Source organism: Quisquiliibacterium transsilvanicum, from assembly GCF_014202215.1.
GTDB classification, from domain to species: Bacteria; Pseudomonadota; Gammaproteobacteria; order Burkholderiales; family Burkholderiaceae_E; genus Quisquiliibacterium; species Quisquiliibacterium transsilvanicum.
Genome location: NZ_JACHGB010000004.1, coordinates 112,958 through 161,159, shown reverse-complemented (window position 1 = coordinate 161,159; position 48,202 = coordinate 112,958). Strand labels below are relative to the sequence as shown.

The following is a 48,202-nucleotide window of genomic DNA, read 5'->3' as shown; positions in this document are numbered from 1 at the left end:
CAGCAACATTGACCGTATCGGCGAGTTGGGACCCGGTGATTGTGTGCGCGCCCGTACCCACATTGACGACAAACCCAGTCGTACCAGCGACAACAGCGGACAAATTCAACGTGCCGTTTACGTTCAAGTCGATAGTTGCAGCGCCATCGTTGAAAGTGTCAACGGTAGCAACCCAGTTGCTGACTCCGCTCGCTGTAGCACTAGACCCAACAGCAACTTGCAGAACATCAGCGCCGCCAAGATCAGTCACAGCACTGGAACCACCAGCAGAAGAAACAAAGGTGTTTGTCCCAGCAGCACCGGTCAAGGTATTGCTACCTGAACCTCCATCGATGGTGTCATTACCACCACCGCCAACGATCAAATCATCACCACCATCGCCATTCAGAATGTCAGCGGCAGACCCACCTGTGATGACATCGTTGCCGGCAAGTCCATTGACAACGACCTGCTTGGTAAACAACGGCGCCGAGAGGTCAATCTCATCCGCATTCGGCGTTCCGATGATCGTCAGCCCGCCAGTGGCGGAGAGCTTCTGGTTGAGCAGGAGCTTGGCGCCGCTGGTCAGCAGTCTGAAATCCGCCAAGCCGAGGGACAGGCCGCTCAGCCCGTTATCGGAGATACGCGTCAGATTAGCGAGGACCGAGCCAACCTCGGAGGTAGAAGACCCTGTCGCGTCCACGATAGCGGCAGTAGCCTGCCCAAGGACATCGTCGAACACCGTGTCATCAACGGCACTGGCCTCCAACTCAAGGTTGAGAATCCCGCCGCCCACGATGTTGTCGATATCCGCAGACATGGCCGCAAGCTCGCTCGACGAAGCCCCCGAGGCATTCACGGTGACCGTAAGCCCGTTGGCAAGCTTGGAACCGAGCGCCGCAAACTGGCTGCCCGTCAGCGTAAGGTTCGAGTCGCCGAGGACGCCGGTCACGCCAAGCGGGGCGATATTGCCGGCACCCGCCACGAGCTCGTCAAGATAGCTGGAGTCCATGGCGGAGACATTGACCGTAGCGGATCCCGCCGCGGCCAGCGACAGCAGGGTGTCCACCTGGACCGCAGTCAGCGCCCCAGTGAGATGCAGTCCGGTAATGCTCGTGATGGAAACCGAATAGGTATTGTCTGCTGCGTCCCCCGCAAGATAATCAGCGAGGGCGCCCAGCTGCGCCTGAGAGGCCGCGGATGCGTCAACGGAAGCAATCGCGGCGATGTTCGTGACACCGCTGTTGCCGGCATCAAGAACCTTCAGTACGTCCGCAACCGTGGCGTTGGCGGCGGGCTCGGTGGTGAGGTTGACCGCCTGGCCCAGCAATGCGGCGCTGTTGCCTGCAACGTCGGCGAAGGTTCCCTCGAGACTGTAGGTCACCGTGCCGTTGCCGTTCAGTGCGTCGAGCTGCGCGAGCTGAGCCTGGCTGACCGTGACAACGGTAACCTGGACATTGACGTCGTCGATCCCGAGGGCGAGCTTGACGGCGGCGATGCCGCCGTCGGTGACGAGCGCCTGATAGGAGTCGACCAGGGTGTACGAAGTCGCGGCGCCCCGAACCGCCGCATCGGCCGTCAGGATGGCGTCGACCGAATCTTCCAGACGGAAGCCGCCACCGAAGCCGTTGAAGTTGCCCAAGCCGAGAAGCTGGGTTGCCTGCTCGACACTCAGCGCGGTGTCCGCGTCGAGGGAAACCAGCGTCGCCCCGGCGAGCGCGGCAGGGTCGGCCGTGATAGCCGTGATGAGGTTCGCGGCGCTGTCGGAGATGCTGTAGCCGACGAGGTTGACGACCTCGTCAAGGCCACGCTGCTGGGCCGCGCCTCGATATTGCTCCAACGTCGCGTCCGTCGTGAGGGTGACCGTGCCGGCGCCCTCCACGGTACGACGATCGCTGGCAAGGTCACCGTTGACCGCGTTGTAGGCTGCGTAGACCATCGCAGCCGAGTCGGCGATGTCGTAGGCGAGGGTCGTCTCGGAGATCTCGGACGCCTCGGCAACGGTGGCTGCCGTGGTGATCCTGATGGAAGCAGCGTTCGCCAGCTCGTCGTTGAGCACACCGCCGGCCATCGCACCGGCAATTGCCTGCGCGGTGTCTGCTACGTGGTACGTGACCGAAGAACCCCAGTTCTCGGCGACGTCCGCCTGCGCAACCGAGAGGCTGGCGTTCGTGACGGTGATGCTGCTGGCGGAGGCACGCGCGAGCGCCGCCCCGATCGCACTCAGGTTCGAGAAGCTGTCCGCGAGCGAGTAGGTCAGCCCGCCGCCGCCGATGTCGACGCCGGCCTGCTGGAACTGCTGAGCGACAGAAACCACGTTGGCGACCGTCGTCGGCGCATTGATGGCCACGGAAGTCACGCCGTTGGCCGCGGCCTTCACCGAAGCGGGCGCAGCCAGGAGGTTGGCGGCGCTATCCGAGACCGACATCGTGAAGGCGATCGTCGTCGAGGCCGTGTCGATGGCCAGCAACGCCGCCGCCGTCTGGGCATCCACTGCACCGACGACGACGATGGCGCCCACGGAGGTGTCCAGAACCGCCGGATCTGCCGCCAGGATAGCCTGCGCATTCGACGCGATGGTGTGCCCGTAGGTGACCGTGGTGCCAGCACGCGCGTCCAGCGCGACAATGGCCGTCGCTTCGGCAACCGTGGCGTTACCCGACGTGATGATCGTCGTGACGCTGTCGGTCGCGCCCAGGGCGAGTGTCGCGACCGCCGCGGCCGTATCGGTCACGTTCGCCACCGACGTGGTGCCGGGGTTCGTCGCCGAGAACAGCGTCTGCGCCTGCGCGGCGGTTGCGACGCCCGAGCCGCTGATGTTCGTGGCGCCGTTGTAGACCGCCGAGTCGGCCGCCGCAATGGAGGCAGTGGTGTCGCTCAGGCTGTAGGAGGCGCTGCCGATCCTGCCAGCCTGGACCAGGCCCTGGACGGTACCCGCCTCCGCCGCAAGGGCGGTGCCGATGATCGAGAGCGCGCCAATGCTCTGGCTGGCGCCAAGGACGAAACCGGCCGCCTCAGCCGCCGTCGCCGTGGCAGCGGCGATGGTAGTGCTTCCGCCATTCGCAGCCAACAGCAGGGTAGTCACCTGCGCCGCGCTTGCCGTACCGGACGCGTCGATGTCCAGGGCCCCGTCCAGGGCGGACGCCGGAGCAGCAGCCAGGTTGGCTGCCGTGTCGGCAAGGCTGTAAACCGTGTTCGCCTGGTCGGACAGGAACGCCGCGATGACCGCCTGCTGGGCCACCGTGATGAGATCCGTCACCTCGACGGCATAAGTCGCCTCGACGATCGGAACGCCGCTCGAGAGGTTCTCGTAGGTGTCGACCACCCGCACGTTGGTCGCCGCACGGCCTGCGTACCAGCCTGCGTCCGCACCGGTCAGGTCGGCGACGGACGCCTCCACCAGGTAGCGGGCGGCATCCAGCCCAACCGGCAAGGCCTCCTTTCCAGCCTTGTCGGTCAGAACGACGAAGCCCATGCCGGGCACGTTCTCTAGCACCAGCGCCATGCCAGCGGTCGTGGTGACCGACTCCGCATTCATCAAGGCAACGCTGTTTGCATTGACCGCCGCGGCGATGTTGTCGTCGCTGTCGACGACTGCATATGCCTTCGACGTCCCCGACAGCGCAATGAGCTCAGCGACCTGGGCCAAGGTGATCGGATGACTGACCGCAATGCGATCCGCGCCGTCGAGCGCCGAGGGTGCCGCGTCGCTGTCGACATCCCCGGCCACATCGGTGTTTCGGATGAGGTTCTGGTAGGTGTCGGTGATGGAGTAGCTGAGGACACCACTGTTGGAGGCCGCTTGCAGGGCGATCGCCTGCGAGACGGTCACGGCGTCGGTCACCGTGATGTCCACCGCGTCATCGCGCGCCGAGGCAGTGGCGGCCAGGATGGCGTCGATACCGTCTTCGATGCTGTAGACGACCGGCTTCCCGAAGGCGGAAAGCGCGGACGCCTGCGCGGCGCTAGCAGCGCTGCTCGCGGTGACCACACCGGACACGAGATCGAGAACCTCGTCTTCGAGGCCGGCGATCGCTTCTGCCGTATCCGTCAGCTGGGCAATCGTCGTAACGTCCGAATTGCCCGCCGCCGCAATCGTCGTCGCATCAGCCGCAGACGCGTTGCCGGTGGCGGTGATGTTGACCGCTTCGCCAAGGCCAGACGAGGCCGCAACGGCGCCGGCAGCATCCTCGATGCTATACACGACCGGCTTGGCAAAGCCGGCGAGCACCGATGCTTGCGCGCCGGTGGCGGCGGTAGTCGCCGTCACCACACCGGTGACGAGGCTGAGCACCGCATCGCTCAGGCCGGCGATCGCCGCGGCCGTGTCGCTGAGCGCGGCAATCGTGGCCGTGCCAATGTCGCCCGCAGCCGCGAGGCTCGCCGCCTGAGCGGCGTTGGCAACACCCGACGCGCTGATGTTGGTGGCGCCGTCGAGCAGCGCAGCACCGACCCCGGTCAGAGTCGCGACATCATCCCCGAGGCTGTAGCCCAGCAGGCTGCCCATCGATTCGACCGCCTGCACACCGAGCACCTGAGCAACCGTACTGTTACCCGTCAGTGTGATATTGCGGGCATAGCCCTGCAGCAGATCAGCGGCAGCGATGACCGCCGCGGCGCCGTCGACGACGTCGTAGTTCGCCGCGGAGTAGCCGTTGGCACCAAAGATCTCGGCGAGAGCAGCCACCGACTGCGCGACATAGCCGTCGCCGGTGACGGCGACGACCCCGGCGTTCGGATCCGTGATCGCGCTGCCGGCCACGACGGAGAGCGCCTGCCCCGAGCCGCTCACATCGTAGGTACCGGCCACGTTCAGCGCGGCGAGCACAGCCGCCTGGGCAGGCGACACGGTGTCGACACCGTTGATCGTGAGCGGGGCCGTCGCCCCGGCGAGAACATCCGCGGCAGCGCCCGCGATGTTTGCCGCGGTGTCCGCAATGGAGTAGGTGAGCGTCCCCGCATTGCTCAGCGCAATCAGTTCGACCGCCTGCGCCACGGTGACGGCGTCGGTCGCGGTGACGTCTTCGGCGTCATTGACGAACGCCGCGTTCGCAGAGGCGAGAAGGTTCGTCACGGTGTCCGACACACTGTAGAGCGCGCTCGCACCGAACTCGACGGATGCGGCGAGGTCAGCCGCGTCGGCCACCGAAAGGTCGTCGGTGAAGACGATCAGATCGACTTCCTGCTTGAAGACATCGGCCGTTGCGGCCATCGCTCCAAGGTGATCCTGGGCGATCTCGACGACAACGGTATCGGCGTAGGCGCGAATCGCGTCAGCGGCGGCTGCGTTCAGGCTCCCAAAGCTGTCGCGGACAGTGACCGAGGCAACCTGATCGAGCAGAGCAACGAGGGCAGCATCGCCGAGGTTCAACGCCGCCACGTCGTCGGTGACGTTGACCGCCGAGACGGTGGTCGAGCCCGCGTTGGTTGCAGCGTCGATCGCGGTCAGCTGTGCCACGGTTGCGGCACCCGTTGCCGTGACATCCGTGGCACGGTCGATCACATCTTCGCCAGCCCCGATCGCAGCCGCGATGGCCGCAGCGGAATCGGTAATGCTGTAGGAAGTAGCGCCGCTGTTGCCGGCACCATCGATCGTGGTGGCTTGCGCGACGGTGGCCTGCCCGGTTGCGACGATATCCGTCGCGCCGTTACGGGTGGCCGCGGCATTCACAGCGGTGCTGGTGGCGATGCTGACCGCGGTGTCGGTGATGCTGTAGCTCGCGGCGGGCGCTGCGCCCTCGAGCACCAGCGCCTGGGCCATCGTCGCCGGGGTCGTCGCGACGAGCGCAGCGGCACCATCCCGCACGGCCACGGCCGCGTTCGAGATCGCCGCCGCCGTGTCGGTGATGGAATAGACAGGCGCCGGTGACACGCCAAACGCGGCCTTCAGGACCGAAGCCTGGTTGACGTCGAGAACCCCACCGGTGACCACGGACGCCGCGCCGTTGATCTCCGCGGCCTGCGCCGCGGTGACGGCGCCCCAGTTCGCCGCGGAATCCACAACCACGAGCGACCCGTTGAAGACCTTCGCTGAGCCGAACTTCGAAACGAGCCCCGCCACCTGGCTGAGCGTATACGGCGCACCAGTCGGCGTGACCGTGGCCGCCTTCGACGCGAGGACCGGATCCAGCGCGAGCAGCACTTGGATCGTGTCCTGGATGAGGTAATTCCTGGCCGTGCCTTCCGTCAGCTGCTCCACCTGGGCAGCCTGGATCGCATTGAGCTGGTCGGAAACGAAGACGGTGTTCGCACCCGCGATACCCGCCGCGTTCGCCGGGTTCGTGACCTCGGCAAACGAGCCGCTCACCGCGTATGAAGTCGCACCAACGTTCGTGGCGGAATCGAGCGTGGTCGCCTGCAAGACGTTCGCGGAGGCACCGGTCACGGTGAGGCCGGTCGCTGCGTTGCGCGCAGCGGCCGTCAGGGTCGCGGTCAGCTCCGCCGCGGAGCCTTCCACACTGTAGGAAAGCACGGTGCCGCCGACGGGCACGACAGCCCCCGCGTCGGCCGCAGCCGCGGCGGCGGCCTGGATGGCATTGGCCTGCGCCGCAGTGGCGACAGTGGTCGACGTCACCGAGGCAGCACTGTTCAGCCCGCCGGTCACGCTCGCGAGGTTGACGGCCGTATCCTCGACCGAATAGCTGAAGGTCGCCGACGGGTTGGCACCACGCATCACGGCACCGGCCGCCTCGACACCGGCGGCCTCGACGGCGCTGGCGGGCGCGGTTGCAACCATGCCGCCCGCTCCCTGGAGCACGGCAAGCGCAGCGAGGGCCAGGTTGGCGGGCGTGTCGGCTAGGCTGTAGCTGACCGCACCGGCAAGCCCGGCTTCGATCAGCTCGGCCGCCTCTGCGACGGTGACGGCACCGACACTCACCGAAACGGCTGCAGCCAGGTTACCGAGATTCGCCTGGATGTTGCTCAGGCTGTCGACCACCTGGACGCCGGCATTCACACCGCCTTTCGAGATGACCTCGGCATACCCGGCCGCGTCGGTGATGATGACCGCATTGACGCCGTCGTTGGCCACGGCGGCAATTTCCGCGAGGTTGGCACTGCTGAGCGTAACGGTCGTGTTGGCCGCAACCGTGAGCAGCGCGACACCCGTGACCGATACTGCCTCGAGATTGATGGCCCCATCCCGGATCGTCACCTCGCTGCTGCCGTCGCCCGTGATAGCCGTCACACCAGCGAGCTGCGCGACCGTGAAGGTGGCCACGGAGTTGAGCTCGATGACCTCGATGCTCTCGAGCGTGCCAGCGGAGAAATCGTTGGTGCCGGAGGCAATCAGCGTATCCGTGCCATCCCCGCCGCGGATGATCCCGGCGGCGAATTCGCCATCGCCGACGATGAAGGTGTCATCGCCCGCCCCGCCCTCCTCCACGTCCCGACCAGCGCCGCCAACGAGCGTGTCGTTGCCTGCGCCACCCGTCAGGGAATCGTCACCAGCCCCACCGACGAGGCTGTCGGCACCCGAACCGCCGGCGAGGGTATCGTTGCCGGCGCCGCCATCGACACTGTTCCGGCCGGATCCGTCGATGCGGATGGCGTCGGCCTGGGCTCCGGCGACGATGTCGTGGCTGCCACCCCCCTGCACCAGGAAGCCCTGACTAGCGGTAACCACGTCGCTCGCAATGACGACGTCGATCACCGGGTCAGCGGACACAGTGGTCACCACGGACAGCTCACGAACCGCGTTGTTCGCCGCGATGATGTCGGTCGAGGTGACGGTGAAGCCACCCACCGAAGTGTCATTCACGAGCACCGCAGGCGCCTGCGCGACGGTGACGCCATTCCGAAGCAGCGCAAATGCCAGGGTCTCCGCACCCTCGGTGCGGTTGTCCTGTGCCAGGGTCAGGGAGACCGAGGCAGCACCATTGTTGACCACCACGTTGCCGCTGAGGCTGCCCAGGGACACGTCGACGGCGAGAACCCCGGTGATCTCGTACTGCAGGACAGTGCCATTGGGCACGTTGGCGGTGGAGATGGTGTACGTAACCACCCCGCCCTCGTTGACCGAGGTACCCGAGGCCGCAACGCTGTAGGTCTCGACAGGAACCGGCGTGGTGGAAGTATCCACCACCGTGACCGAACGCACGAGCGCACCGCCAGGCGTGGTAACCGCCAGGGTGAGGGTCTCATTGCCCTCGGTGACGGCATCCTGAGCAAGGGTGACCGGGATGACCGCGGCGCCCGTGGCGTCGATCGTGACCGTACCGGACAGCGGCGCGCCGCCGATGTCGGCACCGGACACCCCTGTGATGATGTAGGTGAGCACCGTACCAGCCTGGACGTTCTCGGTGGAGACGGTGAAATAGAGCGTCTGGCCTTCGTTCGCGGAAGTGACATTGCCGACCGCCAGCGGGTCGGTGCTGACCGACAGCGCGTAGGAAGGCACCAGCACCGGAGGGGCGGAATCGTCGTTGATGATCGTCCCGGTGGCGGTCACCGTACCGGCGAGTTGCGCGCCCGCGATGGTGAGCACGACGGTCTCGTCGGCTTCGACGGCCGCATCACCATTGACGGAGACGCTCACGAACGCAATGGCCTGGCCCGCGGCGAAGGTCACCGTGGTGGAAACGGGAACGTAGTCCACGCCGGCCGTGGCCGTGCCACCGGTGGTGGCGACGTTGACGGTCACCGGCTCGGACGGCGCGCGATCGAGCTCGAGACGGAAGGACAGTGACGTGGCGCCGCTGTTGCCTTCGGTGACCGTGGGGGCGCTGGCGGTGAGGACGTAGGGCTCGGGGAGCTCGACGACACCACCAGCCGCAAGCGCCTGCTCGATTGCCGCGGGCGACGAAACATCGGTTTGCGCATCCACCTGCGACAGCACCGCACGCAGAGTGGCCAGGTCGGTCGTCGCATTCCCCGCAACGCCCTCCTCGGTGTAGTACTGAGCAACTGCAACCTGATTCGCCAGCTGCCGGGCAGTGCCGCCCCATAGAGCGTCTTCGAAGGACTTGACGGCGAGATTGTTGAACATCGTGTAGATCACCTCCCCACGCGACCACCCTGCATTCAGAGCCGCCTCCACGTCTGCGGTCGCCTCCAGCTTGGCCGCATTGCTTGCCGAGTCGCCCACGACGTTCTGCACCAGACGCTCTGCGAACTGCGCGCTCGTGAGGAAGACGGGATAAGCAGAGGTGAACTGCGGCTTGGTCGTGAAGACCTCGACGACCGCCTTCACGGACATGCCAGATTCGGAGGCCGCAGCCAGCTGGCTCATGTACTCGACGCCAGGGGCCGCGTCGAAAGCGATCGCGAAGAAGCGGTACAGCTCGGTCTTGGTTGCTGAGGTCAGGGCCATTCAAGCTCTCCTACTGGAATCCGGGGGGGGGTGCCGAGGGTGCGGCGATCTTTGGGAACGGAGTCTAGCTTGTTTCGTTGTATGCGGTTGTGATTGCCGTCACCAATGTTGTTTTAAATGATTCACCAGGAGGACCAGACCCTGAACGCACCCGATTCACGGATCGGCAGCGCCCTACCTGCCAGCCGAGCGCATCCGATTGGCGAAGAAGCCGGTTGTTGCACCGATCGCAACGAGGCCATATCATGAACCCATGGAAACCGCATCGTTTCATGTACGTCTCAGAGGTTTGATCAATTCTCCGGTTCAAGCCACGGAATCGGAAGATCGCTGGCTCGATCGACTTCCGGTCGGTACGCTGCTCTCCGCAGTTGCCCTGTCGCGCTTCCAGTGGCCCGTCGACCCGTACGACAATCGCGCCTGGCTGGTGGTCGGCTGTGCGCCGGGCCTCGACGACGAGGGCTACCGAGCCTGGCTAACGGGACTGCCCAACGAGGGAGTTCTCATCGATCCTTCAGACGACCGCCTCCAGCGACTCCTCGCAGCAAACAGGAAAACCGCAAGCCTGTAGCAGTCTTCCCTTGTCACCGGGATGTTGGGTTAATATCGGTTCACCCTAGGGCGCCTGCCCTTCTTTGGGGCAGACACGAACCGCAACCGGCACCCATGAACAAGAACGAAACGAAGGCGAAGCTCACTTCGGATCCCGATCTGGTTCCGACGTCGCTGGACGATGCGAGCGAAGAGTCCGCCGTGTGCTCCACCAGCGAAGCCGCGCAGATCCTGGGTGTGTCCAACACCACCATCCAGATCATGGTCGAGCGGGGCGAGCTGGACGCCTGGCGAACCCGCGGTGGCCACCGTCGCATCAGCCTCGCGTCGTTGGAGCGCCTCAAGTCCCTCCGGGGCGCGCGCAGCGTGCGTCGGTCGGACGCCTCCGATCTCGAGGTCCTGATCGTCGAGGACGACCTCGCCCTGCGCAGCCTCTACGAACACACGATCGACAGCTGGGAGCTGCCGATCGAGGTCTCCGCGGCCGCCGATGGCATGGAAGCCCTGCTGATGGTGGAGCGCAAGCGCCCGGACGTGCTGATCATGGACCTGTTCATGGAGCCGGTGGACGGCTTCCACCTTCTCCGGATGTTGCGGCGCCACCGCGAGTTCAACGACATGGTCATCATCGTCGCTACCGGGCTCGACGACGCCGAGATCGCCGAGAAGGGAGGCTTGCCCAAAGGGGTTGTGCTCTACCGCAAGCCGGTGCCCTTCGAGAAACTACAGGGCTTCATCGAGGCGAGCCTGCTTCGCAAGCAGCTCAGCTTCAAGTAGCGGTCAAGAGCTTCGCTCGGGTGCGGTCCCCTGCCTCCGACGCGGCCTTCAGCCGCATGAAATCGGCGGCATGCGCAAGAAAGATGCGCACGAGATCCGGGTCGAAGCGGGTGCCCGAATCAGCCGCGATCGCGTCGAGCACCTCCTGGAAGGGCCGCGCCTCTCTGTAGCAGCGATCCATCGTCAGCGCGTCGAAGAAGTCGACGATGGACACGATGCGCCCCGCCAGCGGGATGGTCTGGCCTTTCAACCTCCGCGGATAACCGCCTCCGTCGAAGCGCTCGTGGTGGGTCAAAGCGACCTCCGCGGCGAGGTCGAGCAGTGCGATGCCGGACCCGGACAGGATCTCCGAGCCGACGGTCGGATGGGTGCGCATCACGACCCACTCCTCTTCCGTGAGCGGCCCGGGTTTCTTCAGAATGCTGTCGGGAATGCCGATCTTGCCGACGTCGTGCATTGGCGCCGCATGCCTGAGCAACGCGGAGAAGCTGACGGGCAACCCGGCCAGCCGGGCGAGGTGAGCCGCCATGACGCCTATCCGCTCGATGTGGTCTGCAGTGTCCCCGTCTTTCAGCTCTGCCGCCAGCGCCAGCCGGTAGAGGATCTCGCGGCGGGTGTTCGCGACCTGTTGCTGAAGCGCTCGCCGTTCCTGCATCAGGGTGGCAAGATCGTTAGCGAGGATCTCGATCTGCGGGGAAACGCCCGAGTGATCGACCCGTGCGCCAGGCGCTTCGCCCGGTAGTTTCGGGATGGCTATCAGCATGGCTGCTTATCCTGCGTAGTGACGAAGGCTGAGCCGCGCCGACTTCGTGAAGCGCGGCGGCTCGCCGGGCTTCGGCAAGATGGTTTCGATCAGCGCACCGAGCTCCAGCAGGCTGACCGGCTTGACGAAATAGGCATCGGCGCCGGCGCGCTCCGCATCCGCCAAGTCGCTGTCCAGGCTTCGCCCCGACAACATGATGACGAAGCACCCGGGCAGTTCGACCTTCAGCCTTCGGCAGACCGCCAGTCCGTCCAGGCTTCCGGGAAGCACGACATCCAGGACCACGATATCGGCGCGATGCGTCAGTGCAAGTTCGAGCGCGGTGTCGCCGTCGCCACAGGAGAGCACTTCAAACCCCCCGGACGAGACGGCCATTTCGACCAGCATTCTCATTTCCGGGTCGTCATCCACAACCAGGATTTCGGGTGATCGGTTGAATTTCACTGTTCAAGCCCTCGATGCTTTGCCGGCGATCCGGCGCAATACCAGCTGCGCAAGCTCTGACGAATCTCGCTCCAGTTGCGAAAGCGCACGGAGATAACCGGATACCGCGCCCAGTTCGTTGGGCAGCGTCACCAGGAACGCGGGGGCACCGCGGCGCGCGAAGGTGACGGTCGTCAGAGACGCCTCTGCCTCCCGGAACAGGCGCTCGGCGAGCCGGCGGGCCGGCTCCGAAGAATCACGCGAGGCCGGTGCGGAACCGGGCGGCGATGAGGCCACCAGCCGAACCGCAACCCGGCCAGGTTCCGCGCGTGCGCTCAGGTGAAGGACCGACCCGGACGGCACCGCGTGCGCCGCCGCCCGAAACAGGGCGCTGAACGCCCACCGCAGGACCAGCGCATTCCCCGGCACCGTCACGTCACGCTCGGCGCCCGCCCCCCCGGAAACCGTGACCGCGCGGCGCGAGAGCGCCGCCTCCGCCCAATCGATCGCCTCGTCCAGCACGGCCCCCAGCGCGGAGGGGGACGGAAAATCCGCCAAGGCCTCACGGCCCACCTGCACTCGCCGGGCGATATCGGAGGCGGAGCACTGCAGCCGGTCCGCGCCCTGCTCGCAGTTTCGCGCCACCAGTTCGACGGACTTCGCGTCCAGCCGTTGCGCAGAGCGCACCACACGGGCCGCGAGCATGAGCGAACCGGCGCCGGACCGCAGGGCCGCACCCAGTTCGTCGCCCATCGCCTCGAGAAACAGATGACCGATCGCCTCCCGCCGAGCGACGTCGGGCGCATCGCGAACCAGAAGCGCGAGTTCCCCGTCCAGCAGCCCTTCATAGAGGTTGACGTGCATGCGTTCCTGGGCGCGCCCCGGCAAAGGGACCGGCAGGGAGACCATCGACGCTCCGGAGACATACCCGCGGTGGGCCCAACGCAGCAGCGTGTCCCGCACCCCGTCGCAGACCCGGCCTTCTGTGACGAGGCCGAAGCGCTCCCGAGCAGCCCGATTCGCATATCGGACGGACCACTCCCGGCCCAGCAGGACCTGGCCCTCACTGAGACCATCGAAGAGTTCGGACAGGGGGCCTGACATGACGGGGTTGTCTTTCGTGACGCCCGGCAAGCAGGGCTCACCTCGGCGCGATCGGTTTTCCTGAGCGCATCACGCTTGCCTGGGTCGTCAAGCGTGAACAACGTGCCAGGAGCTTACCAATCAGCGTATTCGTTGTCCACCATTCGTTAGTGTTTCATTTGATGTTTCATGAGAACCGACCCGCCTTCCGTGACGAGGTTCACGCCCGCGCCCAGTCGGGCGCCCGCTTTGGCGGCGTGGCGCTGCCGGTCGGGCGCGCTCAAGGACCCATGAGGTCGTCCACGCTGCGCGGCCGGCCCGCGACGACTGCGCCCAGGGTGTCCAGCAACTCGCGGGGACCATAGGGCTTCGGAAGGAACGTCCAGTCGGTCGGCACCGAACCTCCGGGCAGGTCTGCGCCGCTGGCTAGCACCACCGAAATCCCTGGCTGACAGGTCGCCGCCCAGTGCGCCAGCATGCGACCGTCCAGACCGCCCGGGATACCGAGATCGGTGAACAGGATGTCGAAATGCGACTCCGAGAGCGCGGCCTGCGCTCGATCCGAATCGCAGGCACGCGTCACTTGGAAACCGGCTTCCGCCAGCACCATTTCGACGAGACCCGCGAGCGCGGTATCGTCCTCGATGACAAGTACCGTAGGCCCCGGACCGCAGGGTACGGCCGCGGCGCCGACCTCATGCGCGGCGCAGCGCTCGGTCCGAGGCTCCGCGCCGGCTCCACGCGCAAGTTCCGGCACTGCGGCTCCCTCCGACGGTTCTCGGCAGAGCGGCACGTACAGGCAGGCCCGCGTTCCCCGCGCCTCGGCGGAGTCCAGGGTGAGGGTTCCGCCGTGCCGGCGCAGCATCCAGTAGGCCATGGGCAGACCCAGCCCGGTGCCTACGTTCTCGGGCTTGGTCGTGAAGAGGGGCTCCAGGGCGCGCGCCAGAACCTCCGGCCGCATGCCCCCCCCCTCGTCGCTGACACAGACGAGCGCGTAGTCGCCGGGAGCGAGTTGAGCAGGCAAGGCCCCCCCGCCGTCGGTCCTGCGGTGAACGCAGGTGGAAAGGACCACCGTGCCGCCGCCCGGCATCGCGTCGCGGGCATTGGCCACCAGGTTGATCAGCGCGCTGTCGAGACTGCCGGCATCGGCCTCCACAGGGAGCGGGCAGGCGATCGTCTGCAGGTCGACCCGCACCGCCGCGCCGGCGCAATGACGGAGCAGTGGCAACAGCTGCACAAGCTTTCGATTCAGGTCGAAACGCGTCAGCTGCAAGGGGCTGCGGCGAGCGAAGCCGAGCAGCGAGGCAGCGATGTCCCGGCCACGCCGCACGGCCTCGAGCGACTCGGCGACCGCCCCGACCGCAGCCGCGTCGAGACCGGCGCGGGTCGCGAGTCGCTCGAGATTCCCCATGATCACGCCCAGGACGTTGTTGAAATCGTGGGCGAGACCGCCGCCGAGATGCCCTAGCGCCTCGAGGCGCTCCATCTGCCGCATCGACTCCCGCGCCTGCCGATGCTCGGTCACGTCAGCAGCGAGGCCGACGATCCGCAGCGGCTTGCCCGGCGGCCCCGGAACGACGAAGTTGCGATCCCAGATCCAGCGCCCTCTTCCGTCCGGCCCGCGGATCCGGTACTCGAGACGGTTCGGTGTGCCTTTGCGCTTGCGGCGAAGGGCTTCCAGAACCACCGGCAGATCCTCGGCGACGACAGCGTCGATGTACGCCTCGGGGTTTCGGTACACCGCGTCGACGGAACGCCCCCAGACGCGCTCGAACGCGGGGCTGACGTACAGGATCCGGTTGCTCTCCGGCTCGAAGACGTAGAACACCTCGTCGAGCAGTTCGGCAAGCCGCCGGAAACGCCACTCGGCCTCACCGTGCCCGTCCAGATCCGCCCAGAGCCCCTGGAGTTCGCTCGTGCCGGGCGCCGAGGGATGCGCCAAATCCTCGGCGTCCAACGCCCCGGTCGCGCTTGCGGAGGCATCGGGGCCGCTAAGTCCCCTAACAGTCTGCTTATGCATATCCCACCATGATGCCGCAACTCCCGCCAGCCCCCTCCGAGGAGCGGGCGCTCCGGATGTACGGACCGTTTGACCGGCCAGCCGGAGCGGGCCGGGTGCTCGCGGTTCGCATGCGCTCGCGTTCACGGAATTCCGGGCATCCGATTCCGGAGCGGCCCGATCCTCGGCTTAGGTATCATCGGAATCCCCAAGATTCCAGGTATGGAGCAACGAACATGGCTGAGGCATACATCGTCGCCGCCGCCCGCACCGCGGGCGGCAAGCGCAACGGCAGGCTGGCCGGCTGGCACCCCGCGGACCTCGCCGGCAAGGTCCTCGAGTCGCTCGTCGACCGCGTGAAGATGGACCCGGCGCTGGTCGACCAGGTGATCATGGGCTGCGTCGGCCAGGCCGGCGAGCAGTCCACCAACATCGCGCGCAACGCGGTGCTGTCGTCGAAGTTCCCCGAGTCCGTGCCGGCAGTGTCCGTCGACAGCCAGTGCGGCTCCTCGCAGCAGGCGCTGCAGTTCGCTGCCCAGGCCGTGATGTCCGGCACCATGGACATCGTCATCGCCGCCGGCGTCGAGAGCATGACCCGCGTGCCGATGGGCACCCCGGCCATCCTGCCCGCCAAGGCAGGCCTGGGCTTCTCGAAGAGCCCGTCCATGGAGAAGCGCTACCCCGGCGTGCAGTTCAGCCAGTTCGTCGGCGCCGAGATGATGGCCAAGAAGTACGGCCTCACCAAGGACGAGATCGACCGCTTCTCGCTGCAAAGCCACCAGCGCGCCGCCAAGGCCACCAGGGAAGGCTGGTTCAAGGACGAGATCGTCCCCGTCCAGATCCAGCTCGCCGACGGCACGCCGGAGATGCACGAGGTCGATGAGGGCATCCGCTTCGACGCCACCCTCGAAGGCCTCCAGGGCCTGAAGCTGCTGCAGGAAGGCGGCGTGCTCACGGCCGGCAGCTCCAGCCAGATCTGCGACGGCGCCTCGGGCGTGCTGATCGTCAGCGAAAAGGGCCTGAAGCAGCTGGGCGTGCAGCCGCTGGCGCGCATCCACCACATGTCGGTGCTGGCGAGCGACCCGGTGATCATGCTCGAGACCCCGATTCCCGTCACCGAGCTGGCGCTCGAGCGCCTGGGCTGGAAGATCGACGACATCGACCTCTTCGAGATCAACGAGGCCTTTGCCTCGGTGCCGATGTCCTGGATCAAGCAGCTGGGCGCCGATCCCGAGCGCGTCAACGTCAACGGCGGCGCGATCGCGCTGGGCCACCCGCTGGGCGGCTCGGGCACCAAGCTGATGGCCACGCTGATCTACGCGCTGAAGCGCCAGAACAAGCGCTACGGACTGCAGTCGATGTGCGAGGGTGGCGGCATGTCGCACGCCACGGTCATCGAGCGGCTCTGACGCAGCGTCTCCGCTCCTGGGGGGCGGCCCGCGCTCAGCGCGAGCCACCCCTCGGGCGAAACATGGTATGGATGGCCCCCTAGAGTGAAGGGCGCCCGGGGGCCGTGGGCGTCCCGGGGATGAGGCATGGAGGATGAGTCCGGAGTCCCCGAGAACGGGGTTCAGTTTAACCGAAAATCCCAATCATGTCTAACGATTTTGGATTTGGATGTTTTTGACCGGAATCCGGCGACAATCCACCGCCGCAACCCTCGTCGCGGCGCTCAGGTCACAATGGCCGAAGATCCGGGGCAACGCGGCCAGCAAGGAATTTCCGGCCGATGTTGATGGCGGCGAACTCGTCCGAATTTCCAGTGCAGCCGCAGTCCTCATAGAGGCATCGATACACGCTCGATGAGTGCTTCCCCGCGACGGGCTCTCGCAGAAGTGCCTTGGCTTGCGCAATCAGCCGGTCCAGCTCCGAAGTCGCCTCGTTCCAGCCCCGTCCCTTTGTCCGGAAGCCGCGCCCCCCGAGATCGCCAGCACCTCTCCCCCGGGGCTGCGCGAGCCGGATCATCCCATCGGAAAGCACGATCTCGCCGCGCGGCCCGGGCCTGCAGGGTTGGGCCAGGCGCCGAAGCGCACTGATCGGGTTCCGGCCGCATCGCGGACACGCCTGGCTCGTTCCGGAAGGATCGACCGCTGCGCCCGGAAACAGGTGCAGCGGACGCAGACGCGGCAGGTCGGCGTCGGCAGCAGCGCGGCCCGGGACCGGCGTGTTCAGGTAGGGATGCGTCCATTGGACGGCTCCGAACCAGTACTCCCCCCGTTCACGGAGATGAGAGGCGGCGATCGAGTAGGTGTAGCGCCGGACGATCGCAGAGTAGGCGTGGGTCAGCGGCGTTCCGCCATCGAAGGCGGCACGCAGGGACTCCAGTACGGGGAAGGCCTCGAACCTGGCGCACAGCAGTTCGATCCGCTGGCAGGAGTCAGCGACCGCGTGCGAATGCAGCCTCTCGAGGCGCGGGAGCACCCCCGCGCGAACCCGCTCGCCGATCCGCTCGACCGCACGGGACAGGGCCCGCATCGAGGGAACCACCTCGCTGCCGGTGGCGAGCAGGCCCGGGACGCCGGTGGGATGCGCGCCATCCGGCGCCGAGCCGGGCCGCATGTGCGCCCGCAGGTCGAAAACGGCCCACGAAAAGCCCTGCGCGCCAAGGTCGATGGCAAGCATGCGATCGACCAGCGCGACGCCGGCGTCGATTGCGGAAGCATCGTCGACCGGCAGGGCCGCATACAGGCGCCCCGAATCGAAATGCCTTTCCAGCGTATACCGGTTCCGCTCCGGGTCTATCCGGAACGACTGCCGGAATCGCCACTCGAGAACCAGCGTCACATCCCCGAGCCCGATTCCCGGATCGACGATCATACGGTCCAGACCAGCCTTGCGGACCCCTGGTCCGATCAGGCGCGCCACGCCAGCGGCGAGCTTCAGCCCCGCCCCCGCCCGCCCCAGTGGACATTGCTCCAGCACCAGTCCGCTGCGGACCTCGCCGGGGGCCCCGACCAGGCCGGACGCCAGATACCAGTCGTGGGGGATCTGGCGCATGGCGTGCGCAGAAGCGAGGTCGAGCACCGGGCGCGACAGCAACTTCTCCAGGCAGACTGTCGGAGAAATAACGGGCGGGCTCCCGGCCTCCTCGCCCGCCGTATCCCCCAGGAGCCCCAGCCGCGCGGCGTCCCCGATCGGCCCCTGAGCCTCGAGATAGCGTTGCGGAACCCGCCAGGGCCGGTCCTTTGGAACGTAGAGCAGTCCGATGGAACGCAAACGTGTGAAGCTATGCCTGGCAGTCCAGGTCGGCTGCGTTGCCTCAGGCAGGAGCGCGAAGAGTTCACCCAGCACCCAGCGGGCCATGTCCCGCCGCGCGGCCCGCGTGACGCCGGCCCCGCCCGGTCCCCCGGCGATCCTGGACTGGATCTCCTCGGGCGTGCCGGCCGCCCGGGCGAGCTGGCGCACCTCCCTGGATGAAGGCTCCACCTCTTCAGGGCTGGCGTCGAGACTCCAGCGCAGCCGCAGGTCGCGCAACGCCAGCAGAGCCTCGACGTCGCGCATGGAGCAGCCTTCCTCGACCCGTGCCGCGGCCAACTGCTCGAGCCGTAGCAGGAGCGCGAACCAGTCGGCGCGCGCAGCAGCCAGCTCGTCGATCGCCACTGCGCCATGCCGCCAGGTCGACCGGGAAGTCACGAACAAGCGCCCCTGCCGGTTCACGAACAGCCGGTTCAGCGTACGCGCATCGTCGAGCACACCCGCAGCCCGGAAGGCCGACTGAACGGCTAGCCGCAAGGGCTCCGGCAGGGCGCGCGCAAGCTCCATCAGCTCCTGCAGGGCGCGGCGCACCGCAAAGGCCCGGACCCGGTCGGCCGGCAGGTCGCGCGGCAGGCGACGCGCCTCGAGCCGCTCCCTGGTGGCCAGCCAGGCGGAATGGCCGCCGCGCGCCGATGCGAGGGCCTCCGAAAGCAGCGCGGCCTGAAGCCGGAACAAACTGTCGAAGCGCCCGGCCAGGGTACGCGCCGACGCCGTCGGGTCGGCCTCGTGCTCCGGTAGCCCGGTGGGCGTCTTCCAGCGGACTTCGCCGATCGGTAGAGGCAATCCGGGCTGTGAGGCCGAACGGCCAGCATCGGCGCGCCGGGACCCCGCCTCGCGCGCGGAAGCGCCCGCACCGGTTCCAAAGCGGCTCCGGAAAGCGTCATCGAGCGCGTCCAGTCCTGCCACCAGCGAATCCAGGGCGGCAGCATCGTTCGCCGTCGGATCCGACGGCTCCGCACCGAGGAAGCGGTCACAGACCTTCAGCAGGTCCTCGAGCGAACGATGCCGGGCGAGCAGCGCGGCCCCCAACTCGGACGGCCCTGGCGGCATGGCGGAGATCGCCGCAGACGTTACCCCGCCCTCCTCGGCCGCACGTTCCCGCAGCTTGAGGAGCCGACGCAGGTCCTGGGCGATCCAGGTCCGCATGCGCCAGCCGAAGCGCCGGCGGAACGAAGCGTAATCCCGGATCGAGAAGAGGGGGGGCCGGGCAGGCAGCGCGCGGGCGGCGTCGACGAGCCGCCGGAATCCGTCCTGCGCAGCCTCCGGGGCGTCATGCGCGCGTGCGAGCTCTCGCGGATCGGCGTCCCGGAACGCAAGCCAGCCTTTGTTGAACAGCCAGGAGAGAGCGTTCTCCCCCCGCGTGAGCAGGTAGTCCTGAGCAATCGAGATGAACCCTCCGGCTGCCGGAGCCCGGCCCTGGAGCCGGGCCTCCCTGGCGCCGCGGGAGAGCACGATCCGCAACGCGACCAGGTCCTCCTCGGGCCAGGGCCCCTGAACCACCAGCGCAGGATCGAAAGCGATCGGAGCGTCGATGCCACCGGACGACGGCAGCTCCACGTCGAGGGACGGCAATCCCGGGGCGATCCCCGCGAGCGCCTGATCGATGCAGCGCTTCGCCCTACGGGGATCAGCATACATCGCGGACCAGTCCGGGAACGCCGCGCACAAACCCGAGGCGAGCCGATCGCAGACCGACCGCAGCCGTTCGCCAGGCGGGCCGGCGCGGACGGAGACGGCCAGACGCACCGCGAGCCGATCGCCAAGCACGGCCGGCTCGAAGGGCCCGGCCTTGCGCACGGGGCTGCGAAGGAACAGGTCGATCTGCTCGGGATCGAGGCCTCGGAGCGGCTCACCGAGCGCGGATTCGAGCCTGCGAACGAACTCCTCGTTCCCGAAGGCGCTGCGCTGCCGCCAGGCACTCGCCTTGGCGACGCTCTCGAAGAGCCTGAAGCCGGCGAGGTGCGTCGTCAGGAGCAGGCGCAACAGCGATCCGTGGCCGCTACCGTCGAGCACCTGGGAAAGGCGCACCGACGGCTCCAGAAGCTCGGGACTCAACTCGACATCCAGAGGCATCTTCACGGTGCGCACCGCCGAGTCCGGCGGACGGTCCGCAGAGGCTGCCACGCGGCGTCGCCAGCGGCGCATCGAACTCACCGGAGGCGGCGACCTCGACGCCCCGGACGACACTGCGCACGCACTGAGTTGGGACAGCTCCCTGGCTTGTTCCTCGTTCATCCCTTCGTCCCAGCAACCACGATCAACACGCAATCAATTTCGTTTGATTCGAAGTCGCTGTTGATTTGTGTTTTACACGATTTAACACTCTGTCGCAAACGCAGTATCGACGCCGCGCCTCACGGCGCTCGCAGCGCGCAGCGGGCATCTCTGGAAACAGTCGCAGGCCGGGCATGACACGTGCGCCGCGGAGCGCATCCGCCGATGCATGCGCATCGAGGACTCCGCTTGCGGCAGTTGGATCAGGCGCGTCTGTGGGCGCCGTGCAAGGGGGAGGGGAGAAGCTGCGCTCGAGCGCTGCAGGCGCTCACGGAACTGCGCCGGAGGGCTCGCCTGCCGTTCGGGCGTGGTCAGCCCGCACGAGACGGGCACCACACTGTCGACCCCGGTGCGCCGGTGCGGCAGGAAGCCGCGGGGCCGGCGCCCGGGATGCGGCCGGATCAGCCCCGGCCGGCCATCCGGTCCAGGCGCTGGGCGATGATCGCCTCGGCGTCGGACACGATCTTCCTGACCAGCTCCGCGCAGGTCGGGATGTCGTGGATCAGGCCCTGCACCATGCCGGCCGACCAGATACCGTAGTCGGGGTCGCCTTCCTCGTACACCACCTTGCCGCGGGCGCCTGCCACCAGGTGCTTGATGTCGTCGATGGTGGCGCCGCCCTTGCGTTCGATTGCCACGACTTCCTGGCTGACCGCGTTCTTCGCCACGCGCGCGGTGTTCTTCAGCGTGCGGAAGATGAGGTCGGTGGCGCGCTCGTCGTTGGCGACGATCTGCTCCTTGATCTTCTGGTGGATCGGGCTCTCGACGGTGCACATGAAGCGGGTGCCCATGTTGACGCCCTCGGCGCCCAGCGCCAGCGCAGCGACCAGGCCGCGGCCGTCGGCGAAGCCGCCCGAGGCGATCATCGGGATCTTGACCTTGTCGGCGGCCGCCGGGATCAGGATCAGGCCGGGGATGTCGTCCTCGCCGGGATGGCCCGCGCATTCGAAGCCGTCGATCGAGATCGCGTCGGCTCCGATGCGCTCGGCCTTGAGCGCATGGCGCACCGCGGTGCACTTGTGGATCACCTTGATGCCGTGGCTCTTGAAGTCGGAAATGTGCTCTTCGGGATTGTAGCCCGCGGTCTCGACGACCTTGACGCCGGCCTCGATGATCGCGCGGCGGTACTCGGCGTAGGGCGGCGGCTTGAGCGCCGGCAGGATCGTCAGGTTCACGCCGAAGGGCTTGTCGGTCAGCTCCTTGCAGCGCTTGATCTCCTTGGCCAGGTCCTCAGGCGTCGGCTGCGTGAGCGCGGTGATGAAGCCGAGCGCGCCGGCATTGGCCACGGCTGCGACCAGCTCTGCGCGGCCCACCCACTGCATGCCGCCCTGCACGATCGGGTATTCGACGCCGACCAGCTCGGTGAAACGGGTCTTCAACATCCTGGGTTCTCCTTTACGGGTTCAATGGATTCTGTCTGCGGAATCAGCGGTTGCGGAACACCGGCGGCCGCTTCTCGACGAAGGCGCGCACGCCTTCCTTGCCGTCTTCGCTGGCCATCACGCGCCGGGACTGCGCCTCCTCGGCCGCCAGCCCCTCGTCAGTGACTACCGGGCCCGCGGCCTGCACGCTCGCGCGGATGGCCTCCACCGCCACGCCGCTCCAGCAGGTGACGCTGCGCGCCAGCGCGATCGCCTGCGCGACCAGCTCGTCGCCGCCCATGCGCGCGGGCGCGCTGCCCGAAGCCGCGAGCGCGGCATGCGCCGCCAGCAGCGACTGTGCTGCGCCACCGGCGGCCGGCGCGCCGCCGGGCACCGCCACGCGGCTGACCAGCCCCATCGAAAGCGCCTCGGCGCAGTCGACGGTGCGGCCGGTGATCATCATGTCCACGGCACGCGCCTGGCCGATCACGGCCGGCAGGAACTGCGTGCCGCCGTAGACCGGGAACACGCCCAGCTTCACCTCGGGCAGCGCGAAGCTTGCGTGCGGCGCGGCGATGCGGAAGGTGCAGGCCAGCGCCAGCTCCATTCCGCCGCCGAAGGCCAGGCCGTTGACCGCCGCCACGCTGACCACCTTCGAGCGGTGCAGCCGGACGAGCAGATCGCGCGCGAAGCCGGTCTTGGCGTGCCGCGCCTCGTCGGACAGGGTGGTGAGCTCGGCGAGGTCGGTGCCGGCGCAGAAGGCCTTCTCGCCATCGCCGACGATGACCAGCGCCCGCACGCCACGCGCCTCGACTTCGTCGAGGCAGGCCGACAGCGCCTCGAGCACGCCCTTGGTCAGCGCGTTCAGGCTGCGGGGACGGCGGATGCGGAAGACCGCGCAGTCCTCGTGCCAGGTGATCTCGTGGTCGGCGCCGGGAGCGGCGGCGGGGCTGGCTTCGGCCATCGTGGTTTCTCCGTCAAGTGCGGCCGGGGCGCAGCCTGCCGGGCCGCCCCGGGGGACTGAGGCAGTTTAAGGGAGCCCGGCACGCCCCCAGGGCGCGCACGCACGCCGCCCGGCGGCGGGCAATCCGAAAACCCGGAAATCGTCAGAAGAGGCTGTTCCGATCCACCTTGCGGGCGGCGTCGATCCCGGCCAGCGCGAGCGACACGCGCAGCTCGTTGCGCGCGGCCTCCAGCAGCCGGGCCACGCCGGCCTCGCCCATCGCGGCCAGCGCGAACACCCAGGCGCGCCCCATCAGCGCGGCGCGCGCGCCGCAGGCCAGCGCCTTCATCACGTCGAGCCCGCCGCGGATGCCGCCGTCGACCAGCACGTCCACCCGGTCGCCGACCGCGTCCGCGATCGCCGGCAGGGCAGCGATCGTCGACGGGGCGCCGTCGAGCTGGCGCCCGCCGTGGTTGGACACGACGATCGCCTGCGCTCCGGCCGACGCGGCCGAGCGCGCATCCTCCGGGTCCATCACCCCCTTGATGACGATCGGCCCGTCCCACTGCGACCGGATCCAGTCGATGTCCTGCCAGCTCACCGTGGGGTCGAAGTTCCTGCGAACGAAGTCGTGGAACTCGGGCAGGCTCCTGGCCTCCGGCAGTTTCGAGGCCAGCGTTCCGAACACCAGCGGCCCGCCGCCCAATACCACGTCGGCGATCCAGCGCACCCGGCTGGCGCGCTCCAGGTTCACCGCCAGCTTCGCGGCCGCCGACAGCCCCCCGGTCATGCCGTTGCGCACGTCCTTGAAGCGCAGGCCCGGCACCGCCAGGTCCACGGTCACCACCAGCGCCTCGCAGCGCGCCGCCTTGGCGCGCGAGATCAGCTCGGCGACGAAACCGCGGTCGCGCATCATGTAGAGCTGGAACCAGAAGGGGGCGCTGGCCGCGCCGGCCACCTCCTCGATCGAGCACAGGCCCACCGTGCTCAGGCACCAGGTGACGCCGGCGGCATTGGCCGCTCGCACCGCCTGGGTCTCGCCGCGCCGGCGCATCATGCCGGCCAGCCCAACGGGCGCCAGGCCCAGCGGCATCGGCCACTCGCGCCCGAGCACCGTGGTGCGCAGGTCCACCTGCTCCACGTTGCGCAGCACGCGCTGGCGCAGCCTCAGCACGTCCAGGTCCGCGGCGTTGGCGCGCAGCGTCAGCTCGCCGTGCGCGCCGCCGTCGATGTACTCGAAGAGCTGCCGCGGCAGCCGCGCCCGCGCCATCGCGCGATAGTCGTCGAAGGTGGCGGGAACCCAGGTCCGGGGCATCGATGCACTCTCAGTTCGCTGAATCGGAAGCCGGCGAAGCTTACAGCGAGAAGATGCGCCCGGGATTCAGGATGCCCTGCGGATCGAGACAGGCCTTGAGGCTGCGCATCAGCTCGATCTCGGCGGGGCTGCGCGACACGTCAAGCCAGGCCTTCTTCTCGAAACCGATGCCGTGCTCGGCCGACACCGATCCGCCCAGCGCGCGCAGCGCCGAATAGACGATCGCCTCCGCGTCCGGCCGGGCCTGGCTGGCCGGCATTGCGGGCTTGAGCACCAGGTGCAGGTTGCCGTCGCCCAGGTGGCCGAAGACCCACAGCAGCGAGCCGGGAAAACGCTTCGCGAGCGCCGGACGCACCTCGTCCAGGTATCCCGGCATCCGGTCGATGGGCAGCGAGACGTCGAAGGTCACCGGCGGGGAGTCGCGCATCGTCTGGCCGACGTCGTCGCGCAGCGCCCAGATCGCAGCGGCCTCGGCCTGCGACTGCGCGATGGCGGCGTCCGCGACGAGACCCTGCTCCATCGCCTGCTCCAGCGCCGACGAGAAGCGCTCGGCATCGGCGGGCGAGCCGCCTCCCGAGCATTCGATCAGCGCGTACAGCGGATGGCCGTGGGGCACCGGCGGCCGGCCCTTGGCCGGCGGCGTGGTCACCAGCTCGTAGAACTCGGGCCACATCGCCTCGAAGGCGGACAGCGAACCGCCCAGCGCGCGGTCCATGTGCTTGAGCAGCGCGACGATCTCGTCGAATCCCGGCACCGCCACCATCGCCACGTCCTGGCGCGCGGGTTTCTCGCGCAGCCGCAACACCAGCCGTGTGATCACCCCGAGCGTGCCCTCGGAGCCGATGAACAGGTGCTTCAGGTCGTAGCCCGCGTTGTTCTTGATCAGCCGGTTCATCGCCGGGATGACGGTGCCGTCGGCGAGCACCGCCTCGACGCCGAGGATCATGTCGCGCGTCATGCCGTAGCGGACCACGCGGTTGCCGCCCGCATTGGTCGACGCATTGCCGCCGATCGTGGCCGAGCCGCGCGAACCGAGGTCCAGCGGGAAGGCCAGCCCCTGCGCATCGGCGGCCTCCTGCACCGCCTGCAGCGTGACGCCGGACTGCACCACCGCCACGCGCTGCGCCGGATCGATCGACTCGATGGCGCGCAGCCGCTCGGTGGAAAGGACCAGGTCCGACGGCGTGGTGTCGGCGCCGTGGACCAGCCCGGTGAGCCCGCCGTGGGTGATCACCGGCTGGCGATGCGCATGGCAGATGCGCAGCACCGCGGCCACCTCGTCGGTGCTCGCGGGCCGCGCCAGCAGCGCGGCCTGGATGCCGTCGCGCCGGCTCCAGCCGGCGGCGCGCCCGGCGAGCGCATCGCCCTCGACGAAGGTCTCCGGGGGCAATGCGGCGCGCAGCTCGGCGCGCAGGGTTTCGCTGATCATCCGTTTCTCCTCGGGATCTACGCGGCGGCGCGCTGCACGCCGGTGGCCGAGAACTCCTCCAGCAGCCGCTCGCGCTCGGGGGCGACCGCCGCCGCATGCTCCTCGCGCACGTGGCCGTAGCCGCGGATCTTCTCCGGCAGCGACGCGATCCGCACCGCCACCGCGTGCCTGTCCGCCGTGAGCCCGGCGAGCACCCGCTCCAGGTCCTGCTCGTACTGCTCGAGCAGCGCGCGGTTCAGCCGCCGCTCGGCCGAATTGCGGAAGGGGTCGAGCACGCTGCCCCGCAGGAAGCGCAGCCGGGCCATCACGCCGAAGGCGCTCATCAGCCATGGGCCGACCTCGCGCTTGACCGGCTTGCCGGTCGCAGGATCCTTGCGCGCGAAGGGCCAGGCGCCCACGTGGAACTTGAGCTTGTAGTCGCCCTCGAAGGCCTGGGCAAGCTCCTCGCGGAACTGCGGCCGGGAGTACAGCCGCGCCACCTCGAACTCGTCCTTGGCGGCCAGCAGCTTGAAGTGATAGCGGGCCACCGCCCGCGACAGCGCGTCGCCGTCCTTGCCGAGCGCCTGCCCAAGCGCATCCTCCGCGCGGCGCACGCGCTCGACCATCGCCGAGTAGCGTCGCGCGTACGCAGCATCCTGGTAGTCGGTGAGTTCGCGCACCCGCCGCTCGACGATGTCCTCCAGCGTCTGGCGGCTGCGCGGCACGAACTGCAGCACCTTGGAGCCCATGCGCGCGGCGCGCTCCTCGACCGCCGCGGGGTCGTGCGCCGCGCGCCGCCCCCAGAGGAAGGCGCGGCGGTTGAGCTCGACCGCGACGCCATTGAGCTCGATCGCCCGATCGATCGAGGCCAGCGACAGCGGGATCTGCCCGCGCTGCCAGGCCGCGCCCAGCATGAACATGTTGGCTGCGATCGAGTCGCCCATCAGCGCAGTGGCCAGGCGCTGCCCCTCGAGCAGCAGCAGGTCGTCGCCGAGCACCGCCGAGAGCCGGGCCGACAGCGCGCCCGCGTCGATCCGCCAGTCGGGATTGCGCGCGAACTCGCCGGTGGGGATCAGGTCGGTGCAGACCACGCCGCGGCTGCGGCCGGCGCTCAGCTTGGACATCGACTCGTCGCCGGCGGCGACGATCAGGTCGCAGCCGACCAGGGTGTCCGCCTCGCCGGGTGCGATGCGCGTGCCGTGCAGGTCCTCGGAGCGCGCCGCGATGCGAACGTGCGAGAGCACCGCGCCGTACTTCTGCGCGAGGCCGGTGACGTCGAGGTTGGAGCTGTAGAGCCCTTCTAGGTGCGCAGCGACCGCCAGCGTCTGCCCGATGGTGACCACGCCGGTGCCGCCGATGCCGCCGATCAGCACGTTGAAGGGCCGGGTGGGCTGGGGCACCGAAGGCTCGGGCAGCCCTGCGAAGGCCCCGTCGTCCGCCTGCAGGCCGGCGCCCGCCGGGCCCGCGGCGGGCACGGCCTTGCGCAGCTGGCCGCCCTCGACCGACACGAAGCTCGGGCAGAAGCCTTCGACGCAGGAATAGTCCTTGTTGCAGGTGGACTGGTTGATGCGGCGCTTGCGGCCGAACTCGGTCTCCAGCGGCTCCACCGACATGCAGTTGGAGGCCTTGCCGCAGTCGCCGCAGCCCTCGCAGACCGCCGCGTTGATGAAGTTGCGGCGCTGCGGATCCTCCCACTTGCCGCGCTTGCGCAGCCGCCGCCGCTCGGTGGCGCAGGGCTGCTCGTAGACGATCACCGACACGTCCGGATATTCGCGGAACTCGCGCTGCACCGCCTCAAGCTCGCTGCGGTGGCGAACCGGCACCCCCGGCGGCAGCGCGACGCCCTCGTACTTGGCGGGATCGTCGGTGACCAGGGCCATCTTCCTGACACCCTCGGCGGCGAGCTCGTGCAGGATGGTCGAGACGCCGATGTCGCCCTCCACCGCCTGCCCGCCGGTCATCGAGACGAAGCCGTTGAACAGGATCTTGTAGGTGAGCGGCACGTGCGCGGCGATCGCCTGGCGAACCGCCAGGAAGCCCGAGTGCGCATAGGTGCCGTCCCCGAGGTTGGCGAAGACGTGCTTCTCCTCGGTGAAGGGATGCTGGCCCAGCCACATCACGCCCTCGGCGCCCATGTGCGAGATGGTCGTGGTGGTGAGCGGATCCATCAGCAGCGCCATCGAGTGGCAGCCGATGCCGGCCAGCGCCCGGCTGCCCTCGGGCAGGCGCGTGGAGCGGTTGTGCGGGCAGCCCGAGCAGAAGCCGGGCATGCGCACCGGGGCCCCCGCGGCCTGCGCCGCGACCGGAAGCGGCGCTGTCTGTGCCGCAGCGGGGAGCGCCGCAGCCTGTGCCGCCGGCAGCGCCAGCCCGCCCGCCGCCGCGCCCGACAGCGCCTGGACGGCCTCCTGCGGCTGCGGCAGCCCCAGCGCCTTCGCCAGCACCGCGGCCACCATCGCCGGGTTGGTCTCGCCGGCATTGGGGATCGCCATCGGCGCGCGCTGCGCCTCGAAGGGATGCCCGCCGAAATGCTTGCCGACGATCGCCGGCTGGTGCGGCGTGCCGTAGAGCACCGCGCGCACCTGCTCCTCGAGAACCGGCCGCTTCTCCTCGATCACCACCAGCGTGTCCAGCCCCTGCGCGAACTCGCGCACGATCTCGGGATCGAGCGGCCAGGTCATGCCGATCTTGAGCACCTTGAGCCCGAGCGCGCGGGCCCGCGCATCGTCGATGCCCAGGCCCATCAGCGCCTGCAGCACGTCCTGGTAGGCCTTGCCGGCCGAGACGATGCCGACTCGCGCACCCGCGCCGCCCATCGTCACCCGGTTGAGCCCGTTGAGCCGCGCGTAGGCGAGCGCGGCGTGCAGCTTGTGGTGGTAGAGGCGGTCTTCCTGCGGGATGCCCATGTCCACCGCGCGGCTGTTGAGCCCGCCGGGCGGCATCGGGAAGTCCGCGGGCAGCACGACCTTCGGTGAATCGGGCGCCACCCAGACCGAGCCGCCGCCCTCGACGACGTCGGTGACCACCTTCATGCCGACCCAGCAACCCGAGAATCGCGACAGCGCGAAGCCGTGCAGGCCGAAGTCGAGCAGTTCCTGGGTGTTCGACGGATAGAGCACCGGCATGCCCACCGCGATGAACATCTGGTCGGAGAAGTTGGCCACGGTGGACGACTTCACGCCGTGGTCGTCGCCAGCCAGCGCGACCACGCCGCCCAGCGGCCGGGTGCCTGCCATGTTGGCGTGGCGCAGCGCGTCGCCGGAGCGGTCGACACCGGGGCCCTTGCCGTACCAGATGCCGAAGACGCCATCGACCTTCGCGCCCGGGAACAGGCCCACGTACTGCGAGCCCCAGATCGCGGTGGCCGCCAGATCCTCGTTCAGGCCTGACCGGAACACCACCTTGTGCTCCTTCAGGCGCTCGGCGGCCGCCCAGAGCTCCATGTCGTAGCGCCCCAGCGGCGAGCCGCGGTAGCCCGAGATGTAGCCGCCGGTGTCATGACCGGCGGCGAGGTCGCGCTGGCGCTGCTGCATCGGCAGACGCACCAGCGCCTGGATGCCGGTCATGTAGAGCCAGCCCTCCCGGGCCTGGTACTTGTCGTCCAGCGTCTGCGCGCGGCCGTGGATTTCTCCGGGGGCTCCCATGGGTCTCCTTCCGTCTAGTGGCGTTCGAATGCACCTTGCCGGCAGCATACGCCGGCGCGCGGCGCGGGTTCAGAGCATCCCTGCAGCCCGCCTGAACTCGAAACGTGCCATCAGCCGCGAGGCGTTGTTGCAGCTGAACTTGATCGCGAACCACCGGTCGGCCGGCCGCACGTAGAGCCCGGTGCCGGTCACCCCCGACCAGGTCAGCTCGCCCGCCGGGCTGGGCACCGCGGCCGCGCCCCAGTCATGGCGCACCGCGAGCGCCAGGCCGAAGCCGAAGCCCGGGCCCGCATAGCCGGCCGGGCCGTCCACCTGGGCGCCGAGCTGGTCGCTTGCCATCTGGGCGAAGGTTTCGGGCTTCAGGAATCGGCGTCCGCCCAGTTCGCCGCCGCCGGCCAGCATGCGCGCGAACGCCGCGTAGTCGGCCACCGTGGAGACCAGCCCGCCGCCGCCGCTGTGCATCGGCGAACCCTTCGCCTGGCCGTCGCGGAACATGCGGTCGAAGCCATGCCAGGCCTTGTCGGAGGAGTGGGCGCCGGCCAGCCGGCCGAGGTCGGCATCCGCGACGACGAAGCCGGTGTCCACCATGCCCAGCGGATCGAGCAGCCGCTCGCGCAGTGCCTCGCCCAGGCGCTGCCCGGTGACACGTTCGACCACCAGGCCGGCAAGGTCGGTGGCGAAACCGTAGCGGAACGCGGCGCCCGGCTGATTCGCCAGCGGCAGCGTGACCAGTGCATCCAGGAACTCCGCCGGCGTCATCGAAGCCATCCGGCCGTCCAGCCCCGACGCCTGCGCGTTCGCACGCAGCGCCGGGTCGCGCAGCTCGCCGGCATAGGGCACGCCCGCGGTATGCCGCAGCAGATCCCGCACCGTGACCGGCCGCGAGGGCAGCGCGCCGTCCGGCATGCGCTGCTTCGCCAGCGGCGGCAGATACTCCTGTGCCGGCGTGTCCAGGCCCACCAGGCCTTCATCGACCAGCATCAGCGTCAGCACGCTGACCACCGCCTTCGACAGGGAGGCGATCCGGAAGAGTGCGTCCTCGCGCATCGGCGCATCGCCCTCGCCGCGCAGCCGGCCCGCCACAGCGTGCGCGAGCACACGCCCGTCCTGCTCGACGTGGATCACTGCCCCGGGGTAGTGGCGGGCAGCCAGCTGGTAGTCGAGCATCAGTTCGATCGAAGTCTTCATGCCGGTCTCCTCCTCGTTGTTTTTCCTGGTCAGTGCGCCGGCGCGGCGCGCTCCACGCTCGCCCGATCAGGTGCGCAGCCTGGACCGGCGCAGGGGAATCGGTAGTAGCGCGAATTCAGGTAGCGGGTCACCGCGTCGATCTCGTCCGGGCGCCAGAGCGCACCCTGTTCGCGGTCCCAGCGCTCGACGCCGGCCCGCACCCCGGAATAGTCACGTGCGATCCGCGCCGCGCGCTGGTGCACGCTGCGATCGTGGCAGCCCTGGCAGCGCGCCTCGTAGAGGGCGCGGCCTCGATCGTCAGCCGGTGCGCCCTGGGCTGCCGGCGGCTGAGCGAGCACGCCCTGCGCCGCTTGCCCGGCGGCAGGCTGCCCCTCGCCAGGCCGCTCCACGCCGGCCTGGGCCGCAGCCCAGCCCACGGCCAGCACAAGCATTGCGATCGCGCGCAGCGGCGCAGCGCTCCGGCGCGGCGCACCCGTTCCCGGCATCGTCTTCATCGTCTCGTCCTTCCTTTCGGACTTCGCATCGGACCGCATCCCGCCGCAGTTCCCGCAAGGCCTGTTATCGCAGTGAAAACCTCATCCGAGCGCCGCCTCGATCGCCAGCCCCGCGGCCGCAAACCCCAGCGCAGCGGTGACGGTGACCAGTGACCCGTAGCCGGCGCAGGCCAGCGGCGCTCCGGCGCGGCCCGCTGGCGCCCCCGGCGGCTCCGCGTCCGGCAGCGCACACTCCGCAGCGGGTGCGTCGGGCGCACCCCGCACGCGCTGCGCATCGAAGTACAGGGCGGTGACGCCGAAACGCCGGCCGGCCTCCCTGGGAAAGCCGTGCTCGCGGCGCAGCCGCGCCCGCACCGAGGCCAGCAGCGGGTCGCCGCGCACCAGCGCGAGGTCCGCGCGGCGCAGCGCGAGCGAGTCGGTGACCGCGCCCGCGCCGCCGCAGACCACCAACGGCTGGCGCCGGCGCCGGCACAGCGCGATCATCGCAGCCTTCGCGCGCGGCTGGTCGATCGCATCGATGACGATCGCCCCCTCCGGGATCAGTTCGGCCGCGTTCTCCGCGGTGACGAAATCGTCGACCAGCCCGACCCGGCAGCCGCGCCAGATGCCAGCGATCCGCTCGCGCATCGCCTCGCCCTTGGCGGCGCCCAGCGTGGACTCCAGCGCGTGGACCTGGCGGTTGAGGTTCGACTCGGCCACATGGTCCATGTCGACCAGCGTGATCGCACCGGCGCCGGAACGCGCCAGCGCCTCGGCCGTCCAGGAGCCCACGCCGCCGATTCCGACGACCACGAAGTGCGCCGCCTGCAGGCGCGTCAGCGCAGTGTCGCCGAACAGCCGCGCGACGCCGCCGAAGCGGCGCTCGCGCGTGCCCTCGCCGGCCGCGTCGCCGGCCGCCGCAGCGCCGGCATCGAGAGGCTCTAGCATCGGAAGCTGGGCCAGGATTCGCTCAGGGAATCAGGATCGACGAGCCGGTGGTCCGGCGCGATTCCAGGTCGCGATGGGCCTGCGCCGCGTCGGCCAGCGCGTAGCGCCGCTCGATCTCGATCTTCACCTTGCCCGAGGACACCATGCCGATCAGGTCGTCGGCCATCCCCAGCAGCGTCGCGCGGTCCGAGGTGTGGTTCATCAGCCCGGGACGCGTGATGTAGAGCGAGCCCTTGAGCGCGGTGAGCGGAACCGGCGGCACCGGCCCCGAGGCATTGCCGAAGCTCACCATCAGGCCGAAGGGCGCGAGGCTGTCCAGCGAGGCCTGGAAGGTGTCCTTGCCGACCCCGTCATAGACCACCGGCACCATCTTGCCGCCGGTGATTTCGCGCACCCGCTCGGCCACGTTCTCCTCGCGATAGAGGATGGTGTGGTCGCAGCCATGGCGCCTGGCGAGTTCGGCCTTCTCCTCGGAGCCCACGGTGCCGATGACGGTGACGCCGAGCGCCTTGGCCCACTGCATCGCGATCAGGCCGACCCCGCCGGCGGCGGCGTGGAACAGGATGGTTTCGCCCGCCTTCACCTTGTAGGTGCGGTGGAACAGGTACTGCACGGTGAGCCCCTTGAGCATCATCGCCGCGGCGGTCTCGTCGCCGATGGCGTCCGGGATCTTCACCAGCGGCTTGACGGCCATGTTGCGCACTTCGGAGTACGCGCCCGGCGAGCCGCCCGCGTAGGCCACCCGGTCGCCAGGGCGCAACTCGGTCACGCCCTCGCCCACCGCGAGCACCTCGCCCGAGCCCTCGAGGCCGGCGCCGCCCGGCAGCGACATCGGATACAGCCCGGTGCGGTAGTAGACGTCGATGAAATTCAGGCCGATCGCGCGATGGCGCACCTGCACCTCCCCGGGCCCGGGCGCACCGACCTCCACGTCCAGGTACTGCAGCACTTCGGGTCCGCCGGTCCGCTCGATCCGGATCGCCTTGGTCATCGATGTCCTCCCTTGGATTCGCTTCAGAGTTGCTTCAGAGTTCGCTTCAGAACGTGCCGGGGTAGTTGCCGCCGTCGATCAGGAAGTTCTGCCCGGTGACGTAGCCTGCCTGCGCGCTGCACAGGTAGGCGCAGGCCTGGCCGAACTCCCAGGGATCGCCGAAGCGCCCCGCGGGCACCGTCGCCGCACGACGCCGCTCGGCCTCGGCCGCGTCGATGCCCTGCGCCTTCGCGGCGGCCGCGATCGTGGTGCGCAGGCGGTCGGTGGCGAACATTCCCGGCAGCAGGTTGTTGATGGTGACGTTGCGGCCCGCGGTCTTGCGGGCGAGCCCGGCGACGAAGCCGGTGAGGCCGCTGCGCGCGCCGTTGGACAGCGCGAGCACGTCGATCGGCGCCTTCACCGCGCTCGAGGTGATGTTGACGATCCGCCCGAAGCCGCGCTCCATCATGCCGTCCACCGTCGACTTCATCAGCTCGATCGGCGTGAGCATGTTCGCGTCGATCGCGCGGATCCAGTCGTCACGGGTGAAGTTGCGGAAGTCCCCGGGCGGCGGGCCGCCGGCGTTGTTCACCAGGATGTCCACCTGCGGGCAGGCGGCCAGCGCCTCGGCGCGCCCCTCCGGGGTGGTGATGTCGCAGGCCACCGCGACGACCGTCACGCCGGTCTCGCCGCCGATGCGCGCCGCCGCTTCGCGCAGCGGCTGGGCCGAGCGCGCGTTGATCACCAGGTTGACGCCCTCGGCGGCCAGCGAAGCCGCGCAGCCATGGCCCAGTCCTTTGCTCGCGCCGCACACCAGCGCCCACCTGCCTTCGATTCCAAGCTTCATCCGGTCGTCTCCCGTCCTCGTTCGTGTCGTATTCGTGTGGTCGATGCATCCCGCTCGCGCCGCCGGTGCGCCGGGCTGCCGCGCCCGGGCTAGCGCCTGCGCAGCAGCGAGCCGAGCACTCCGCGCACCAGTTCCCTGCCGATCGTGGTCCCGATCGACCGGGCCGCGCTCTTGGTGGCCGCCTGCAGCGGCGTTTCGCGGCGCGAGGCCGTGCGGCGCGCGCTGCCCTGGCCGCCCCCGAGCACCCCGCCGAACAGGCCGCCCAGCATGTCGCCGAAGCCGCCGCCCTGGTCGGGCTGCTCGGCGGGAGCCTCCGCATCGGGCTGCGCCGCCGCGGACCCTGCCTTCAGCCGTTCATACGCGGACTCGCGGTCCTGGGTCGTGTCGTAGATGCCGGCCACCACCGAGCCCGCGATCAGCGCGCGGCGCTCCTCGTCGGTGATCGGCCCGATCCGCGAGCCGGGCGGGCAGATCCAGGCGCGCTCGACCTCGTGCGGACGGCCCTTCGCGTCCAGGAAGGACACCAGCGCTTCGCCAACGCCCAGCTCGGTGATCGCCTGCTCGGCCTTGAACTTCGGGTTCGGGCGCATGGTTTCCGCTGCCGCCCTGACGGCCTTCTGGTCGCGCGGCGTGAACGCGCGCAGCGCGTGCTGCACGCGATTGCCGAGCTGGCCGAGCACCGTGTCCGGGATGTCGAGCGGATTCTGCGTCACGAAGTAGACGCCCACGCCCTTGGAGCGGATCAGCCGCACCACCTGCTCCACCTTCTCCAGCAGCGGCTTGGGCGCGGCGTCGAACAGCAGGTGGGCCTCGTCGAAGAAGAACGCGAAGCGCGGCTTCTCGCGGTCGCCGACCTCCGGCAGGTTCTCGAACAGCTCCGACAGCAGCCACAGCAGGAAGGACGCGTACAGCCGCGGCGAGTTCATCAGGCGATCGGCGGCCATCACGTTGATCACGCCGCGGCCGCTCGCGTCGGTCTGCATCATGTCGTCGAGGTTGAGCATCGGCTCGCCGAAGAAGCGGTCCGCCCCCTGCGAGTCCAGCGTCAGCAGGCTGCGCTGGATGGCGCCGATCGAGGCGGTGGAGATGTTGCCGTACTCGGTGGTGAACAACTTGGCGTTGTCCCCGACGTACTGCAGCATCGCGCGCAGGTCCTTGGCGTCGAGCAGCAGCAGGCCCTGGGCGTCGGCGACCCGGAACACCAGGTGCAGCACGCCCTCCTGGGTCTCGTTCAGGCCCAGCATCTGCGACAGCAGCGTCGGCCCCATGTCCGAGACCGTGGCCCGCAGCGGATGGCCCTTCTCGCCATAGACGTCCCAGAGCGTGACCGGATAACCGGAGAACTGCGGCGTGGGCAGGCCGTAGCGGTCCAGGCGCTCCTGCAGCTTCGGCGACATGCTGCCCGGTTGCGAGACCCCGGCGAGATCGCCCTTGACGTCGGCCACGAACACCGGGATGCCCGCATCCGAGAGCTGCTCGGCGATCACCTGCAGGGTGACGGTCTTGCCGGTGCCGGTGGCGCCGGTGATCAGCCCGTGGCGGTTGGCCAGCGCCGGAAGGACGCCCAGTTCACGGGAGTCGGCGATGGCGATGCGGAAAAGGTCGGTCATGGCGTGGGGGCCGGCCGCGCGCGGCCCGTGCCCGGCAAGGGTGGGTGGTAAAATCGCGGTTTCCCCGCAGACGAATCATTCGAACATGCCGCCCGAGGCCGATGCAAGCCAGGGCGACTGAGAGGGCAAGTCATGGCCGGCCATTCCAAGTGGGCCAACATCCAGCACCGCAAGAACCGGCAGGACGCGAAGCGCAGCAAGGTCTTCACCCGCGTCCTGAAAGAGATCGTCGTCGCAGCCAAGCACGGAGGCTCCGACCCGTCGGCCAACCCCCGGCTGCGGCTCGCCATGGACAAGGCATCCGAGGCCAACATGGCCAAGGATACCGTGCAGAAGGCCATCGCACGGGGCGCGGGCGGGCTCGAAGGCTCCAACTACGACGAGATCCGCTATGAGGGTTACGGGATCGGCGGCGCAGCGGTCATCGTCGACTGCATGACCGACAACCGCACGCGCACGGTCGCCGAGGTCCGCCACGCCTTCTCCAAGCATGGCGGCAACCTGGGCACCGACGGCTCGGTCGCATTCCAGTTCAAGCATTGCGGACAGTTCCTGTTCGCGCCGGGCATCTCGGAGGACAAGGTCATGGAGGCCGCCATCGACGCGGGCGCCGAGGACGTCGCCTCCGACGACGAAGGCGGCGTCGAGGTGATCTGCGCGGTGCCCGATTTCTCCGCGGTCAAGCAGGCCCTCGAGGCGGCTGGCCTGAAGGCCGAGGTCGCCGAGATCACCATGAAGCCGCTGAACGAGACCGAGCTCGCCGGCGACGATGCACTGAAGATGCAGAAGCTGCTCGACGCGCTGGAGAACCTCGACGACGTCCAGCAGGTCTACACCAACGCGGTCTTCGATGAACAGGAATAGGACGCGATGAATCTCCTGGTGGTGGGTTCGGGGGGGCGCGAGCATGCGCTGGCGTGGCGCCTGGCGCAGTCCGAGCGGGTCACGAAGGTATGGGTGGCGCCGGGCAACGGCGGCACGGCGCACGAGCCCAAGCTGCAGAACCTGCCGCTCACCGAGATCGACTCGCTGGCCGAGTTCGCAAGGCGCGAGCAGGTGGCCTTCACGGTGGTGGGGCCGGAGGCCCCGCTGGCCGCGGGCATCGTCGACGCCTTCCGCGACAAGGGCCTGCGCATCTTCGGCCCCACGAAGGCGGCGGCCCAGCTCGAGTCCTCGAAGGACTTCGCCAAGGCCTTCATGAAGCGCCACGGCATCCCCACTGCCGGCTACCAGACCTTCACTGACGCCGCGGCGGCACACGCCTACGTCGATGGCCGGGGCGCGCGCGTCGTGATCAAGGCCGACGGCCTGGCCGCCGGCAAGGGCGTGGTGGTGGCCACCTCCCTCGAAGAGGCGCACGCGGCGATCGACGCGATGCTGATCGACAACCGGATGGGCTCGGCCGGCGCGCGCGTGGTCATCGAGGACTTCCTCGAGGGCGAGGAAGCGAGCTTCATCGTCCTGGTGGACGGGCGCAACGTGCTGGCGCTGGCCTCCAGCCAGGACCACAAGCGCCTGCTCGACGGCGACGAAGGTCCGAACACCGGCGGCATGGGCGCCTACTCCCCCGCGCCGGTGGTCACTCCCGAGATCCACGCCAAGGTGATGCGCGAGATCATCATGCCCACGGTCAACGGCATGGCCCGGGACGGCATCCCCTTCACCGGCTTCCTCTACGCCGGGCTGATGATCGACGCCGCCGGCCAGCCCCGGACGCTCGAGTTCAACTGCCGAATGGGCGACCCCGAGACCCAGCCGATCATGGCGCGCATCCGCAGCGACCTGGCCGCCGTGTTCGAGAAGGCCATCGACGGCCGGCTCGACGAGGCGGAGATCACCTGGGACCGGCGCACCGCGCTGGGCGTGGTGCTGGCCGCGCACAACTACCCGGAAGAGCCGCGCAAGGGCGACGCCATCACCGGCCTGCCGGCCAATGGCAACGACCCCGAGTCCGACTGCCTGGTGTTCCATGCCGGCACCACCGAGAGCGACGGGCGGGTCCTCACCAGCGGCGGCCGCGTGCTCTGCGTCACCGGCCTGGGCGACTCGGTCAAGATCGCGCAGGCACGCGCCTACCAGGGCATCGACTCGATCCGCTTCGAGGGCATGCAGTACCGCCGCGACATCGGCCACCGCGCGCTCGCGCGCAAGCGATGAGCGCAGGCGCCAAGCCGGGCCCGGCGCCCACGGCTCCGGCCCCGTCGCACGCCGTCCCGGCCGCCGCGTCGCACGCCAGTGCCGACGCGGCACGGGTGCGCGACTATCTCACCGGGCTGCAGGCACGGATCGTCGATCGGCTCGAGGCGCTGGATGGCAGCCCCTTCCGCTCCGACCGCTGGGAGCGGCCCGAGGGCGGCGGCGGCCTGACCCGCGTCATCGAGGACGGCGGGCTCTTCGAGCGCGGTGGCGTCAACTTCTCCCACGTGATGGGCAAGGCGCTGCCGCCCTCGGCCAGCGCGCAGCGGCCCCAGCTGGCCGGCCTGCCCTTCGAGGCGATGGGCGTGTCGCTCGTGCTGCACCCGCGCAACCCCTACGTGCCCACGGTCCACATGAACGTGCGCTTCTTCGTCGCGCATGCGGCGCCCGGCAGCGGCCAGGAGGACTCCTGGTGGTTCGGCGGCGGCATGGACCTCACGCCCTACTATCCCTTCGAGAAGGACGTGGTGCGCTTCCACTCGGTCTGCCGCGACGCGGTGCAGCCCTTCGGCGAGCACCTGCATCCGCGCTTCAAGCAGTGGTGCGACGACTACTTCTTCCTGAAGCACCGCAACGAGCCGCGCGGCGTGGGCGGACTGTTCTTCGACGACTTCAGCGAGGGCGGCTTCGAGCACGCCTTCGCGATGACCCGCAGCGTGGGCGACCACTTCCTGGATGCCTGGGCGCCGATCGCCGAGCGGCATCGCGACCAGCCCTATGGCGAGCGTGAGCGCGACTTCCAGGCCTACCGCCGGGGCCGCTACGTCGAGTTCAACCTGGTGTTCGACCGCGGCACGCTGTTCGGCCTGCAGTCCGGCGGCCGCACCGAGTCCATCCTGATGTCGATGCCTCCGGTGGTGCGCTGGCGCTACGACTGGCGCCCGGCAGCCGGCTCGCCCGAAGCGCGCCTGTACGACGAGTTCCTGGTCCCCCGGGACTGGGCGTGAGCGCGCAGCGGATGGCGCAGGATCTCCCGGCCCGCAGGCGCATCGGCATCCTGGGCGGCACCTTCGACCCGATCCACGTCGGCCACCTGGCGCTTGCGCGCTCGGCGCGCGCCGCGCTGGCGCTCGACGAGGTGCGCTTCATCCCCACCGGCGCCTCCTGGCAGAAGGGCAGCGTGGTCGCGGACGCCGGCCAGCGCCTGGAGATGGTGCGCCTCGCCGTGGCGGACGTCGCCGGTTTCCGCGCCGACGATCGCGAGACGCGTCGCAGCGGGCCGAGCTACACGGTCGACACCCTCACGGAACTGCGCGCCGAACTCGGCCCCGACCCCGCGCTGGTGCTGCTGCTGGGCAGCGACCAGCTGCGCAACCTGCCCACCTGGCACCGCTGGCGCGAGCTGGTCTCGCTGGGCCACATCGCCTGCACGCAGCGCGAACGGGTCAGCCTGCAGGACCTGCCGCCGGAGATCGAAGAGCTGCTTCGCGAACACGGCAGGCAGGCGCTTGCGGACGCCGCCAGCGGCTCGGTGGTGCTGTTCTCGATGCCCCCGGTGCCGGTCTCGGGGACCGCGCTGCGCGCCCAGCTGGCCCGCGGCGAGCGCCCGGCCGGACTGTTGCCGCCGGCGGTTCTGGAATATATTGAATCCCGAAAACTGTACGGGCGCACAAGCGCCCGCTGAACCTAGGACCCAAGGAAAGATGGATCTGCGCAAACTGCAGCGCGTCGTCATCGACGCGCTCGAAGATGTCAAGGGGCAGGACATCCGGGTCTTCAACACGACCGAACTCACCGACCTGTTCGACCGGGTGGTGGTGGTCAGCGGCACGTCCAACCGCCAGACCCGGGCGCTGGCCTCCAACGTGCGCGAGCGGGTCAAGGAGCTCGGCGGCCACGTCATCTCTGTGGAAGGCGAGGAAACGGGCGAATGGGTGCTCGTCGATCTCGGCGACATCGTCGTGCACGTGATGCAGCCGGCCATCCGCAGCTACTACAACCTCGAGGAGCTGTGGGGCGGCAAGCCCGTGCGCGTGAAGCTGGGCGCCACCGGCGCAGCCGCCACCGCCGCCGCGCGTCGTTGAGGGCGGCAGGCACGGCAGCAGCCGGGCCGCGCCTGCGCCCGGCCGCGCATCGATGCTGATCCGCATCGTCGCGGTCGGCACCAGGATGCCGGCCTGGGTCCAGGCCGCGGTCGACGACTACACCGGCAGGATGCCCCCGGAGCTGCGCGTCGAATGGCGCGAGGTCCGCGCCGAGCAGCGCTCGGCGGGCGCCACGCCGGCCGTCTGGATGGCCCGCGAGGCGCAGCGCATCCGCGCTGCCCTGCCCCCGGGCGCGCAGCTGGTCGTTCTCGACGAGCGCGGCGCCGACCTCGACACCCGCCAGCTTGCCGGCCGGGTGCAGCGCTGGCAGCAGGCGGCCCAGCCGATCGCAATCCTGATCGGCGGGCCCGACGGACTCGACGACGCGCTCAAATCGCAGGCAGCCGAGCGGCTTCGGCTGTCCAGCCTCACCCTGCCCCATCCGCTGGTCCGGGTACTGCTGGCCGAGCAGCTCTACCGCGCCTGGTCGGTGCTCGCCAACCACCCCTACCATCGCGACTGATCCGTCGCGCACCCGCCGACCCGCTGCCATGACCGATTTCGTCTACCTCGCATCGAAGAGCCCGCGCCGCCAGGAGCTGCTGCGCCAGATCGGCGTGCGCTTCCGCGTCCTGGAGCCGCTGGACCCCGAGGCGGCCGAGGCGCTCGAGGCCCCCCTGCCCTCGGAATCCCCGACGGTGTACGTCGGGCGCGTGGTGCGCGCCAAGCTCGAATCGGCGCTCGCCAGCCTGGCACCCCGCGGACTCGAGGCTGCGCCGGTGCTGGCCGCCGACACCACCGTCGCAGTGGGCGGCAGGATGCTCGGCAAGCCGGCAACCGCGGCGGAGGCGCGCGAGATGCTGCGCCTGCTTTCGGGCCGGTCCCACCGGGTGCTGACCGCGGTCGCGCTGGCGCGCTCGAGCCGGCGCGAGGTCGTGGTGAACGTCTCGCGGGTCAGCTTCGCGCGGCTGTCGACCGCGGAGATCGACGACTACGTCGCCAGCGGCGAGCCCTTCGACAAGGCTGGCGCATACGGAATACAGGGCGCCGCCGGGGCCTTCGCGCGGCGGATCGAGGGAAGCTACTCCGGTATCATGGGCTTGCCCCTGTACGAGACTGCCCGGCTGCTGCGCGGCCTGCCCGGAGTGCGAAACCCCGAACACGCAGGCGCCCCGCAATGCCGATGACCGAAGAAATCCTCGTCAACCACAGCGCGCACGAAACCCGCATCGCAGTCGTCCAGCAGGGCGTGGTCCAGGAGCTCCACCTGGAGCGCGCCGCCTCGCGCGGCCTGGTCGGCAACGTCTACCTGGGCCGCGTCTCCCGCGTGCTGCCGGGAATGCAGTCGGCGTTCATCGACATCGGGCTCGAGCGCGCCGCCTTCCTGCACGTCGCCGACCTCTGGCAGTCGCGCGCCAACAGCCAGAGCACCGGCCACGCGACGCCGATCGAGAAGCTGCTCTTCGACGGCAAGCCGCTGCTGGTCCAGGTCATCAAGGATCCCCTCGGCACCAAGGGAGCGCGGCTGTCCACGCAGATCAGCATTGCGGGCCGCCTGCTGGTCCACCTGCCCCAGGATCCGCACATCGGCGTCTCGCAGCGCATCGGCAACGACAGCGAACGCGCGCTGCTGCGCAGCCGCCTGCAGAAGCTGATGCCCGAGGACGAGCGCGGCGGCTTCATCATCCGCACCTCCGCCGAGGACGCCCCGGACGCGGAGCTTGCCGCCGACGTCGCCTACCTTCGCAAGCGCTGGCGCGAGATCCTCGACGAAAGCCAGCGCAAGCCCGCTCCCTCGCTGCTCTACCAGGAGCTGAGCCTGACGCAGCGAATGCTGCGCGACGTGGCCGGCGAGGCGACCGCAGCGATCCAGATCGACAGCGCCGACGAATGCCAGCGGATGATCGAGTTCGCCAACACCTACGTGCCCGGGCTCGCGGGGCTGATCCGCACCTACAACGGCGAGCGCCCGCTGTTCGAACTGCACGGGGTGGAGGGTGAGATCGAAAAGGCGCTGGCGCGCCGCGTGGACCTGAAGTCGGGCGGCTACCTGATCATCGACCAGACCGAAGCGCTGACCACGGTCGACGTCAACACCGGCGGCTACGTCGGCGGGCGCAACTTCGACGACACCATCTTCAAGACCAACCTCGAGGCCGCGCACTCGATCGCCCGCCAGCTGCGGGTGCGCAACCTCGGCGGCATCATCATCGTCGACTTCATCGACATGACCAGCGCCGAGCACCGCGACGCGGTGCTCACCGAGCTGAAGAAGGCGCTGGCGCGCGACCGCACCCGCACCACCGTGAACGGCTTCACCACGCTGGGACTGATCGAGCTCACCCGCAAGCGCACCCGCGAGTCGCTGGCGCACGTGCTGTGCGAGTCCTGCCCCACCTGCGCCGGGCGCGGCATGCTCAAGACCCCGCGCACCGTCTGCTACGAGATCCTGCGCGAGATCCAGCGCGAGGCCAGGCAGTTCGACCCCAAGGAATTCCGCATCCTGGCCTCGCAGGACGTGGTCGACCTCTTCCTCGAGGAAGAGGCCCAGCCGCTGGCCGCGCTCGGCGACGCCATCGGCAAGCGGATCTCGCTGCAGGTCGAGAGCATCTACAGCCAGGAGCAGTACGACATCATCCTGGTGTGAAGTGCCGCGCGGAACGGTGTGGCCGCGCGATGAAGGCTCAGGGTCTCCCGCGCTCGTCGGCTTGTCCGCGTCCGCGCATCCCTCGATAATCAGTGAGCCTCGACCCGACGCATCCCGGCTCGCGCCAGGTGCCTTCGGTGAGACTGAACCGGGAAGCCGACCACCCACCGAGGAGAATCCGATGAATCGCGCGCAGGTGCTGGATTCGCTTGCCCGAAGCAAGCCCGTCCTGGCTGCCCGCTACGGGGTTTGCGGCCTGGCGCTGTTCGGTTCCACCGCACGGGACTCGGCTCGGCCCGACAGCGATATCGACATCCTCGTGTCCTTCGACGGACCTGCAAGCTCCGATCGATACTTCGGCGTCCAGTTCTACCTGGAGGACCTCCTTGGCCGCCCGGTCGATCTGGTGACGGAAAAGGCACTTCGCCCCGAACTGCGCCCGTTCATCGAACGCGAGGCCGTGCATGTCTGAGGGTGTCGAGCGGGCATGGCGTTTCTACATCGACGACATGATCGCCTTCGCGGGTAAGGTGCTCGACTATACGAGAGGCATGGACCAGCCGGCCTTCGTGGCGAACCGTCTCGTTTACGACGCGACGCTTCGCAACCTGGAGCTGATTGGCGAGGCGGCGAGCCACGTGCCAGCGGACGTTCGGGCAGCCCACCCGGCAGTGCCATGGCGGATGGTGGTTGCGACCCGGAACAGGCTGATCCACGGTTACCTCGGTATCGACGACGACACGATCTGGAGCATCGTCGACTCGGACGTGCCCTCCCTGCTGGAGGCGCTACGTGAGCTCGATTCGCCATCCGCATGATGGCGAGCCCGGCCGCATGGCCGGCCAGGAGCAGTACGACATCATCCTGGTGTGAGCCGCGGCACACGGCCACTCAGTACGACAGCCGCGCAAAGTAGGTGCGCTGCGCCTCCTCGCGGGCCTGCCCCAGCGTGTGGATGCCCATGGCCTCCAGCAGCGGGATCAGCCGCAGCAGCACCTCGGCGGTGACGAGCGCATCGCCGAGGGCGGTGTGCCTGCCGATCACCGCGATGCCGAAGCGTTCGGCGATCGCCTCCAGCCGGTGCGAGGACTGGTTGGGATGCGCCACCGCGGACAGCAGCAGCGTGTCCAGCACCGGCTGCTCGAAGCGCACCCCGGTGGCCTCCTCCTTGAGCTGCAGGAAGCGCATGTCGAAGGCCGCGTTGTGCGCGACCAGCACCGTGTCCTGCGCATAGGCGTGGAAGGCGGGCAGCACCTGGTCGATGGTGGGCTGGCCGCGCACCATGTGCGGCTCGATGCCGTGGATCGGGATCGATGCCCGCGGGATCGAGCGCCTGGGATCGACCAACTGCTCGAAGGACTCGGAGCGCCGCAGCTTGCCGTTGAGCACCCGCACCGCGCCGATCTGGATGATCTCGTCGCCGGCGGAAGGCTCGAGCCCGGTGGTCTCGGTGTCGAACACCGTGAAGGCGAGCTCGGCCAGGCGGCGATCCTCGAGCGCGCGCGTGGTCGCGCTGCTCTGGAACAGGTCGAAGTCATAGAACTCCGGACGGCTGCGGCCGCGCAGGAAGGCCTCGGCCTCCACCTCGGCCATCTCCCTGGCCCGCGGCAGGACGAAGCGGAAGAACGTGAGCTGGCGGGCCCGATCGCGCAGGAACTCGAAGGACCCGGCATGCCGCTGCGCCACCTCGCGCACCGTCAGCATGGCCGCGCCGGCCGGAATGGGGTCCAGCTCCCAGGTCATCGCGGTCTCGGTGCTCATCGCGCCGCCGCTCCAGACCAGGTCAAGGTTCACCCGATCCTCCTCACCTTCGGCGAGCCTCAGCCTGATGTCTCGGACGCCGTGCTCGTCGCGCAGCCGCTGCGCCAGAGCGCCGATCGCCTCGAGGACGGCAAACCCGTCGATTCGCAGCCACAGCGCCGGATCCACCTCGTCGATCGCGCAGCGCACGCCCGCATTCGCCTCGATCTGGCTCCTGGCGCCGTCGAGGAATTCCGCGCCCGGCACCTCCTCCAGCGGCCAGCGCCCGGTGGCGCCATGCGCGAAACGGGCAGCGACCTCACGCAGCCTGCGCCGCATCGCCTCGACCTCGTCCCGCGCCTGTTCGGCCAGGCGATCGCGCACGGACGGCACTTCGGACCCGGCCGCCAGCCGTTCGATCTGCGATCCCACCCGGGCCAGCGCGGAGCCCGTCTCGTCCGCGAGTGACAGCACCAGTCGATCGCGCTCCGATTCGCGCTCGAACTCCACCGTGACGTTCTCCAGCATCAGCACGAAGCCGGCGAGCGGCGGGGTCCTGTCGACGGCCTCCCCGCTGTCGTGCTCGCCGCCGCCGGAACCGCCGCTGCCGGGCTTCCCGCTCTCGTCTGGCGCCACGTCACGCACCGGCGACATGCGGACCCGCAGCAATTGCCCGCCCTGGGTGAGCATGACGAAGCGGGCGGTGGGGTTGGCCGCGCCGCGCTGCAGCCGGCTGCGCACGCCGCCAAGCGCATGCGCGACCAGGCGGCGGTCGAAAACGCTGTAGATCGAGCGCCCCAGGCCGATCAGCTCGGCGCCGTCGGCCAGCATTGGCGCTGACGACAGCGCGCGGAACTGCAGGCGCGCACGGCTGTTGTAGAGCAGGATCCTGCCGTCGAGATTGCAGACCACGACGCTCTGGTCGAGCTCGCTCATCAGCGCAGCCAGCCGGTTGCGCTCCTGCTCGACACCCCGGCTTGCTTGGGCGACCCGGGCCTCGATGTCGCGCCCGAGCTCAGAGCGCTGGCGCGCGAGCAGGTTGATCGCCTCGGCGAACCCGCGCATCTCGGCGCTGCCGGTCATCGGCAGTTCACGATCCACGCCCGGCGCAAGCAGCGCCTGGGCCTGCTCCAGCAGCCGCGCCGGGCCCGCCACCCAGCGCAGGTGAAGCGCCCGCGCCAGGTAGCCCGCGGGCAGCGCCAGCAGCAGCACGCCCATGGCCACCAGCGGCAGGTGGGGCAGCAAGGCATCCAGGAACTGGCGGCGCAGGTCCGGTTCGATGACAGCGCCCAGCAACAGCGACATCGCGGCAAGCCAGGCCAACAGCAGCACCGCGGCCGAGACGGCGGAGACAAGGACCGTCGAAAGCAGCCGCCGGTCGCGCTTCACGGCGCGTCGCCCTGACGCGAACTGCGCGCCCGAAGCGCCCGAAGCACCTGACCGGTCGCCGCCGGGGTCGTCATTGGCAGGCCCGCGCGCCGGAAGCTCAGCCCTTCGCTCGCGCCGTCGGCGCCAACAGGTGGGCGTGCCGGCCCAGCGCGAAGCTCGCGAAGAACTTGCACCAGATGGTGGTCCCGGCGATCGCGGTCCAGGTCTCGTAGGGCAGCGCGCCGAAGCCCACTCCGACGATCACGAAGACCGCGGCCACGCCCGCCACCGCGTTGATGATGCACTCGTAGGGCGCCCATCGCGCGGGATCCGCGGGGGGCTCGCCTCGCTTGAGTGCGACCTCGGAGAAGTCGCGCCTGAACGCAATGCGCCAGGCGCGCCTGAGCCAGAAGAAGGCCATCGGGAACAGGGCCAGGAACATCACCCAGGTCATCGCCACACCAACGTCGAACACCATGCGCGGCTCCTGAAACGAAGGGCCTCGCCGGCAGCGCCGGCGAGGCCGGGAAGCGGACCGCGCCCGGGAAGCCCCGGGCGCCGCCGCGTCAGTGCGAGCCCTCGACGGCCTTCGAGCCGCGCGGGATGCGCACCGATTCGACCATCGCCTGGATGTGCTCGGGCGGCTCCTTGGTCACCTTGTCGACCAGGAAGGCCACCGCGAAGTTCACCAGCGCACCGATCGCGCCGAAGGCTTCGGGCGTGATGCCGAAGAAGCTGTTTGCTCCGCCGATCAGGTCCAGGTACTCGGTGCCCTTCACGAAGAAGAGGCCCTTGTGCGCGAACACGTAGAACAGCGTGACGAACAGGCCGGCCAGCATGCCAGCCATCGCGCCTTCCTTGTTCATCTTCTTGCTGAAGATGCCCATCATGATCGCAGGGAACAGCGAGCTTGCGGCAATCCCGAATGCCAGCGCCACCGTTCCTGCCGCGAAGCCCGGCGGATTCAGGCCCAGCCACCCGGAAATCACGATCGCGACCGCCATCGAGATCTTGCCAGCCATCAGCTCGCCCTTCTCGCTGATGTCCGGCTTGAACACCCCCTTGATCAGGTCGTGCGAGACCGCCGAGGAGATCGCCATCAGCAGCCCTGCGGCGGTCGACAGCGCAGCCGCCAGACCCCCTGCAGCAACCAGTGCGATCACCCAGTTGGGAAGCAGGGCGATCTCCGGGTTGGCCAGCACGATGATGTCCGCGTTGACGTCCAGCTCGTTGCCCTTCCAGCCGGCAGCCTCCGCCTTCTTCAGCACCTCCTCGTTCTTCGTCTTGTCGTTGTAGTACTGGATGCGGCCGTCACCGTTCTTGTCCTGGAACTTGAGCAGCCCGGTCTTCTCCCAGCGCTTCATCCAGTCCGGCCGCTGCTCGTACTGGATGGCTGCGTCGGCGGCGAAGGGATCCGAGTCCTGCATCACCACGCCGGGCGTGACGGTGCGGATCAGGTTGGTCTTGGCCATCGCCGCGACCGCGGGCGCGGTGGTGTAGAGGATCGCGATGAAGATCAGCGCCCAGCCGGCCGACAGGCGCGCGTCGCTCACCTTGGGCACGGTGAAGAAGCGCATGATCACGTGCGGCAGGCCGGCGGTGCCGATCATCAGCGACATCGTGTAGACGAACATGTTCAGCGTGCTGCCGGCCGTGGTGGTCGTGTACTTGCCGAAGCCCAGGTCGGTGACCACCTGGTCGAGCTTGGAGAGCAGCGAGACGTCATGGCCGACCAGGTCCGAACCCAGGCCGAGCTGCGGGACCGGGTTGCCGGTGAGCTGCAGCGAGATGAATACCGCGGGAATCGTGTACGCCAGGATCAGCACGATGTACTGCGCCACCTGGGTGTAGGTGATGCCCTTCATTCCGCCGAACACCGCGTACATGAACACGATGCCCATGCCGACGTAGATGCCGACGTCGCTGGACACGCCCAGGAAGCGCGAGAACGCAACGCCCACACCCGTCATCTGTCCGATGATGTAGGTGATCGAAGCAGTCAGCAGGCACAGCACCGCCACCGTGCTGGCCGACTTCGAGTAGAAGCGATCGCCGATGAACTGCGGCACGGTGAACTTGCCGAACTTGCGCAGGTAGGGCGCGAGCAGCATCGCCAGCAGCACGTAGCCGCCGGTCCAGCCCATCAGGAACAGGCCGCCGCCGTAGCCCATGTTGGAGATCAGGCCGGCCATCGAGATGAACGAGGCAGCCGACATCCAGTCGGCCGCGGTGGCCATGCCGTTCATGATCGGGTTGACGCCGGAGCCGGCAACGTAGAACTCGCTCGTGGTGCCGGCGCGCGCCCAGATGGCGATGCCGATGTACAGCGCGAAGGAGAGTCCGACGACGAGATAGATCGTGGTTTGGAGTTCCATGTCGGCTTCCTCAGTCTTCGTGGACGTCGAACTGGCGATCGATCTGGCCCATCTTGTGTGCGTAGTAGAAGATCAGCACGACGAAGACGTAGATCGAGCCCTGGTGGGCGAACCAGAATCCGAGCGGATAGCCGCCCAGCTTGATGTTGTTGAGCACATCTGCGAACAGGATGCCCGCGCCGAAAGACACCAGGAACCAGACGATCAGGATCTTGGTGAGCAGTCTCAGCGTGGCACTCCAGTAGCCCTTGGAGTCGTGGTTCATGGCTGGGTCCCCTCCGGTTTGTATGGACGGCATCGAATTCGTGCCCCCGCCCGGAGAGTCGCCGGAAAAACTTACGTCACTCTGACGCCCGCCCCCGGGAATACCCCGAGCGCACTCCGGAGAACCAGATAATTCGGGCGCATGGCATGATCCCCGTGCGATGAGCAAAGCCAACGACGCCAGGGCCCGGCAGGGCGGACAGCCCGAGCCCCGGGCGCCGCAGGGCGCAGCCTCCGAGCCCCCTGCCGTGCCGCCCCCCCCGCAGGAGCTCGACCCCCATCTGGGGCTGGTCGCTACGCCGGTGCGCTCGCTGTTGCGCCGGGCGCCGGTGACCCTGTCGCCGGCCGCCTCCGTCCGCGATGCCGCGGTGCTGATGCGCGAGCAGCGCGTCTCTTCGGTGCTGCTGGTCGACGACGGCAGGCTCGCGGGCATCTTCACCGACCGCGACCTGCGCAACCGCGTGGTGGC

General features: G+C 69.0%; 34 protein-coding genes and 1 pseudogene (1 of these 35 only partly in view). 14 read left to right on the top strand and 21 right to left on the bottom strand.

Annotation, left to right across the window (positions count from 1 at the left end):
- Positions 1 to 9,289: Calx-beta domain-containing protein (locus tag HNQ70_RS10155; RefSeq protein ID WP_183967040.1), on the bottom strand; the 9,289-nt coding region annotated here is incomplete at its 3' end.
- Positions 9,290 to 9,542: 253 nt separating this feature from the next.
- On the opposite strand from HNQ70_RS10155, the gene HNQ70_RS10150 reads away from it, so the two are divergent.
- Both HNQ70_RS10150 and HNQ70_RS10145 read left to right on the top strand, forming a co-directional pair.
- Positions 9,543 to 9,860: a hypothetical protein gene (locus HNQ70_RS10150; protein ID WP_183967038.1), complete on the top strand. Its 318-nt coding sequence runs from the start codon at positions 9,543 to 9,545 to the stop codon at positions 9,858 to 9,860.
- 95 nt (positions 9,861 to 9,955) lie between these two features.
- A complete protein-coding gene (locus tag HNQ70_RS10145) occupies positions 9,956 to 10,618 on the top strand; it encodes a response regulator (protein WP_183967037.1) in 663 nt (220 codons plus the stop codon).
- On the opposite strand, the gene HNQ70_RS10140 is transcribed toward HNQ70_RS10145, so the two are convergent.
- The 4 genes from HNQ70_RS10140 to HNQ70_RS10125 all read right to left on the bottom strand — a co-directional run bounded on the left by HNQ70_RS10140 (position 10,611) and on the right by HNQ70_RS10125 (position 14,844).
- Positions 10,611 to 11,381, bottom strand: coding sequence for an HD-GYP domain-containing protein (locus HNQ70_RS10140; protein WP_221302755.1), 771 nt, complete (start codon positions 11,379 to 11,381; stop codon positions 10,611 to 10,613). The genes HNQ70_RS10145 and HNQ70_RS10140 overlap by 8 nt on opposite strands.
- A gap of 6 nt (positions 11,382 to 11,387) precedes the next feature.
- Positions 11,388 to 11,825: a response regulator gene (locus tag HNQ70_RS10135; RefSeq protein WP_183967035.1), complete on the bottom strand. Its 438-nt coding sequence runs from the start codon at positions 11,823 to 11,825 to the stop codon at positions 11,388 to 11,390.
- A 3-nt stretch (positions 11,826 to 11,828) separates the two neighbouring features.
- Positions 11,829 to 12,908 carry a sensor histidine kinase family protein gene (locus HNQ70_RS10130; protein WP_183967033.1) on the bottom strand — a complete coding sequence of 360 codons (1,080 nt, stop codon included), beginning with the start codon at positions 12,906 to 12,908 and terminating at the stop codon, positions 11,829 to 11,831.
- Positions 12,909 to 13,167: 259 nt separating this feature from the next.
- Entirely contained in the window at positions 13,168 to 14,844 is a 1,677-nt protein-coding gene (locus HNQ70_RS10125) for a hybrid sensor histidine kinase/response regulator (RefSeq protein ID WP_183967031.1), read from the bottom strand.
- A 278-nt stretch (positions 14,845 to 15,122) separates the two neighbouring features.
- On the opposite strand from HNQ70_RS10125, the gene HNQ70_RS10120 reads away from it, so the two are divergent.
- Positions 15,123 to 16,295, top strand: coding sequence for an acetyl-CoA C-acetyltransferase (locus HNQ70_RS10120; RefSeq protein WP_183967029.1), 1,173 nt, complete (start codon positions 15,123 to 15,125; stop codon positions 16,293 to 16,295).
- A 268-nt stretch (positions 16,296 to 16,563) separates the two neighbouring features.
- Here HNQ70_RS10120 and HNQ70_RS10115 read toward each other — a convergent pair whose 3' ends face one another.
- From HNQ70_RS10115 to HNQ70_RS10060, 12 genes are all read right to left on the bottom strand, one after another.
- Positions 16,564 to 20,229, bottom strand: coding sequence for a hypothetical protein (locus HNQ70_RS10115; protein WP_183967027.1), 3,666 nt, complete (start codon positions 20,227 to 20,229; stop codon positions 16,564 to 16,566).
- A 587-nt stretch (positions 20,230 to 20,816) separates the two neighbouring features.
- Positions 20,817 to 21,794 (bottom strand): NAD(P)H-dependent flavin oxidoreductase, encoded by a 978-nt coding sequence (locus HNQ70_RS10110; RefSeq protein WP_281381620.1) that lies wholly within the window; start codon positions 21,792 to 21,794, stop codon positions 20,817 to 20,819.
- 46 nt (positions 21,795 to 21,840) lie between these two features.
- A complete protein-coding gene (locus HNQ70_RS10105) occupies positions 21,841 to 22,740 on the bottom strand; it encodes an enoyl-CoA hydratase/isomerase family protein (protein ID WP_183967023.1) in 900 nt (299 codons plus the stop codon).
- A 142-nt stretch (positions 22,741 to 22,882) separates the two neighbouring features.
- On the bottom strand, positions 22,883 to 24,034 hold the full coding sequence (locus tag HNQ70_RS10100; RefSeq protein WP_183967021.1) for an L-lactate dehydrogenase: 1,152 nt from the start codon (positions 24,032 to 24,034) through the stop codon (positions 22,883 to 22,885).
- Between the two features lie 40 nt (positions 24,035 to 24,074).
- Complete coding sequence (locus HNQ70_RS10095; protein WP_183967019.1) at positions 24,075 to 25,463, bottom strand: FAD-binding oxidoreductase; 1,389 nt, start codon at positions 25,461 to 25,463, stop codon at positions 24,075 to 24,077.
- A gap of 17 nt (positions 25,464 to 25,480) precedes the next feature.
- A complete protein-coding gene (locus HNQ70_RS10090; RefSeq protein WP_425504363.1) occupies positions 25,481 to 29,113 on the bottom strand; it encodes an indolepyruvate ferredoxin oxidoreductase family protein in 3,633 nt (1,210 codons plus the stop codon).
- Between the two features lie 39 nt (positions 29,114 to 29,152).
- Positions 29,153 to 30,271, bottom strand: coding sequence for a serine hydrolase domain-containing protein (locus HNQ70_RS10085; RefSeq protein WP_183967015.1), 1,119 nt, complete (start codon positions 30,269 to 30,271; stop codon positions 29,153 to 29,155).
- 29 nt (positions 30,272 to 30,300) lie between these two features.
- On the bottom strand, positions 30,301 to 30,765 hold the full coding sequence (locus HNQ70_RS10080) for a hypothetical protein (protein WP_183967013.1): 465 nt from the start codon (positions 30,763 to 30,765) through the stop codon (positions 30,301 to 30,303).
- A gap of 81 nt (positions 30,766 to 30,846) precedes the next feature.
- Positions 30,847 to 31,692: a tRNA threonylcarbamoyladenosine dehydratase gene (locus HNQ70_RS10075; RefSeq protein WP_183967011.1), complete on the bottom strand. Its 846-nt coding sequence runs from the start codon at positions 31,690 to 31,692 to the stop codon at positions 30,847 to 30,849.
- Between the two features lie 22 nt (positions 31,693 to 31,714).
- Positions 31,715 to 32,683, bottom strand: coding sequence for a quinone oxidoreductase family protein (locus tag HNQ70_RS10070; RefSeq protein WP_183967009.1), 969 nt, complete (start codon positions 32,681 to 32,683; stop codon positions 31,715 to 31,717).
- A 46-nt stretch (positions 32,684 to 32,729) separates the two neighbouring features.
- The gene (locus HNQ70_RS10065) at positions 32,730 to 33,509 is read right to left on the bottom strand and encodes an SDR family oxidoreductase (protein ID WP_183967007.1); all 780 of its coding nucleotides are present in this window, start codon (positions 33,507 to 33,509) and stop codon (positions 32,730 to 32,732) included.
- 89 nt (positions 33,510 to 33,598) lie between these two features.
- Entirely contained in the window at positions 33,599 to 35,119 is a 1,521-nt protein-coding gene (locus tag HNQ70_RS10060) for a helicase HerA-like C-terminal domain-containing protein (RefSeq protein ID WP_183967005.1), read from the bottom strand.
- A 132-nt stretch (positions 35,120 to 35,251) separates the two neighbouring features.
- Here HNQ70_RS10060 and HNQ70_RS10055 point away from each other — a divergent pair, with 132 nt between their 5' ends.
- The 10 genes and pseudogenes from HNQ70_RS10055 (at position 35,252) to HNQ70_RS10010 (ending at position 42,804) form a co-directional block, all read left to right on the top strand.
- Complete coding sequence (locus HNQ70_RS10055; protein WP_183967003.1) at positions 35,252 to 35,983, top strand: YebC/PmpR family DNA-binding transcriptional regulator; 732 nt, start codon at positions 35,252 to 35,254, stop codon at positions 35,981 to 35,983.
- 6 nt (positions 35,984 to 35,989) lie between these two features.
- Positions 35,990 to 37,276: a phosphoribosylamine--glycine ligase gene (purD, locus tag HNQ70_RS10050; protein ID WP_183967001.1), complete on the top strand. Its 1,287-nt coding sequence runs from the start codon at positions 35,990 to 35,992 to the stop codon at positions 37,274 to 37,276.
- The gene (gene hemF, locus HNQ70_RS10045) at positions 37,273 to 38,262 is read left to right on the top strand and encodes an oxygen-dependent coproporphyrinogen oxidase (protein ID WP_183966999.1); all 990 of its coding nucleotides are present in this window, start codon (positions 37,273 to 37,275) and stop codon (positions 38,260 to 38,262) included. The genes purD and hemF overlap by 4 nt, the downstream gene beginning before the upstream one ends.
- Positions 38,259 to 38,939, top strand: coding sequence for a nicotinate-nucleotide adenylyltransferase (nadD, locus tag HNQ70_RS10040; protein WP_343060728.1), 681 nt, complete (start codon positions 38,259 to 38,261; stop codon positions 38,937 to 38,939). The genes hemF and nadD overlap by 4 nt, the downstream gene beginning before the upstream one ends.
- A 19-nt stretch (positions 38,940 to 38,958) precedes the next feature.
- Positions 38,959 to 39,327 (top strand): annotated as a pseudogene (rsfS, locus tag HNQ70_RS10035) (ribosome silencing factor); the annotation flags it as partial.
- A 64-nt stretch (positions 39,328 to 39,391) separates the two neighbouring features.
- Entirely contained in the window at positions 39,392 to 39,862 is a 471-nt protein-coding gene (rlmH, locus tag HNQ70_RS10030; RefSeq protein ID WP_183966990.1) for a 23S rRNA (pseudouridine(1915)-N(3))-methyltransferase RlmH, read from the top strand.
- Positions 39,863 to 39,890: 28 nt separating this feature from the next.
- Positions 39,891 to 40,526: a Maf family protein gene (locus HNQ70_RS10025; RefSeq protein ID WP_183966988.1), complete on the top strand. Its 636-nt coding sequence runs from the start codon at positions 39,891 to 39,893 to the stop codon at positions 40,524 to 40,526.
- Positions 40,523 to 41,986, top strand: a complete 1,464-nt coding sequence (rng, locus tag HNQ70_RS10020; RefSeq protein WP_183967961.1) for a ribonuclease G — start codon at positions 40,523 to 40,525, stop codon at positions 41,984 to 41,986. The genes HNQ70_RS10025 and rng overlap by 4 nt, the downstream gene beginning before the upstream one ends.
- A gap of 181 nt (positions 41,987 to 42,167) precedes the next feature.
- Complete coding sequence (locus HNQ70_RS10015) at positions 42,168 to 42,458, top strand: nucleotidyltransferase family protein (protein ID WP_183966986.1); 291 nt, start codon at positions 42,168 to 42,170, stop codon at positions 42,456 to 42,458.
- Positions 42,451 to 42,804 carry a HepT-like ribonuclease domain-containing protein gene (locus HNQ70_RS10010; protein WP_183966984.1) on the top strand — a complete coding sequence of 118 codons (354 nt, stop codon included), beginning with the start codon at positions 42,451 to 42,453 and terminating at the stop codon, positions 42,802 to 42,804. Before HNQ70_RS10015 ends, HNQ70_RS10010 begins: the two co-directional genes overlap by 8 nt.
- A 73-nt stretch (positions 42,805 to 42,877) precedes the next feature.
- On the opposite strand, the gene HNQ70_RS10005 is transcribed toward HNQ70_RS10010, so the two are convergent.
- The 4 genes from HNQ70_RS10005 to HNQ70_RS09990 all read right to left on the bottom strand — a co-directional run bounded on the left by HNQ70_RS10005 (position 42,878) and on the right by HNQ70_RS09990 (position 47,734).
- On the bottom strand, positions 42,878 to 45,115 hold the full coding sequence (locus HNQ70_RS10005) for an exonuclease domain-containing protein (RefSeq protein WP_183966982.1): 2,238 nt from the start codon (positions 45,113 to 45,115) through the stop codon (positions 42,878 to 42,880).
- 97 nt (positions 45,116 to 45,212) lie between these two features.
- A complete protein-coding gene (locus HNQ70_RS10000; RefSeq protein WP_183966980.1) occupies positions 45,213 to 45,572 on the bottom strand; it encodes a hypothetical protein in 360 nt (119 codons plus the stop codon).
- Between the two features lie 88 nt (positions 45,573 to 45,660).
- Positions 45,661 to 47,469 (bottom strand): sodium:solute symporter family protein, encoded by a 1,809-nt coding sequence (locus HNQ70_RS09995; RefSeq protein WP_183966978.1) that lies wholly within the window; start codon positions 47,467 to 47,469, stop codon positions 45,661 to 45,663.
- A gap of 10 nt (positions 47,470 to 47,479) precedes the next feature.
- Positions 47,480 to 47,734, bottom strand: coding sequence for a DUF4212 domain-containing protein (locus tag HNQ70_RS09990; protein WP_183966976.1), 255 nt, complete (start codon positions 47,732 to 47,734; stop codon positions 47,480 to 47,482).
- Between the two features lie 160 nt (positions 47,735 to 47,894).
- On the opposite strand from HNQ70_RS09990, the gene HNQ70_RS09985 reads away from it, so the two are divergent.
- On the top strand, positions 47,895 to 48,202 hold the beginning of the coding sequence (locus HNQ70_RS09985) for a putative nucleotidyltransferase substrate binding domain-containing protein (protein WP_183966974.1). 1,234 nt of this gene lie beyond the right edge of the window; the window shows 308 of its 1,542 coding nt (coding positions 1–308); it begins with the start codon at positions 47,895 to 47,897; its stop codon lies beyond the right edge, outside the window.

Bases quoted from the DNA above. Each gene is read 5' to 3' on its own strand.
- HNQ70_RS10095 (WP_183967019.1), bottom strand. From the start codon at position 25,463: ATGATCAGCGAAACCCTGCGCGCCGAGCTGCGCGCCGCATTGCCCCCG.
- HNQ70_RS10060 (WP_183967005.1), bottom strand. From the start codon at position 35,119: ATGACCGACCTTTTCCGCATCGCCATCGCCGACTCCCGTGAACTGGGC.
- HNQ70_RS10025 (WP_183966988.1), top strand. From the start codon at position 39,891: ATGACCGATTTCGTCTACCTCGCATCGAAGAGCCCGCGCCGCCAGGAG.
- HNQ70_RS10130 (WP_183967033.1), bottom strand. From the start codon at position 12,908: ATGTCAGGCCCCCTGTCCGAACTCTTCGATGGTCTCAGTGAGGGCCAG.
- HNQ70_RS10070 (WP_183967009.1), bottom strand. From the start codon at position 32,683: ATGACCAAGGCGATCCGGATCGAGCGGACCGGCGGACCCGAAGTGCTG.
- HNQ70_RS10010 (WP_183966984.1), top strand. From the start codon at position 42,451: ATGTCTGAGGGTGTCGAGCGGGCATGGCGTTTCTACATCGACGACATG.
- purD (WP_183967001.1), top strand. From the start codon at position 35,990: ATGAATCTCCTGGTGGTGGGTTCGGGGGGGCGCGAGCATGCGCTGGCG.
- HNQ70_RS10075 (WP_183967011.1), bottom strand. From the start codon at position 31,692: ATGCTAGAGCCTCTCGATGCCGGCGCTGCGGCGGCCGGCGACGCGGCC.
- HNQ70_RS10105 (WP_183967023.1), bottom strand. From the start codon at position 22,740: ATGGCCGAAGCCAGCCCCGCCGCCGCTCCCGGCGCCGACCACGAGATC.
- HNQ70_RS10015 (WP_183966986.1), top strand. From the start codon at position 42,168: ATGAATCGCGCGCAGGTGCTGGATTCGCTTGCCCGAAGCAAGCCCGTC.
- HNQ70_RS10150 (WP_183967038.1), top strand. From the start codon at position 9,543: ATGGAAACCGCATCGTTTCATGTACGTCTCAGAGGTTTGATCAATTCT.
- HNQ70_RS09990 (WP_183966976.1), bottom strand. From the start codon at position 47,734: ATGAACCACGACTCCAAGGGCTACTGGAGTGCCACGCTGAGACTGCTC.
- HNQ70_RS10145 (WP_183967037.1), top strand. From the start codon at position 9,956: ATGAACAAGAACGAAACGAAGGCGAAGCTCACTTCGGATCCCGATCTG.
- HNQ70_RS09995 (WP_183966978.1), bottom strand. From the start codon at position 47,469: ATGGAACTCCAAACCACGATCTATCTCGTCGTCGGACTCTCCTTCGCG.
- HNQ70_RS10140 (WP_221302755.1), bottom strand. From the start codon at position 11,381: ATGCTGATAGCCATCCCGAAACTACCGGGCGAAGCGCCTGGCGCACGG.
- HNQ70_RS10080 (WP_183967013.1), bottom strand. From the start codon at position 30,765: ATGAAGACGATGCCGGGAACGGGTGCGCCGCGCCGGAGCGCTGCGCCG.
- HNQ70_RS10100 (WP_183967021.1), bottom strand. From the start codon at position 24,034: ATGCCCCGGACCTGGGTTCCCGCCACCTTCGACGACTATCGCGCGATG.
- rlmH (WP_183966990.1), top strand. From the start codon at position 39,392: ATGCTGATCCGCATCGTCGCGGTCGGCACCAGGATGCCGGCCTGGGTC.
- HNQ70_RS10085 (WP_183967015.1), bottom strand. From the start codon at position 30,271: ATGAAGACTTCGATCGAACTGATGCTCGACTACCAGCTGGCTGCCCGC.
- HNQ70_RS10120 (WP_183967029.1), top strand. From the start codon at position 15,123: ATGGCTGAGGCATACATCGTCGCCGCCGCCCGCACCGCGGGCGGCAAG.
- HNQ70_RS10000 (WP_183966980.1), bottom strand. From the start codon at position 45,572: ATGGTGTTCGACGTTGGTGTGGCGATGACCTGGGTGATGTTCCTGGCC.
- hemF (WP_183966999.1), top strand. From the start codon at position 37,273: ATGAGCGCAGGCGCCAAGCCGGGCCCGGCGCCCACGGCTCCGGCCCCG.
- HNQ70_RS10055 (WP_183967003.1), top strand. From the start codon at position 35,252: ATGGCCGGCCATTCCAAGTGGGCCAACATCCAGCACCGCAAGAACCGG.
- rng (WP_183967961.1), top strand. From the start codon at position 40,523: ATGACCGAAGAAATCCTCGTCAACCACAGCGCGCACGAAACCCGCATC.
- HNQ70_RS10065 (WP_183967007.1), bottom strand. From the start codon at position 33,509: ATGAAGCTTGGAATCGAAGGCAGGTGGGCGCTGGTGTGCGGCGCGAGC.